Here is a 55,912-nt window from a genome sequence, read left to right as displayed (position 1 = left end):
GGGGTGCAGCCGAACACTAAGGCCGCGACGCTGATCTTCGGCTTTTTCCACGGCACGGGTCTGGCCACCAAGATACTCGACTACGAGATCGCGTCGGATGGGCTGCTGGCCAATCTCCTGGCGTTCAATGTAGGCGTGGAGCTGGGCCAGTTGATGGCACTTGCCGTGATCCTCATTGTCATGGGTTACTGGCGGAAATCCCCGAATTTCTTCCGGCAGGCCTACGCCGCCAACGTCGTCATGATGTCCATGGGATTCATCCTCATGGGCCTGCAAATCACTGGCTACTTCGTAGCCGCCTGAGAATTTAGGAGACCCAAATGTTCAACGCAGAAAAACCGAGCCTCGATGAGCTGCCAAGTTCCGCGCAGCTCATCCGTTCCACCGTTATCGCTGCGGCCAGCGCCGTTGCGATCCTCGTGACTGTCGTGCTTCCCGCCGAATACAACATCGACCCGACCGGGATTGGCGGCGTACTCGGTCTGGCAGAGATGGGTGAAATCAAGACCCAACTCTCCGAAGAGGCGGAGGCCGACCGATTGCTGGAACTGGAGGCCACTGGCGGCGACCAGTCCAGCTTCCTAGACGGCATGTTCGGCCTGTTCGTCGGGGCGGCCCACGCTCAGGAAGCGGAGGTCTGGCGCGACGAGACCACCTTCACCCTGGCTCCCGGAGACTCCGCCGAGTGGAAGCTCGTTATGACCGAGGGCCAGACCGCAGAATACCGGATGCTGGTCGAGGGCGGGCGCGTCAACTTCGACCTGCACGGCCATGGTGGGGGTAATTCGGTGACCTACGAAAAGGGTCGCGGATCGATGGGCGACGAAGGCGAGATCGTCGCTGCATTCGACGGCGAACACGGCTGGTTCTGGCGCAATCGCGACAGCGAGACCGCCACCGTGACCGTTCAAGTACGCGGCGAATACGCCGAGTTCAAAGACGCCAGTTGACAACTTGATAACGGAGCCCTTTGAGGGCTCCGTTATCTTCACTTCAACCAGAGAAGGACCCTAAAATGATTAGAAAACTGGCACTTGCGGCGGCCACGTAGGCGCCTCCTAGCCGCCGCTGGAAACGCCACAGGCCATCTTACCCACACGCCGTAACCCTTGTGGAAAAAAATTACATAAACTTCATTATGCGACTAATATACTTAGCGTTGCGTTAGTATATTATTGTATGTATTCTGGGAGTCCCCTGCCAAGGAACCCTAGCATGAGTGTCTTACTTGGAATCCGACTTTTACCCTTGGTCTTGGCCCTCGCTTTCACGGGCATTTCGCTGCCCTCTAGCTCAAGGGCTCAAACGTATCCCATCGATTGCGCGATTCTGCTGTGCCTGTCTGGCGGTTGGCCAGCTTCCGTTCCATGTACGCGTGCGCGCGCCGAATTCATCCGGCGGATCACACCCTGGCCCGTGGAACCGCCGCTGCAGATTTGGCGCTGTCCCATGGGCGCGTCCTACGAGATCGAACGTCAGCCGAACGAAACAGACCAAATCTACCACGCCTTGTTCCGAACAGAAGATATTCGCCCACACCAGTCATTCCCCACGACCCATCATGCACCTGAAGCAATGACAGAAACGGCCGTTTTGAGCATTGGTGAAACCTCAAACGAGCTCGTCCCCGTGGATCTTGCCCTGCGCCGCGTCCAGGATCGTGCAGATATCGACATCAGCGGACCGGAGTTCAATTTCGTGCGGTCCATCCGCGTCTTTGATGTTCGTTATGCACGGCAGCACGAATCCGGGCGAGATGGCGACTGCAACCGCAGTGCGGTGGTCGTCCTTGGCACCTACGGGACCCAAGGTGACTTCTCCTGGCAGAGATCTTCCACCGCCGCCCTCCCCTCGGCCCATGTGGGGCTTGAACGCTGGGGAGATCATTGCCCAAGCATCTATCATCGGTCGGTATTCGTGGATTGGCGAGACTTTGAGGGTAACTATGGGTTTGAGCAGGTGAACTACTAGTTCAGCGCGGAGTAATCTACTGCCCTTATGACGCCGGAGCGACGCGCAGGTCGTAAGAACCCCAATTGGCTCGATAAGTCAGAACCGTCGCGCGAGACAGAAAGAAAAAACCGGATCCGCCTCTGAGTGAACTGCTGGTTCGCCGTCAATCGGCGCATAGCCCCCCGCGCCCCTGTCCATCCGAGACGGTCGCGCAATTCAGGCCTAAGGCGACAGACGTTGAGGCTAAACAAAAGATTCTACGACACAATCCCGATTTTTCAGAATTGCTTCAATGTCTTCAATCCCGCCCCGGTATCGGTCATGTCACAGGAAGAGCCATCCGGGCCTATTTGGCGATCAGATCGCGGCCACAGCTGCGGCCAACAAGTTGCGGACCCGTCCGGCGACGGCCTTCAGTTCGCTATTGTCGATCGCCGTCATCGAGGCGACGGGGTCAATGGCCGAGACCTCCACCCCGTCGTCGGTTTCGCGCAGAATGACGTTGCATGGCAGCATTGCGCCCACCCGCGGCTCGATGCCGATTGCCTGATGCGCCATCTTCGGATTACAGGCACCGAGGATGTGGTAGCCAGACATGTCTACATCCAACTTCTTCTTCATGGTCGCCTTGACGTCGATCTCGGTCAGAACACCGAAACCGGCATCGGCCAGCGCCTTGCGGGTGCGTTCGTCAATTTCGGCCATGCTGGCGGCGGGAAAGCTGCGATTTATGGTATAGTTCATGATTTGCCCTCCAGGTCATTTGCGCAGGTATTTGATCAAGCCGGCGATCGCCAACCCAGTCAAAACCAGTATCAGGATCATCCAGAGCCAGCCGAATCCCATGCCAAAGCCTATTCCAAATCCGTTCATCATCGTCGCATCTCCTTATGGTGTCCCGGACAGAGCCCTTGCGGACCCGGCCCGGGAATTGACATCGTCAGTTGTTGTCCGTCATGTCGTTGTCGTCGCCATCCATCATCGGCATGCGCTGTTGGCTGCCGGCTTCGCGGCGATCCATCATGCGCTGCATCCGATCGGCGGGCGCGGCGATCTCCTCGGCGGTGACTTGCCCGTCGCCGTCAGCGTCGAGCGCCTGAAAGCGGTCGACTGTCATTTCGCGGATATGCGCCGCGTGCAGGGTCTCGAATTCGTCGAGCGAGAGCGTGCCGTTGCCATCGGCATCATAGGTCTTCAGCGCGTCAACCATTCCGGTGCGAAGTTCTTCGGGCGTCACCGTGCCGTCCTTGTTGGCGTCAAAGATGGTCTGCAGGTGATCCCCTCCCCCCATCATCGGTCCGGCAATACCCATCATGCCGGATCCCATTATGCCAGCCTGGCCGCGGGGCATCATCTGCATCATGCGCATCATCTGACCCATGTCACCGCCCATCATTGAGCCGGGATGCATTTGCCCCATGCTGCCGGCCCGGTCGCCTTGGCGACCTTCACGATTGCCATGATTGCCATCGGCCAGAACCGGGATTGCGCTGCCGATCACGGCGACGGCTGCGGTTGCGATTACAAGACGTTTCATTGTTTGATCCTCCAAGGAATTCATTTCGATGATCAGGATTTGGGAGCCACCTGTCGCAGAAGTTTGTCAGCCGGGCATGAAAAGTGTCGCAAACTGTGTCAGACCGGGTAATTGCCGGAGTTTCCGAAGTTTTTTGGGGCATTCCGACTTAGATATCAGCTAGAAATGAAGTTAGGAGAGCCCCGGACGGATTATGGCAGAGAGCCCGCACATCCTCGTCGTCGACGATCACCGCGACATCCGTGACGCGCTTGCCCGATATCTCGAAAAGAACGGGATGCGGGCGACGGTGGCTGCGGACGCGCAAGCGATGGATGCAGCCATGAAGGTCGGGCGGTTTGATCTGATCGTGCTGGACGTGATGATGCCGGGCGAGGACGGATTGTCAGTCTGTCGCAGGCTCCGGGCCGAAGGCGATGTCCCGATCCTGATGCTAACCGCTCTGGGAGAAGAAACCGACCGCATCGTCGGGCTGGAAATGGGCGCCGACGACTATCTGGCCAAGCCGTTCAGCCCTCGCGAGCTTTTGGCACGGGTAAAAGCGATCCTGCGCCGCAGCCACGCTGCTGTGAAAGAGGGCGGTGCGCTGGCTGGTCACAAGCTCGTATTCGACCGTTGGGTACTGGACACGGACCGGCGGGTTCTGATTGCCGACGACGGCGCGGAGGTCGCTCTGACAACGGCAGAATTCCGACTACTAACCGTGTTTCTGGAACGCCCGCGTCATGTTCTGAGCCGAGCGCAGCTCCTGGATCTGACCAGCGGACGACAGGCGCAGGTCTTTGATCGAGCCATCGACAACCAAATCAGCCGGTTGCGGCGCAAGATAGAGCGCGACCCTTCGCATCCGGAACTGATCGCCACAGTCTGGGGCGGTGGCTATTCGCTGTCGGCCGACGTGAGGGAAGCGTCATGATCCGGCGGCTCTGGCCCCAGTCGGTCGGCGCGCAGCTGCTGGTCATGTTGCTGCTGGCGCTCGGCATCAGCCAAGGCCTTAGCCTCCTGGTCTTCAGCGACGAGCGTGACCGTGCGGTTCGGGCTGCTTTGGGATACGAGGCCGCCGGTCGGGCGGCGAATGTTGCGCAGTTGCTAGATCAAGCGCCGGAAGGGTTGCGCTCGCAGATCGTCCTGGCGGCGAATTCGCCCTTGGTCCGGTTCTGGATCGACGATAGTCCGGCCGTCGATCATGACAGTCACGATGCCCAGGGCATAGCAGATCGGTTGCGCCGCACCTTGGGCGATCCGCCCCGCGAAGTTCTGGTGGAAATCCACGACAGAACAGACGCGGTGCCGGGCGTCGAAGATGTTCCGCATTCGATGCGCCAGATGCATGCCGCGATGCTGGCCGAGCGGACCGGCCCGCTGGAATTGGCGATGTCTATCCAGCTTGCCTCGGGTGACTGGCTCAATGTCCGGTCGATGTTTCACCGTCCTGTTGCGCAATGGCTGGTTTCAGATATCGCGGCACTGGCCATCGCCGCCATTCTGGTCACGTTCGTCGCCGTGGTGACGGCCGTCCGCATCGTGCGCCCGATGCGGAAACTTGCCAATGCGTCCGATCGGGCCGGAAAGGGCGAGCAGCTGGCCGCCCTGCCGGAATCCGGTCCACGGGAACTCCGTGATACCGTGCGTGCTTTCAACCGGATGCAAGCTCGGATCAGGAGGTTCGTTTCCGGCAGAACGCGCATGCTGGCAGCCTTGGGGCATGACCTGCGCTCGCCTCTGACGGCGATGCGCCTGCGCCTTGAACTGATCGATGAGAGTGAGGATCGGGACCGCCTTGAGGCTTTGGTCGATGAAATGCAGACGATGGTCGAGGCGACGCTCGCATTTGCCCGGGGCGAGGCTGAAACCGAAGAGACGGTCGCTGTGGACCTGCGCGACCTTCTGCAAAAGCTTGTCGCAGAGACCAAAGGGGTACGAATTGACGGACTTGGCGAAGCAGCGGCGGTTGTCGCGCGCGTACGTCCTGTGGCCTTGAAACGCGCGTTGAGAAATCTCATCGACAACGCGGTCCGCTATGGCGAGAACGCGGAAGTCGGCCTTTTGCGTGACCGAGATGCCGCTATCATTTCCATCTCGGACAATGGCCCGGGCTTGCCCGAAGATCAGCTCGAAGCGGTATTCGAGCCATTCCGGAGGCTCGAGACATCTCGCAGCCGGGATACCGGCGGGACCGGGCTTGGCCTGGCCATTGCCCGTACGGTCATCCGCGCGCACGGAGGCGAGGTTACCCTGCAAAATCGGAAGGCCGGCGGCCTCAAGGCGACGGTGGAGCTACCGCTCTAGCGTTTTGGCGCAATGCGGTTGTAGTCGCCGAAGATACCACAAGACGACAAGGGGGATGATGACCCACTGAGCAAGCGGTGCCAGTCCGGTTCCCAGAACCGGCAGACGCAGCATGTCCGGACCGTAGGTCCAACGGCCCAGTACCTCTGTGTTGAGGTATTCAAGCGCGATGGTCGCGATGAGACCGACGGCAAGAAACACAACAACGCCGCGCCCAAGTGCGGATTTGTTCCACGCCGGTCCGGCCAGGGCGCGCGCGGCAAAAAAGGCGGCGATCATGATAAGAACATCGCCAAGCGTCGCCCACGCGCATTCCACAATACCGGCGAAATGGCTTGCGCCGTCGAGGCTGGAGAACAGAGGCGCTTGCAGTATCTCCCAAGTGAAATGCAAAATCCCCGACAGGACCACGAGATCGAGCACGATCCAGACCGCGGATGCATTGTCGTCCACCTTCATCACATTCCTCGTCGCCGGTCCGTCACCGGCGCTTGAGTGCGACACGGACCCTGCAGCCGTCAAGCGATAGCGCCTCAACCGATGCTGACTAGGGTATCGGATTTGAATTCGTAAGATGGCAAATCGAGATTGCGCGGTGCCGGTCCTTTGCGGATGCGCCCGGCTGTGTCGTAGTGAGAGCCGTGACACGGGCAAAACCAGCCGCCCCAGTCTCCGAGCGGATCAGCACCGCGCTGCCCTAGCGGGATGCAGCCAAGATGTGTGCAGACCCCGATCACCACCAGCCATTCCGGCCTGACCGCACGATCGGCATCGTGGGCCTGATCCGGCAGCGTCGCCGTATCGTCGGCACGCGCCTTGGCAATCCGCTCTTCAGTCCGGTGATCGATGAAGACCGGTTTGCCGTTCCACTTGACCGTAATCCGCGTACCCGGCGCGACACCGTCCAAGTCTACCTCGACGACGGACAATGCTATCACGTCTGCACTTGGGTTCATGCTGTTAATCAACGGCCAGACGGCAGCGCCAGTTGCCACAGTCCCTGCGCTTGCAGTTGCGAAATAGATAAAATCACGTCGTGATTTTGCGTCATGTGGATTTGCGATTTCCGACATTTGCAGTCCTCCGTCTCAGGGGCCACCGATAGCAGGTGGCCCATTGGTCAAGATGCGGTTAGCCGTGGTCGTCCTCCTCGCCCTCCTCGTGGTGATCATCTTCACCTTCATGGTGCATCATCTCCTCGATCTCATGCGGGATATCCGCCTTGGAGAAATTCCGTTGCTCCGCTGCGTCGTGCACGAAAGCGATGATGTCGGCCAGTTCCTGGCCGCTCAGGTCTATCTGACCGCCCAGTTCGTCTTCCTGCAACGCGACCATGGCCCCCGCGCCGCGCCACATCCTGGCCGCGAATTCGAAGGGATTCATGACCTCGTCCATGGTATCGGCGTCCAGCATCGGAGCGTCTTCGCCACCGACGCCGTTGACGGAATGGCAAACGACGCAGCCCTTCTCTGCGAAAAGCACCCGCCCACGTTCGGCGTCCATGTTCGGCATCAACAATCCCGGCGACATCATTTTGTCGTTCATTGCATGTGTACCGCCATCAGATGCGTGGCTCTGAGTCGCGGCCATTGCTGCCGTTAATACGATTGCTTTCATCAGGTGTTTCATTGATCTACTCCTTTTGTTTCAGAAAGCGGCCCGAGTTGGCCGCCCGTAGATAAGCCAGCCGTAAAGCAAGCCGCCGAAAATCGCTGGGACAACGCCGGACGCCACGAACAAAAGGCTGTTCTCGGCTCCGCCGAAATATTCGAAGCGCGCGTCAACCCGGCTGCAGAGCCAGGCGCAATAGGCACCCACGAGCGCGACGGTCAACGCGGCGACCCAAAACGCCGTTGCAGTGCCGCGCCTCGGTTCCGCAACCATCAGAGTGAATGCACCCATGACGGCGCCCATCGCCAAGCCGCATGTGAGGGTCCAAACCGTTTTTCCAAGCCAGCTTCCCATTGGAAACAGCCACATGCCCCAGACTACGAGATAGATGATCTCGGCCGCGGTCGTCATCAGGATCGCCAAACCCAAAACATAAGCCACGCGACGGTTCACAGTCCGGTTGATCTTGCCCGGCGGTTCAATAGTCCTCGCCATATCCTCCTCCTTCAGCGGTTTTCACGCCTGCCAAATGGTTCACTTCATCATGATGTTGCTTCCTCTGGCCCAGACCATGTCGACCCGCCTGACCGCGCCAACACATATCGCAGACGCTATCGCCATGACTCAGCGTGTGCGGGCGTTCGTAATGCCCACGTTTCCCGTCGCCTGCGATCAGATCTGCCCCCGGCCAGTCATAGCGGCACCAGCTTTGCCTGAATGCTTCCAGATCATTTCTGTCATCGCGGTCGATCAGCTTCCGTATGAAGGTCTGGGGCGGGCAGTGCGTAAAATGGGTTGTAATACCGGCGTCATCGGATCGCGCGAGGACGGCGTAGCCAGGTGCGCCCGGGGCATGAAACGGGAACCACAACAAAGCCCGAATCGTCCGTCGCAATCGAGTGGCCGGATCACGGCTCGATAGCCGGAACGGCAAGGAACTAAGCCGTAACATCCGCGAATAAACGATCCACCCGGCATCTGCGACGGCAGAGCGCGCATGGTCTGGCTGGAATCCGGCATCAAGCAGAACGCGGTGTGCCGCCGCCGTGAATACCGAAAGCTCGACCATCAGACGATTGCCGAAGCTCGGCAATTCGGCAAGCGATGCATGAATACGGAGCTGCTGTGCCATCGGCTCGATCGCATAAAAGAGCCGATCGATCTGGCCCGCCAAAAGGCGTTGCGGACCATTGGATCCTGCGATTTCGCGCGAGGAAAGCACTGCAAAGAATGCGGGGCGCAAGAAGACAAGGATGCAGGTCCGCACCAAACGCCATCTAATTCTTCTCTCTGGCCTGGTTGCCCGAAAGATCCGGATCAACCGCTGACTTGCCAGCACCGACAGCAGCAGCGCGGCAAGAACAATTACCAACAACGGGACCCAAATTGGTGCTTTCGCGACGACAACCAATACTGCGCCCAATCCCAATGCAGCCGCGACTGCGAGGAATATTGAATTTGCGCGTTCTGTTGGCATGTTTCCCTCTCCTTACATCTCCGGAGCCTGTTCCCGGGTCCAAGAGCCCAGAAACAACCTTTCGTAGGCGAAGACCGCCAGAATGCCTGCCGCGGCGTAGATCACGATCATCGGGTCGGATTGCCATTTCAGTGTCCCGAACGCGGCCAACACGACCGCGTCAAGCGCAAGCGCCGTCATCAGAACCCATCCGCGTGCACCGACCTCATGACGCAGGCTGCGCCAGACGCCCCAATGAACCGCCATGTCCATCACCAAGTAGAAGAATGCGCCCAGTGAAGCGATGCGCGACAGGTCGAACAAAACGGCAAGCGCGCCCGCAATCACGACCGTGTAGACAAGCATGTGCGAGCGGATAGAGCCCGACATCCCAAAATGGCTGTGCGGGATCATTTTCATGTCGGTCAGCATCGTCAGCATCCGCGACACGGCAAAGACACTAGCAATCAAACCTGATGCTGTGGCGACCATCGCCAAAGCGACGGTCAGATAGAAACCGGTGCGACCCAGAACCGGCTCTGCGGCTTCGGCCAAGGCGTAGTCACGCGCGTTCGCGATTTGAAACGGCGAAAGGCTTGATCCGACCGCCAGGGCAACGAGCAGGTAAGTTACGGCGCATATCGCGATCGAGATCATGATGGTCCGTCCGACATTGCGGTGTGGATCAGTGATTTCGCCGCCTGAGTTCGTGATCGTGGTGAATCCCTTGAAAGCCAGGATCGACAGCGCGACCGATCCGACAAATCCGAGCGGTGCAAAGCCTTCGCCCGATATTGCCGGACCCGGGTTCAGACCGCCCCCGGCCCAAAGTGCGGCAATCGCGAACACCAGGATGCCAACGATCTTTAGCGCCGACATCAGGATCGACAGAAACCCCACCGACCGGTTGCCCGACGCATTCACCAGATAGGCGAATAGGATGAGACCCACAGCGATGATCGGCACCAACGGTCCGCCCTCAATGTCGAAGGGTCGCAGCGCATATGTGGCAAAGGTGCGCGCCACCAGGCTTTCGTTGATGACCATCGACAACGCCATCAGGAGTGACGCAGCCGCTGCGACTGCCCCGGGACCATATGCCTTAGTCAGGATCATCGCGATTCCGCCAGAGGACGGCCAGCGGTTCGACATGGCGATGTAGGAATAGGCACTGAACGCGGTCACCACTGCCCCTGCGATGAACGAGAGAGGAAACCATGGTCCCGCAAGTCCGGCGATCTGGCCAGTCAGCGCAAAGATGCCTGCACCGATCATAACGCCCGTTCCCATGGCCACGGCGCTGGTCAGGCTTATCGATCCTGCGCCTGCCGCCGAGTGGTTTTTGTGAGCGTGACTAGTCATTGCTTGGCACCGCAGGATCCTTGCGAACTGCATCTGACCCTTTCTCGCGCGCGTTGGCGTCGCCACGTTCCTACCGTTGCAGCGCTCTGGATGAGGATTACAGTCAACACCAATCCCACAAACGGCAATTGCGCCCAGTTCGGAGCTGGAATCGCACGGTGGAAATCGAGAAAATGGACGAATAGAAAGTAGCCGGTGTGAATAATAACCAGCCACCACAGCACGTAGGCACCTTGCTGTAAAAACTTCCATACGCTGGCACCCAGCACACGCTGGCTCAGGTCGTTCGAGGTGCCTGCCAGCACGAAACCGTATAGCAACGCCACAACGCCCAACGCGTTGGCAAGTGCAAACCCATGGCGGACCATGACGTATTGTTGCAACTCCGGGTGGAACTCGAACCCGAACAGGCGCCAAATATCCAGTTCCACCCACCCGATTAGGATGATCACTGTGTGGATAAAGGCGGCGACTACGGACCAAATCCCGAGCTCGCGCCTATAGAGAAGGAGTCTGCGGACCCATTTCCAGTTGGTCAATCGCAATACGGGTCCAATTGCCATTGCCATGGAAAGGAGGATTAGTGAGACGTCGCCGACGGCCCGGTTATAGCGGTGCATCTCTGACCATTCCGAGCGCGACAACAAAAGCGCGTAACCCAGGAGAATTGCCAGCGCGAGAACGATTACATGCCTGGAGAGGGTCGGTTGCGAAGTCACCATTCAGTACCTCCGGAAGTTGCTTTTATGCTGGTCTGGAATGCGTCCGTCGGAGACAGGCCGTCGAGCGGGCGGATCGCGTGATCGAGTCGGCGCGCTTCGTTGTAACCACTTGCCGCATCCCGCGTCGGCGTCATGCCGTAGGCCGCGCGATAACGGTCGGCGAAATTGCCCTGTTGCCAGACCGGGTCGGGCGGTAATGTGCCGGGCCGTACGATTGGGACCCCCGGCGGAAGCATCGCGTGTTGCACCGGTTCGTCGCCGAAGATCACGACGACATCGGGACGCTGCGAGGGATTTCCGGAAAGCCCGGTCAACCCGGCACTGGACCCATGGGGAAGGGGCAGAATCTGCACGTCCACGCCCCCGAGATGACCATCCGAAGTCTCGTTGGCATGGCCGTCGCGTTCATCAGCCGCCAGCAGAAATCCGTTCACCACTTCGGTCAGGCGGGGCACAGCGTCCGATCCGGTGACGAGCAAACCCGCCGTGAACTCGTGCGCTGCGGCCGAGGAGGCGAGCCCTGCGAAAATGGCTCCTGAGAGAAAGCATTTGAAACTCATATCGGCGTTCTCCTGAATGGCAGCGAATTCACAATTCCTTGTCCTGCCGAGTTGCAGTTGGATTGCGGTTTGAGTCGAGTACCGGGTTCTGGATGCTCGTCGTTTGGAAACGAGTGGCACGGTGATTTTTGCGCGGGAAGAAAGCGGGTACTTGCGCCGCATACGAGGCCCATGTGTCGCGGAAACGCGAGGCGCTGTCAGCTTCCTCACTCCGGGCGAGGCGCACATACATCCAGACGAGCACCGGGAACATCGCGAGTGTGAGCAACGTCGGCCACTGCACGAGGAACCCGGCCATGATGAGAACGAAGCCGGCATATTGCGGATGCCGGATCCAGGCGTAGGGTCCCGTCATCGCCAGGCGTCCCTGCCGCTGCGCTGCCCAGAGATGGTGCCAGGCCAGCGAGATCAGCCAGAAGCCAGCACCGATCAGGGCGAAGCTGAGAAAATGGAACGGCCCGAAATGCGGATTTGACCGCCAACCCAGGATCATTTCCGGCAGGTGCCCGCTATCATGGGCGAACCAGTCGATCCCTGGCCAATTTGACTGCAACCACCCGGAAAGAAAAAAGATTGTCAGTGGGAAGCCATACATTTCAGCGAAGAGTGCAACGATAAAGGCACTGAAGGCGCCGAAGCTACGCCAATCGCGCGATGTCTGCGGCTTGAAGAAGCTGAAGGCGAAGACAATGAAGACAGCCGAATTGATAAAGACCAACAGCCACAATCCATAGGAAGTTTCGGGATCGGTCATGATTTTTTGCCTCCGGATCCGTGCCCACCATGGCCTCCATGCATGAAAAAATGCATTCCGACGCAAATCAGAAGTGGCAGCCAGAGGATCCAGTTACTGGCGAATATGTGCACGCGGTGTTCGTAACCCAAAAGCAGCCCCGCCAGAACCAGCGCGACGATCAAATAGATCCCGGCGCGCGATTTCCAGAATGACGGTGTCTGCGTGGCTTGGGGGTTTGCAGTCTGGGTTTCTTGATCTGTCTTGTGTTGCATTGTCATAGGTATTCCTTTCAAATTTTTGCGCGGCGCGGTCGCAGCGATTTCAGCACCACCGAAATCGACGAGGCGCTCATCGCTAAGGCGGTGAACTTCGGGCTGATTAGGTTTCCGAAGACCGGGAACAGGAGCCCCCTCAGGAAGACGGCCACCGGTTCGACATGGCGATGTAGGTATGCACCGAACGCCGTGACAATTGCGCCTGCAATGAACGACAGCGGAAACCGCGGCTTTGCAAGCCCGGCGATCTGGCCCGTCAGCGCGAAAATCCCCGCGCCGGTCATCACGCCAGTTCCCATGGCCACGGCGCTGGTTAGATTTATCTTGTCGCGATCAGAAGTGATATCGTGCGTATGAGTCATGACCCAAACTCCTGTTCGCGCCTGCTAAATGCCTGGGCAGTTGGATCGGCAGCTGGTACCGCCCCGGCAGACAGAACAGTCCCCCGACACGCCTGGCGAATGGCGTTGACGACTGCCTCCAAACCCACCCAATCCGCGATCGTCGTGATGCGCTGCATCGGTTCATCGCTCGATCGTCGTGCGACCGCGGCGATCACCGCGGCTGTGGCGCGGCTCTGCTCACCTGTGGCGAGACGCAAAAACCCGGTAGTCTGGCCCGCCGCATCGGTCCCCCGCGCGACGATCCGGGTTGTCGCACTGCCGAATGTGGGACCGGCTAGCGCGAGCTTGGTCAACATGTGCGCGTTTTGGGCCAGCATCCCGCCAAACCCCAGTCTCAACCCGAAAAGGAGTAGCTGCGTAACCCAAGACGGTGACAGCGCCAGATAGGTTTCGACAGTTTCGACTTGTGGCGACAGCTCCTCGGCCAGAATTTCCCGTTCAACGAAGGGAAAGTTCAGGGCAAGTCGTTTCGGTTGTCTGGCGTCGAAGGACACCTTCCAGATCTTCTGGCCAGTCTTGAACGATTGCGACGACGTCGATTTGCCGTTTGTCTCAAGGCTCTTGAAGAACCACTGGGTTGCCGCGGGACCGGCATGCTCGCCCAAACCCAGCTCACCCGCAATTCTCAAGTGCCTGGTGCCAGGTTGATCCTGAACGACCCGATGCGCCATAAGGTTGGTCAGACCCGGCGCCATGCCAACGCAGCCTATGAATTGCCCTGACCCCTCCGTGTCGCTTGCCGCACCGCGCAGTGACTTCACATAGCCGATCGCGGCCGAGGTTTCGATGAAGATGGCGCCGCGTTTGATCGCTGCGGCAACGACGCGCGGGCTTGTCGCCTCGGTCAGATTGACGATGCGGTCGCCGGACCTGAACGCCGGCAGTGTCAGTGGCCGCGAAAGGTCCATTTGAACATGCTCTCGTGCGCGGCCCGCGGTGGCTGGATGACGGGAGATTGTGATGATCTCACCCGCATCCGGCGTTAAAAGTCCGATCAGCTCGGTGGCAACTTTGCCGGTTCCGCCTAAAATCCACACACGCCCCATCATATCTTGGCACTTCTCAGCCGTAGCGAATTCAGCACCACCGAAATTGACGATGCACTCATGGCGAAGGCGGCGAACATCGGGCTGATGAGAATGCCAAAGAAGGGAAACAATACACCGGCGGCCACTGGCACGCCCGAAGCGTTGTAGATCAGCGCAAAGAACAGGTTCTGGCGGATGTTACGCATAGTGGCGCGGGCCAGACGCCGGGCGCGAACGATCCCGTCGAGGTTGCCCTTGACCAGCGTGATCCCGGCGCTTTCGATAGCCACGTCGGCCCCGGTGCCCATGGCGATGCCCACATCAGCCTGGGCCAGCGCCGGAGCATCGTTGACGCCATCACCGGCCATTGCAACCTTGGCGCCATTGGCCTGAAGTTCCTTGATGATCGTCACCTTGTCCTCAGGCAGAACGTCGGCGCGGATTTCGTCGATGCCCAGGCGTGCGGCGACCGCTTTGGCAGTCCGCTCGTTGTCCCCAGTGGCCATGATGATGCGGAACCCCAACTCGTGCAGGGCCTTCAGTGCGGCAGGCGTGGTTTCCTTGACCGGGTCAGAGACAGAGACCAGCCCGGCCAGCGCATTTTCCACCACGACGAACATCACCGTCTCGCCTTCGTCCCGGCGCGCGTTGGCCACCTCGGTTAGCGGGCCGGGGCGCAATCCCAGATCCTCGATCAATTTGCGATTGCCTAACGCCACCGACTTGCCGTCGACGGTGCCCTTGACACCCTTTCCGGTCACCGCCTCGAAGTCGCTTGCCTTGCCCATGGCTACGCCGCGTTCCTCAGCGCCCTCGACGATGGCTTCAGCCAGTGGGTGCTCGGAGCCTTTTTCGAGCGTCGCTGCAAGACCTAGGACTTCGGCCTCGTCATGCCCTTCTTCGGGCAATACCGCTACCAGCCGAGGCTGACCCATGGTCAGGGTACCGGTCTTGTCAACGATCAGCGTGTCGATCTTTTCAAACCGCTCCAGTGCCTCGGCGTTTTTAATCAGCACACCCGCTTGTGCACCGCGTCCGGTGGCCGTCATGATCGACATCGGTGTAGCAAGGCCAAGCGCACAGGGGCAGGCGATGATCAGAACCGCGACGGCCGCGATCAGTGCGTAGCTGAGCGCAGGGGCCGGCCCCCACATCGCCCATCCGATGAAGGCCAATACCGCAATGGCGATCACTGCCGGAACAAAATATCCGGCGACCTGATCGGCGTATTTCTGGATCGGCGCGCGCGAACGCTGGGCGTTCGACACCATCTCGACGATCTGCGCCAGCATGGTGTCGGCGCCAACACGAGTGGCCTCGATCACCAGCGAACCCGTACCGTTGATCGTAGCGCCGGTCACGGCATCGCCCGCGACCTTTTCCACCGGGATCGGTTCGCCGGAGATCATGCTTTCGTCGATCGACGATCGGCCCTCGGTCACGACGCCGTCCACCGGCACCTTGTCGCCGGGCCGCACCCGCAGGCGATCTCCGACCTGGACATCTTCAAGCAGGATTTCATCTTCGCTGCCGTCCTCACGGAGAATTCGCGCGGTCTTGGCCGCCATGTCCAGAAGCGCCCGGATCGCTTTGCCGGTGCCTTCACGCGCGCGCAGCTCCATCACCTGACCCAGCAAGACCAGCGTGACAATCACCGCCGCCGCTTCGAAATAGACACCGACGTGACCCTCGGCGTCGCGGAACCCGTCGGGGAAGATGTCAGGCTTCAGAACGGCTACGACACTGAACAACCAAGCGGCCAGAACTCCCATGGAAATCAGCGAGAACATGTTCAGGTTTCGGGTCCGGAACGATTTCCAGCCGCGCACCATGAAGGGCCAGCCGCACCACCAGACCACCGGGGTTCCAAGCACCAGTTCGATCCAAAGCGTGGCGCGTTCGCCAAAGATCTCGCGCACGCCCGGAAAACCGACAAAGGGCCCCATGGTGAAGACCAGAAGCGGAATGGTCAGAACCGTGCCGACCCAGAAGCGGCGCGTGAAATCCACCAGTTCGGGGTTGGGGCCTTCCTCTGCCATGGCCGCGCTTTCCAGCTCCAGCCCCATGCCGCAGATGGGGCAGGATCCGGGATGCGTCTGGCGCACCTGCGCATGCATCGGGCAGGTGTAGACAGCACCTTCATATCCGGCTGGCACCACATCGTATTCACCATCAACGCTCTCGTCATGGCCATGATGCTCGTGGGTATGGTGATCGTGATGCGCGTGCGCTTCAGCTTCCGCCGCCGCCACCAGATGCATCCCGCATTTCGGGCATTCACCCGGCCCATCCTGACGCACTTCAGAGTGCATTGGGCAAACATAGAACGTGTCTTCGGTCTCGGCATTGGTGTGATGATCGTGATTTTTCATTTTTGTGCTTCCATTGGTGTTTCGGAAATCCGGCTTTTGTCTCGCGCGGCCCGCGCGGCCGATTGCACGGCCGGAGCCAGCAAAGGGGCCAGCCCGATGGCGTTGCTGGCATGCGGTATGCTGTCGGTCGTAATGACCCGCTCTGCACCTGCGGCAAGGATATCATGGTAGGCGTTGCCAGCAAAAACGGCGTGTATGATGATGCAGACCGGCGGCTTGGTTCCGGCGGCGTGAAGGAGTTCAATGGCCCGCGTCATCGTCCGCCCGGCCGACGCGATATCATCAAGGACAACGGGCGTGCCCTGCATCAAAGCCGTGCTTTCCGGCACACTGATTTCGACCGTCCGGTCGCCCGAGCGGACCTTGGTCAGCACTTCATACGGCTTATCGGCCAAAGCGGCGACGTCGGCCACCCATTGCTGGCTTTCGCTGTCGGGGCCCAGGATCACTGCATCAGGCACGTTCGCCGCGATCCACTCCGCAATCAGCGGGGCTGAGGCGACCCTGAGTGCCGGGAAATGGAATACCTCCTCCAGCGCAGAAATGCGGTGCAGATGCGGATCGACCGTAACGAGCCAGTCAAAGGATTGTTCAAAAAATCGGGCAAAAATCGGCGCGCTGATCGCCTGACCGGGTGCAAATCGCCGGTCCTGCCGCATGTAGCTCAGATAAGGCGCAATCAGGCCGACGCTGGCCGCCCCCAATTCGCGGGCGGTTTCGGCGGCAAAGCGCAGCGGCAGGGCCAGCCGGTCAGGATCGCGCAGGCTGGCCACGACACTGACCGCCCTCCCGTCGACGCCCTGCGGAAGAGTGACCAGCGTTTCGCCATCGGGAAACTGGTGGAGTACGACCGGATGCGTCTCGCCATCCATCAGATCGGCGATGCGGTGCGACTGGGGCTCCATGCCGGGAAATGCCAGAAAAAGTGGGGTCATCGGGGATCCTCGATTCCAAACGGGTTCTCACCGCTGTCGGCATAGTCCCTAGACCATGCCAGTTCGCCCGGGGTTTCGGCGTGGATTTCATAAAGCGGCTGGTTCCGCTCGACCGCATCCCCGACACGTGCCAGCAGCACAACGCCGGACGTCTTGCGCCCCGGTGCGCCGGCCAGTTTGGCAATCTTGGCGATGCGGCGGTTATCGATAGCTGCGATCACACCTGCGCGGGCGGCGGCAACCACTTGCCGCTGCGGCGCTTGACCGGGTTCGGTGAACCCACCCTGTGCGGCGCAAATCGCCATGAAGGTCGCCTCGGCCGCACCGCTGTCCAATATCTCTTTTGCCCGTTGTCGTCCGTCGTCTCCAGCAAGATCAAGCAGGGCGCCGGCAACATCCAACGCCCTTTCGCGCAGGTCAGCAGGCGCGTCCGGCGCGCGCCGAAGAACTGCCAAAACGTCATGTGCCTCCAGCGCCGGTCCAATGCCCCGGCCCACCGGGGTCGACCCGTCGCTGAGATGAATGGCGATCTCTTGACCCAAAGCGTCAGCCACGACCCGTAACCGGTCTGTGAGCATCTGCGCGGCGTCAACCGAGCGCACCTTGGCGGTCGGTCCCACGGGCATGTCGATCAGCACGTGGTTGGACCCGGCAGCCGCCTTTTTGGACAGGATACTGGCCACCATCTGCCCCTCGCTGTCAAAGTCGAGCGGGCGCTCGATACGGATCAGCATGTCGTCGGCCGGGCTGAGATCCAGCCCACCGCCCCAGACGATGCAGCCGCCCTCGGTTTCGACCACGCGGCGCAAGGCAGCGATGTCCAGCGCGACCGGTGCCATAACTTCCATCGTGTCAGCGGTTCCGGCGGGTGAAGTGATGGCGCGGCTGGATGTCTTGGGGATCAGGTGCCCGGCTGCGGCCACGATCGCCACCACGATCGGCGTTGTCCGATTGCCCGGTAGGCCGCCGACGCAATGCTTGTCCAGCACAGGCCCCGCGCCCCAGTCCATCCGCTTTCCGGCATCGCGCATCGCCACTGTCAGCGCGATGGTTTCAGCCTCGTCCATTCTGTCACCCGCGCAGGCCGTCACGAATGCAGCGAGATCTAGGTCGGACAGTCGGCGGTCCATCGTATCGGCGATGATGGCACGACAGGCGTCGCCGTCCAGCCGACCACCATAAACCTTGGTGCGGATAGCCGAGGCCGATGCAGGAGGTTCGGGGTGCGAAAACCGGCCTATTGCCCCTGTCTCTGGCCCCAGAGCATCCCAGGCCGCGTTGCTGAGAGCGGCGATATGCGGCGGCAGCCAATCGCCGCCTGTGACGACGTTGAGCGTTGCGATGATCCGTTTGCCCGCTACCTCCACCTCGATGCGGGTATGGGTGGCAAAACCCTCCGAGCGGCACAGGTGGCAGTCCTCTCGCATGTAGACCACCGGCTGGCGGTAAGTATCGATCCCGGCGGGCATCAGGGCCAAAGTATTGTGTTCGTCATTCATTTCGGCGCGTCCAGACGGATGGTTTCCAGATGTTCGGGCACGCGGGCATTGCGCCCCAGCTCATGCGCAACCCGGCGGCGCAACGTGTCCGCGGCCTCTGGCTCGCCGTGGGTTAGATATGTCATCTTCGGCGGCCGCCCGGCATCCATCCAGGTCAGGATTTCGTCTGCATCCGCATGGCCCGAAAATGTCTCGAGTTGTACGACCTCGGCGTCGATCCGATGCTCACGTCCGAAAATGCGCAGTTTTCGCTGCCCGTTTGCCAACGTTGCACCGCGCGTTCCACCGGCCTGAAATCCCGACAAGATGATCGCATTCCTCCGATCTCCGCCGAAACTGATCAAATGGTGCAGGATACGCCCGCCCGTTAGCATCCCGCTCGCCGAAATGATAATCATGGGGCCCTGCCGGGTATTGAGCGCCTTCGACTGCTTGACCGTGTTTACCCGCTTGGCCACGCGGAACATGTTCACGCAGTCTTCCCAACTGACATGGTGCTCGTCGTGGTGCCGGTGGTAGATCTCGGTCGCATCCACAGCCATCGGACTGTTGAGGAAGACCGGGACATACGGAATCTCGTCACGCTTCATCAGGCGGGCGATGTGGTACATCAGTCCTTGCGCCCGCCCGACGGCAAACGACGGGATCAGCACGGTACCGCCGCGCGCGAACACGCGCTTCAGCACCGGCACAAGCTCTGCCTCCGGATAAATATCGGAGTGCTTGCGGTTACCATAGGTGGATTCGCACACCAGCACGTCCGCCCCACCAAACGGCACTGGTCCCGCATCAGTGGGTCCTTGTCATGGCCCAAATCGCCACTGAAGTGCACGGTGGTGCCGTTGAGCGTCAGCCTGATCTGCGCCGCACCTAGTAAATGTCCGGCCGGAATGAACTCTGCGTAGATGCCGTCACCCAGATCGATGCGTTGCTCGAAGTCGACGGTGGCAAGCTGCTCCAGCGCCGCTTTGGCATCGTTTAACGTGTAGAGCGGCTTCGGTTTCTTGTGGTCTGAGTACTTTTTACGGCGCGCGTATTTTGCCTCCTCTTCCTGAAGGTGTCCGCTGTCGGGCAGGATCAGGCCGCACAGCTCCTTCGTGGCCGGGGTACACAGAACCCGGCCACGAAACCCCGCGCGGATCAGCGCCGGAAGGTAACCGGAGTGATCCAGATGCGCGTGGGTCAGAAGGACCGTGTCAATCGTACTTGGACGCGCCGGAAAAGGTTTCCGGTTGCGGCGCCGCAATTGCTTGAAACCCTGGAACAATCCGCAATCCAACAGAATCCTCCGGCGACCCCACTCGACCAGATAGCGCGAGCCGGTCACGGTGCCGGCTGCGCCGAGAAACCGAAGCGTTGGTTGACCGTGAAAGCTCATCGTTACCTCCTTTCGCAGGGAATAGTGCGGCGGATCACTCGTTCCCCATCGCCACCATCTGATGCCCTTCACCCTCGATCGGGAATTCCTTCGTGGCTTTCAGCGTGTCGGCATCGACAATCCATACCTTGGGCTCGTCACGGCTGGAGACGAACACCGTCCCGGTCCCGGGAATCGTCGTCAGGTGATAGGGGGCGGGGGACAGCGCGCGGCTGATAATTTTGCCGGAGTCGAGGTCGATCGATACAAGTCGATCGGTTTCCTTCGCGGCGACAATGAGGTGGGTTTGGTCCTCGGAAAGATCCAATCCGTGAATCTCGCCGCCGATCTCAAAGGTGCGCGATTCCCTGCCGGTTGCGAGCTCTATCTCGACGACCCGCCCGATGTCAGCGTCAGCGACAAACATAGAGCCTTTGTCCGGACTTATGGCCAGATGCTCGGGCGCCTCGCCCGCGATCATGTTTCGGCGAACAATGCCGATCTCGAGATCAACCTCGCTGACCGTACCGTTGCCGGCATTCGACACATAAGCGACGCTCGGATCGGTGCCAAAGCCGACGTAGTTCGGCATTGCGCCCGTGGGGACCCAGGCGGACAGCTCGAAGGTTTCGAGATCCACAACAGAAATGCCGTCGCCATTGGGGTGGGTCGATACAGCGAACCGCCCGTCCGGCGAAATCGCGACGTGATGCACGGCACCGGGGACCTCGATCTTTCGGAGTAGTTTGCCGCTGGCCGCGTCGATGACCGACAACAGGCTCACGCCCGCATCTGCCGGCCCAAGGACCTCTTTCGGTTTGGCGTGATGGGCGACATGTTCGTCTTCGCTGACATCCGAGGGCGTTGCCATGTCGGCGAGAGCTTCGCGGTCAGATTCCATGTAGCTGCCGGCTATCAGATATGGAGAATTTCGGTGGCCGGCGAGCCCATGAACGGCCTGGATGTCGTCTATGCGCCCAAGAACCGCTCCTGATGTGGCATCGACTATCCTGACTGCATCCGCGCTTCCTTCGGGAATAAAGACGCGATCCGTCCCTGCCAGGGTTGTTGTGGCCGAGAAAGCCGTTGCCGCGACGATTATCGTAAATACAGAATTGCATTTCATGGTGTGGAGCCTTTTTCGATTTGGTTTTCGATTGTGGGTTCATCTTCCGATGAACTGTTTGACTCGCCTTGTCGGAACCGCGAACCACCACAGGTTCGGCACCGCGTCAGGGCGGCGACGCGCAGCAATCGGTAAAGTGTAATGGAAGTGCGTTTTTCCCGAAGTTGCGCGTCAGGCGCGCTCGCGAAGCGGCGGAGGGATCTCGACGTCTGTAGAACGCCCAGTCAACGAGATTCCTGAGTCAGGTCGCACGGTGCCAGAAAGCAAATGCCTAACTTTCACGCGAAAGGACGTGCTCTGCAGAACTGGTTGCGAATGGCACAAAAACCCGTCCGGGCAATAGGAATAGTCTGAATCTTCCGACTCCAAGACTTCATCCAATGCGAACGCGGTCTGTGTGGTAACAACCGAAACTGGGTCGAGCCCAATACTTTCCATTTCGAGCTGGTGGGACGCGGAGTTCGCGGTTGTTATTGCAATTGAAAGCAACAGAATTGCCGTACCGACATACCGGGTCAATTTCTTCCAATATACCGATGCATTAGCCACGTTGAACTCCAAGATTGGTGACTTCCCATAGCATTTGTCGCATTTTTCACCATGACGCAGATCAAGATGTGCCAAGTTTTGGGTAAGCGCTGTCACCAATAGATAGGGTATCCAGTAACTGTAAGGTCAAGGCGCGCTGACACGGGATCCCAGTAAAATTTCTGTGAGTTTCGAATTTGGGCAAGGCCATTGCATCGTACCTTTGAAACCACTCAGAGCATTTGGGGCTGCCATGCATGCTAAAACGAAGACTGGGTGCCGTTTTACTGCCTATCCCCCGCCAATTCGCACCCGCAGCGAACGGCCTCGCCCATTCTATCGGTTGGTTCACCGTGCAGCATCCGACACTTTGGGCAAGTTCGAGGCCTTCGCCACAAACGTTCTCGAGGTCCAGTTTCTTCCGGGTACTGTTTCTCAACTGCCATCCGCATTGAGCTTCGACGTTGCTACGGCCGATCTTTCCCGCTGCCGCGTCTTCGAATTCTCTTCAAGCCATCGAAGTCAATTTCACCCTTCTCCGCATCACCGAGGTCCGGCTGAATGCTTGAAACCCGCTGCGGACCGCTGACGTTCCACCGCACTGCGAGCGCGCCGGTATTCCAGCGATACACCCAACCGACAACACTACACTCGTCCGTCCCGATCAAATTCGCAATCGCGACGCCTTCGACCTCATCTTCGTTCACTGTTTACTGACTTCCTGCACTGTGGCGCTGCGAATTGCGGCATGGGGTTGCAGAGCGTTCACTACGACCGCGCGCCGGACTTCGTTGATTTTGGTTAGTTGGGCTTCCTTGAGGGAGCGATACTCACACCGCGAAAAATACGCTTTGCTGTCTTTGAAATATCATTCTGTTCAAATCCTGTGGTCGGACTCCGTGGCGGCTTCGACAATCGACAAAACCTCATCTTTCTCGAACCCGATGATCCGTGCCAAGACGGTGAATTCGACGACATCGATGCGCCGTTCGCCGCTTTCAAGACGCGCAACAAACGACTGGTGCCGCTTGAGTTTGGCGGCCAGTTGTTGTTGGCTGAGTCCCGCTTTAATCCGGGCGTCGACCAACGCCTGGCACAAAGCCTCTTGTCCTTTGCTTCTGATCGTTTTCGCCACGCGTCACATACCTTTTGTGACGTCGCTAGCGGATGAAATCTGTTATCTAAAAAGTAGATATTTGAGGGTGTTATCGGCGTCGGGTTTCCATGGGCTACAAGTCTGATCTTCCCTGGATAGCCCATCAATCCCCTACCAATTGCAAGAATCGTCCATAGTCCTCGCTGACCTCCCGCGCTTCCTCGAACGCACGGGCGCGTTCGTCGTCCAGGCAACGAAAATAGCTTTGGATATCTTGGATGTAGCTCTCGAAATCGGCGCGGATGAGGTCGGTGTAGTCACGGGCCGCTTGCGAATCGCTTGGCAGGAAGGGACGGGGCGGTGGAAGACAGGATTCCGCGGAACTTGCGCCAGGGAGGAGGATGACCATGGCTATGGCTTGCAGAGCAAGCAGGCTCCGCAACCACAGGTTTCTAGAACCTCTTATTTCCTTGATAGACGCCAATGGCCGTGCCTAGAGTTTGAGTAACCGAGATACAGCCGTATCTGTCGCAATATATCTTGCGGTCATTAATATACTATCGTAACTCTGGGCTTCAAGTAGGAATGCCCAGGCGTTGCGTTTTTGGAGAAAGCGTGGGCCGGGCCATGAACTGGGACATCGAAGCACCAAATGTGGTTACGGAAGCGCGTTTCCGCGAACTCGTGGAAAGCGGCTATAGCGCTGAAATCCTGTGCCAGGAATCGGCACACAAGAAGGGCCCGAGCTATTACGGGGTCTGGATCATGCGTGCCGTCTCTGACGAGGGCGTGGAAAAGCTCCTGGTCACCGCCCGCACTCGCACCACGTATAACGATATCAAGATCCGCGAGTTCAAGACGATCACCGGCGTGGTCTCCTTCCTCATTGGCATCGGGTTTTCCAATGCCGATGTGCCACTTGAGGAAGGCCAGCGGACCGCGCATAAGCTCACGGCAACCGACAAAGGCGGTAGCAAGTAGCCTTTTTCTCTTCTGGTTTCTGACCACTCCAGCTTCTGCGCAGATGGTGTTGGTCATGGAGAGCGATGGCTCCCTGACCCCATCTCGCTCCCAAAGCAGTTTTGCCCGCAACTACAATGACGGCATTGGTCAAGGGTCTGCGGCTGATGGGCTGGCGATCCTCGGTGAGACTGACGTTGGGCCAGACGAAATCCAGATGGTAGCCCTCTCGCGGCCTGCTCCCCTACCCCGTGCGGATGTTCTTACTGCCATTGAAGCCACCGCCCTGCGCTATGCTGGCCATCCCGGTCTTCGCCGCGCGGGGCTGTCCGTCACGGAGTGGCTGACCCTTTACCGCGCCAATATCGAGGTAGAGAGCGCATATCGGCAGGATGCAATCTCCAGCGCGGGGGCCATCGGTCTTGGCCAGCTGATGCCCGCCACGGCACGCGATCTCGGCGTCGACCCGCGTGATCCGCAGCAAAACCTCGACGGATCGGCCCGCTACCTCGCGATGATGCTGGAGAGCTTCGGCGATCCGCGCCTCGCCCTTGCTGCCTACAACGCCGGACCCGACGCCGTGCGCCAATATGGCGGCATTCCCCCATACAGAGAAACCCAGAACCACGTGGCCCGCGTGATGGCCGTCGTGACCCGATTGGAAGGATCAAATTCATGAGACAGGTTTCAACGCTCTTCATTGCCAGCTTGGCGCTATTCCTGCTGATTGCCGAACCCGCCCTTGCACAGAGCATCGATCTCTCCCCGATCCAAAGCTTGTTGCAAGGCATTGTCGATGCGCTGACCGGCCCGCTCGGCGTCGTCATCGCGACGCTCGCGGTCCTCGGCGTTTTCTTGAGCTGGTTTTTCAATATCATCGATCTGCGCCAGGCGCTCTGGGTCCTCGTCGGGATCGCCGGTGTTGCCGCCGCCCCCACCATCGTTGCCGCGGTCTTTGCCGGTGGCTGAGCGTTCGCCTCTCTTTCTGGGCCTCGTACGCCCGCCCAAGCTTCTGGGCCTGCCCATCATGTACGCGATGGTCTGGCTCTTCGGTTCGGTGCTCTTTTTCGTCTGGGTCCAGCACATCGCGGTGCTTGGTGTCGCCGCCCTACTCTATCCGGTGCTCTGGAAGGCCGCCGATTGGGATCCGCGCTTTATCGACGTGATGATGACCGCGCTGCAGGAAACGCCGCCCACCCGGAACCGAAGCAGACACGGCGGGGACAGCTATGCGCCCTAATAAAGCCCAGGACGAAACGCTTGATCCCCGCACCCTGACGCCGGACTGGTATGCGCGAGAGACGCGGCTCGCGCATATGCTTCCCTATGTCAGCCTGGTCGATGACCAGACAGTCCGGACGCGGGTGAACGAGCTTTTCCAGTGCATCCGGCTCGACGGGGTCAACAGCTATACGACGGATGACGCTTATCTCGACAAGGTGACGGCGCTCTTTGCCCGGATCATCGCGCAGCTGGGACCGGAGTTCAGCTATTATGTCCACAAGGTTTCCAAGGCGATTGCGCCAGGACTGGAGCCGGTGCGCGAGGACAGCTTCGCAGGCGAGGTCGACCGGCTCTGGCACAAGAAGCTTGAGACGAGTGGGCTCAGGGACAAGACGCTTACCCTCACGGTGATCCACCGCCCTCCCCCGAAGAGTTTCCTGCCGTTCCTCAGCCGCAGCGCGCCGGATCGCTTCAAGGAAGAAACCCAGAAACGCCTGCGCCGCCTGGGCGAGGCCGTGAATGTCTTCCTCTCGGGCCTGACGGAGCTGAACCCGCATGTCCTTTCCGCGAAGAGCGGCGAGCTCATCGGCTTTCTCGGGGCGCTCAACACGGGGCGCGAGCTGCCGCTCTATCCCGCCAATACATACGGCTTCCTGTCCTTCAACGTCGCTAACACCCGCGTGATCTTCCTCGACGATCACTTCGAACTTTCCGAAGGCGTCGTGGGGCATCGCTACGGCAAGAGCTTCACCATCGGGGAATACTCCGAGGCCACCTCCTGCACCATGTTCGACATGCTGAACCTGCCGGTCGACATGATCGTCACGCATTCCTTCACCCCGATCAATTCGAGCCTCATGGCGGGCCGGATCAAACGACAGAAGCGCCAGATGCAGGCCTCGCAGGATGCGGCCCTCTCGCTGATGGAAGCGCTCGATATCGCGGCCGATGATCTCGAGGCCAAGCGTCAGAGCTTTGGCGAACACCACATGGTCGTGACGATCTACTGCGACACGCTGGACGAGCTGCAGACCCTGAGCGCCGAGATCGTCAACGCCGCCGCGGCCGAAGGCGTAAAGATGATTGGCGAGCGGGTGGCGGCCAAGGCCCATTACCTCAGCCAGCATCCCGGCAACCAGCCCAAGCGCGTGCGCGCCAGCGCCATCACCAATCGCAATTTCGCGGATTTTGCCGCCTTCCACCGGACGCAGCTTGGCAAACCCGCCAGCAAACTGCCCTGGGGCAAAGTCATCACCCTGTTTCCCACGCCGGAGCAAAGCGCCTATCGGTTTTCCTATCACGAGCAGGGCAGCCCCGACAAAGAACCCACCAGCGGGCACACCTTGATCATGGGCAGGCCGGGCTCTGGCAAGTCAGTTCTCTCCGCCTTTCTCATGACGCAGGCCCGTCGAGCGGGGGCACGGATCTTCGTCTTCGACTACCGTCTCGGTATGGAGATGGCGGTCCGAGCCAATGGCGGGCGCTATGCGTCCTTGAAAGCCGGGCAAGCCACCGGGCTCAATCCGCTCTGGACCGAAACCGATGCACGCGGCACCGCTTGGCTCTCGGACTGGCTCGCAACCCTGCTCTACCGCGCTGACAAGCCCCTGACGCCCGCACAGACCAACCGCATCCAGGAAGTCGTCCGCCAGAACGCACAGGCCTCCAATCCGGCCCTGCGGAACTGGCGGGATTTCGCATCGCTTTTTGTGTCCACCGATGATGGCGGCGATCTGCACCAGCGCCTGCTCGAGTGGACCGAAGACGGCCGCTATGGCTGGATCTTCGGGCAGAGCCTCGAGGACACCTTCTCGCTCAAAGGCGATGTGGTGGGCTTCGATCTGACCGGTATTCTCGACAGCGAGGCCGACAAGGAGCGGATGGCGGTCCTCTCCTATCTTTTCCGCCGGGTCGAACGCGAGATCGAGGATCGCCGCCCCACCATCATCGTGATCGACGAGGCCTGGAAGGCCCTCGATAACGCGTATTTCGCCGAGCGGCTGTCGAACTGGCTGGTGACCGCGCGCAAGCAGAACACCGTCGCGGTGATGATGACGCAATACGCGAGCCAGCTCGAGCGCACCCGGACCGGCAAGACCATCATCGAGGCGGTGCCGACGCAGATCCTGCTCCCCAATATCCGCGCCAATGCGTCCGATTACGCCATGCTGAACCTCACGGCGAAGGAGCTCGACGTCCTTCTCAACACGGGCAGCAACAGCCGTTTGGCGCTGATCCGCGATGACCAAGGCTCCATCGTCGTCGATGCCGATCTGAGCGCCCTTGGGCCCAATCTCACCATCCTCGGCGGCATGGAGAAAGGCGAAGCGCTTGTTGGCGCAGATTACCGCGACCGCCCAGACTTCTGGAGGCTTTCATGATCCGTATTCTTATCGCTTTGGCTGCGCTCGGCGCGCTGGCCTCCTGCACCCAGTATCGGGAGCCGCAGGCCAATTGCTTTTCCTTTCTCGCCTCGACGGCAGCGACAGCCCAGGATTGCCACTTCGCACCGCTCGGCACCCCGGATCGCGACATTGAAGTCTAGCCTGCCTCATATCCTGGCCCTTTGCCTGCTGCCTGGCGCCGCCTTATCCCAAGGTGTGCCGACCAATGACAGTGGGCTGACCGCGCGTGATATCGTCGAAACAGGCGATCGCGAGGCCGACTTGGCCCTGCAGGCCGATAAGCTCGCCGTACGCGAGCTCATTGCCGAGATCGAACGCGAGCAACTGGAAACCCTGCAACGCATCCTCGATGCCCAGACCAGCTTTGGCGGCCAGGGCTTACCAGCCATGGTCTCGGGGCTGGAGAGCGGCAGCGGCGATCCGGACCGTTCCGTGGAAGCCGTCTATGGCACGGGCGAGATCGATCCCAATCCCGGCGGTGCGCAGATGTTCGGGGATGCCGCCGAGAACATCGAGCAGCTCATCATCCGCGTGGCCCAGGAGACCAGCGGCTTTGCAGGTGTTGGCCGCGCAGGGCTCTCGCCCGTCCAGTGGCGCGCGTTGCTGCAAGCGCTGATCTGGCAGGAAAGCCGGTTTACGATTGGGGCACGGTCTCCCGTCGGCGCCTATGGTCTCACCCAGATCATGCCGGGCACCGCCAGCGATCTCGGCATCAACCCGGAATACTATGACAGCCCCTATCTGCAGGTGCATGGCGGCGCGCGTTATCTCGCGACCCAGCTCAACACATTCGATGGCAACATCATCAACGCCCTCGCGGCCTATAACGCCGGACCCGGCCGGGTTTTCGAGTATGGCGGCGTGCCACCCTTCCGCGAGACCCAGCACTACGTCCAGGTCATCCCGGAGCGCTACAATCTCTATCTGAGCCGTATCGGCGGGATCGATGCGCTTGGCACGATCGACCCGGCGCTTCTCGCCAATGCCAACCTCTCGCTCACGGGTCATGGGGCGGCCTTTTATGGCAGCAACTCACCCGCCGCGATCCGCCAAGCCGCCCTGCGCATTTCCGACATCGTCACGCGGATTTCCGAAACCGAGGATGTGCAGGAGAGCGTCGCGCTCAACACCTATGCCCGCGCCGAACTGGTGCGCCTCGTGGCTGCCCGCATCCGGCTTCAGGCCGCCCGCACCCGCGTCCTCTCTGCCGAAGAATTGGCCTGGGCCAGCGCTCGCATGGCCGAAGGCGTGTTTATGGATTTTACGATCAGGGAGATTGAATGATGGGACATCTGCTCTTGAGGACAGTTTTGGCCACGACACTTGGGGTTGGCTTGCATCTCGGCGCCCTACCCCCTGCCGCAGCACAAGGCGTGCCCGTCGTCGACACCCAGAACATCGCTCAAAACATCCAGCAGCTCCGGCAGATGATCGAAGACGAGATCCTGCAAAACGAGCAGCTGACGCAGCTCCGCGAACAGCTTGCCACACTCACGGATCAACTCGCGGAGTTGCAGCGCACCTACGAGGCGCTGACCCGCCTTGCCGAGCTTCCAGATATCATCAGGACGGAAATGGAAGACGAGCTGAACGGTCTGCTCGACCAAGAGTTCGGGGACATCCTCGCCACGATTGAGGCGATCAAGACTGGGGATTTCTCGGGCCTCTCGGGCTCCGGCGCAGGCGAAATCGAAACCCAGATGGATCGGGTGCTGGCCGATCTCGGATTTGACGATGACACCCTCTCGGAAATGGCCACGAGCGGCAATCCCGGGGCCAACCGCGTGGCGACGCAGGCCACCACCGGTGCCCTTGTCTCAGCGGCGGCCCAGAACAGCTATGAGGATGCCGGCCAATCGCTCGAGCGGGTCGACCGCCTTGTCGGACTCATCGACGACATGGACGAACTCAAGGAAAGCATCGATCTCAACACGCGCGTGACCGCGGAGCTCGCCATTGCGCTGGTCGCCATGTGGCAACTCGAAGCCATCCAGACCGTGGGCGATGGCACCGGCGGCGTGATCGATGCCGCCACCATCGCCGAAGAACAGCGCTTCATGGACTTCACCCTGCCGGACCTCCGGGCAGACTAAGGCATTTCGAAATTGATCCCCAAAAACAAATATCGGTTTTCGCGTTCGAGCGCAGCGAGAGGCAGCGAAGAACCGATTCAACTCATTTCGAAACGCCGAGCGGGGGCATGACTGGTGGCGACTGAACAAGAAATCATCGAGGAAGAACTGGTCTATGGTGCCCTGCGCCGCGAACGGCTCTGGCAACGCCTTGGCCTGATGGGCCTTGTCTTCGGTATCATCGGCTGTCTGAGTGCCGCGGCTGTCTCGATCCTCGATGTCGACCCGCCCCCCGTCGTTGTCCCCTATGATCCCGCCACCGGCTTTGCACTCCCCGAAGCCTCGGTGGGCGCCTCCTCGGTGACCGCCAACCAGGCGATCATCGAGGCGGAGGTGTTCCGCTACGTGGCCGACCGGGAGGTCTATAACCAGATCGACAACGATCTGCGCATCCGCAGCGTCCTGCGCCGCTCGGACGGAGCTGCCGAGAGCGGACTGCGCCAGATCTGGAACAGCGCCAACGAGAATTACCCGCCGACGGTCTATGGCCCCAATGCTCGGCTCGACGTGGAAATCCTCAGCATCAACCGGATCGGAACCAACCGCGCCACCGTGCGCTTGCGCAAGCGGCTGACCTCCATCAACGGCACCCAGACCGGCCTCTTCACTGCGACGCTTCTCTTCGAGTTCCGCCCGGAGACCCGCCGCTCCATCGATGAGGTCTGGACGAACCCCTTCGGCTTCACCGTTCTCGAATATTCCATCCGCTCCGACAGATTGGAGAATTGACGTTGTTGTTTATGAGATCGCTTGTTTTTGTCATTGCCCTGTTGCCCGGCCTCGCCTTCGCGGAAGCCATCCCGCGCGGCGGTCCCAATGACAACCGCGTGCGGCTGGCCACCTACCAGGAAGGTCAGGTCTACCGCCTCAGCGTGTCGCTCACCCATGTGACCACGGTCGAGTTCGGGGAAGGCGAGAGCATCCGCTCGATCATCGCAGGGGACACAGAGGGCTTCGAGATCGACGGCGTGCCCGGTGGTCAGGCATTTGCAATCAAGCCCGTCGCGCGCGGGGTGCATACCAATGTGACGGTCTACACGAACAGGCGCAGCTACTATTTCAACGTCCAGGAGGTCCGCAGCCCGACCTTCTACGTGGTGCAGTTCCGCTATCCTGATGACGATGCGCGCCCGACCCGGGCCATCGCCGCCCAAGCACCAAACTACAATTACGGTGCCAGCGCGCGGACCGAGTTCACGCCAACCCGCATCTGGGATGACGGGACGTTCACGTATTTCGCGTTTCCGCGGAACGCACCTGTGCCAGCGATCTTCCGCTACGCGGGCGGCCGCGAGCGCACGGTCAACACGCAAACCCCTGAAGACGGCGTGATCCGCGTCAGCGGCGTAAACCGCCAATGGGTCCTGCGACTTGGCGAAGAGGTGGTCTGCATCGAAGCGATCCCGCCCGCGGAGGCCACCTCATGAGCGATACCGGGAACACCGAGCTGGAAAAACGCCTCGCCGCCCTTGAGAAAGGCAGTGCCCGCGCGCCCATAGCGGCGCAGCGCCGGTCGCCCTTTCTCGCGCTGATCGTGGTCCTCGTCATCGGCGCAGGTGGTGCCCTGCTCTATCTCCTCTCACAGCCCGACGAAGAGGAAGCCTTGCCGACGGCCACCCCGGACGTCTTCCAAAACGAGGGGGACGGCTTTGGCGCCATCGAGACCTTGCCCCCGCCCGAGCCCGAGGTTGTATTCGTCGGACCAGACCCCGTCGAGCCCAACGCGGAGCTTCTGGCGCAGATCACCGCGCTGCAGGCTCAGATCGAGGAATTGCGCAACACCCCCGAACCGGTCGTCGAGGAAGACACCGCCGCCGCAGAGGCGATCGACGCGCTGACCGCTCAGATCGCTGCGCTACAAGCCGCCTCGGAAGCCGCACAGCAACGATTCCAGGACGAACTGACAGCGCGGGATCGCAGCCTTGAGCAATTACGCATGGATCTGGAACTGGCCCAACTCGAGGCCAGCCGACCCCAACCCGCGCCAGTGGGCCCCACGGAAGATGAGCTGCGCGCACGCGAGCAAGAGCGACTGCGCCGCGAGGAAGAAGCCCGGCGCATGGCCGAGCTGGAGCGCCGCGCCGCGGAGGAACGCGCCTTCCTGGAGCGGCGCATCGCCTCGCCCACCATCGCGTTTGGCGGCACGTCCGGAGCGAATGAAACGGCTCTGACCGAACGCACCTTCGGCGAGGTGACGGATTTCGTGCTGAACGGGGCGCTGCCCTCGACGGTGACGCAGGCCGAGGTGATCGCCAATCCCTCCAACACGATTCTACAGGGCACCATGATCCAGGCAGTCATGGAAACTGCCCTCGACAGCTCTCTGCCCGGCCAGACCCGTGCCGTGGTTTCCGAGGATGTCTACAGCGTCGATGGCACGCGGCTCCTGATCCCCCGCGGATCCCGTCTCATCGGGCGCTACCGCGCCGGCGTCGATATCGCGCAGCGCCGCGTCACCATCGCCTGGGACCGGATCATCCTGCCCGCGGGCCAGACCGTCCAGATCAGCTCTTTCGGGGGCGATGAACTGGGTCGCTCCGGCGTAACTGGTTTCGTGGACACGCGTTTTGCCGAGCGTTTCGGGTCGGCCGCCCTGATCTCGCTGATTTCCGCGGCACCAAGTGCCGCCGCCTCCGAGGTCCAGGATGAGACTGCCGCCGACGTTCTCGAAGACGTTGGCGATGATCTGGCAGATGCCACGGACAGCGTCATTGGCGATTACCTCTCCATCGGACCCGTCATCTATGTCGACCAGGGGGCCCGCGTGACAGTGATGGTCGACCGCGATCTGGAGATATTCTGAGCCCATGTCGCTGAGCTATCTCGAAACCTCGCTCGACCGGATCGACGCCGCCGCTCGCGACGATGTCATCGAGATCTGCATCAACCCTGATGGCACCTGCTGGGGCGAATTCCAGGGCGATCACTTCATGCGCCCGCTGGACCAGAGGCTGACGGGCGTTCAGGTCAGGGACCTCGGCAACCAGATCGCCTCCTCGGCCAATACCACGATGAGCAAGGACCGCCCCATCGTTTCAGTATCGATCGCCTATAAGGGTCGCCCGATCCGCGCACAGGTCATCACCCCGCCCGCCGTGCTCTCGGCCATGTCGATCAGCCTGCGGTTCTTCTCAAGCCTGCCACTCGAAGGCATTGCGCTCGATTTTCTCTATGGCAAAGAACGCAAGCTCGAAGACCTGCGCGTGGAAAAGAAGCGCGCCTTGCGCGCCGTGGTGGCCGCGGGTTTGATCGATGATGCGCTCGCCTTCTGCGTCGCGAACAAACTCAACATGATCGTCTCGGGCGGCACCTCCACCGGCAAGACCGTCGCCGCGCGCAAGATCCTCTCTCACGTACCGGCCGAGGAACGCATCGTCACCATCGAGGAAGCGGCCGAGCTTCTGCCGACCCAGCCTAATGCCGTGACCCTCATCGCCAATCGCGACGCAGAGTTCCAGACCGCCGATGTGCTTCTCACCGCCACGCTGCGCATGCGCCCCGACCGGATCATCCTGGGCGAGGTGCGCGGCAAGGAGGCCATGACCTTTCTGGAAGCCATCAACACCGGACACGGCGGGTCCATGACCACGCTGCATGCCGAAACTCCGCAATTGGCCGTGCAGCGGCTTGCGATCGCCGCGCTCAAGACCGAGATCCCGATGACCTATGCCGACATGATCCAGTACATCGAGAACTCCATCGATGTGATCATCCAGGCCGGCCGCCATGACGGCAAACGCGGCATCACCGAATTCTACCTGCCCGGCGCAACTGAGATTGGAATTTCCCCATGAAGACCTTTGAATACGATATCCTGTCCTTTCCCATGACTCGTAAGACCAGCCTTGCCGACATGCAGGCCAGCCTGAATGCCAAAGGTGCGAAAGGGTGGGAGGTGGTGTCGATCAGCACTTCGGAATTCGCCAATATCGGGCACACCGTTTTCCTGAAGCGTGAGACCACACCCGCTGGAGTCACGACATGAGGCGGGCGCGTTGCCTCGCCTTGGCCGCGCTGGCCCTAAGCTTGACGCCGACCCTCGCCGTTGCCGAGCGCAACCTAGTGCCAACCCTCGATCGCAGCTTTGACGTCTGTCCGGATCGGCCCGCCGAGCCCGTCTGGATGCAGGAGATCCCCCTGCGCCAAGCCTATCAGCGGGTTCTGGTTCAGGACATCTATCGCGCCCTGAATCTCGAGCGGGTCGTCGAGATCGGCAACTGCGACTGCGCGACCCGGTTCCCCTCTTGGGACGCGGCCGAGGCAGTGTTTCGGGAGAGCTACGCGAACAACGAACGATGGGAACTGCTGCAAGTCTCGGACGCCTACAACCGCCGCGCCAACGCCGCCCGCCCGGAAGCCCAGGCCATCTGCGACGCCGCGGGCAATTGGTAAGGCAGCCCCACGATGAGCGTCGTCACCTATTTCGTTGAAACCTCCCAGGCCTATCTCGACACCGCCGCTGAGACCCAGTTTGGTGCGGTTGCGGCAACGGTCGGCACGCTCCTGGTTTTGGGGACAACGCTGGTGGTGCTGCTCGTCTGCATCAACATGATCTATCAATACCGGGCCATGGATGGGCACACGGCCTTCTGGCTCGCGGTCAAGATCGGGCTCATCGGGATATTCGCGACCAATTGGATGCAGTTCAACGCGTTCTCGTCTGCCATTCTCTATGGGATCGACAGTATCGCGGGCGCGCTTGTAGCTTCCGTCGGCGGCGGCAGCCCGGGCCCTTCAGGCACATTTGCGGAGGAATTCGACCGGCTGATCGCGGAATTGGGCGACTATCTGAACGCTGCCGGGTCCGAGCTGAACTGGATGGCCGGCGCCATGCTCGACATCGTAGGTGTGCTTCTGCTCTCGATCCTCGGCGGACTGGCCGCCTTCATCCTTGTGGCCTCCCGACTGATGATCGCGCTCCTGATCGGGATCGCTCCGGTGATGATCTTCTTGACCCTTTTTGAGGTGACCAAGGATTATTTCGCGCGCTGGTTGTCCGCGCTTATCTCCTTCGCGATCTACCCTATCGTGATCGCAGGGGTCTTCGCGACCATTACCGGGGTGGCCTCAGCTCTCATCGGCGAGCTTGGCGACCCCGAAGGCGCCTCCAACATTGGTGCCCTCCTCCCCTTCTTCATGATGGTGCTCATGGCGAAGGGCTTCATTATCGCCACGCCCTTCATCGTTCGTGCGATCTCCGGCAACATAATGATGCCGGCGCTCTCCGGGGGTCTCGGCGGCGGCTATAGCTTCGCCCGCGCCGCCATGGGCAGCCAGCAGGCCTACAACCGCTACCTGATCGGAGGGGCAAGCAGCGCAGAATACGCGGCTCTCAGGGCTCGGCAGTTGTTCGGGGTACAACAGATGCCAGTAAGGCAAGGCATGGGGCAGACGGGTTCCGCAGGCGGCACAGGGTCCGCCGACTCGGGGTCAAAAATGCTGGCGCAGCTGGCAAGACTGGGACGGCTTGGGCGACGGTGACGGCCCAGAGCGGTTGTTGACGATGTCCTCAAGCGCTGCGGTGCAACTTCACCGGAGCGGCCATTTGCCTAGTCTAGCCAATTCAAAAAAGCCGGTGTTTCCATTAGCTACACTCTATGTGCTGGCCGATACCTTTCAAGACGTCACCGAAATTATCATCCCCGGAGTCATCAGCACAATCAGTCCGCGCTCAGAACCAGTCATTTCGAGATACGCCTGTACCTGTGTTCGGTAGTGTTCGCGCATTTCAGTATCCGGCGCCGCGTCGCTCTTCCAGTCCACCACGACGGCAGGACGGCCCTCGGGCGTGAGCGTCAAGGCATCTACGACGCCGACCGTCACCATCTCAGCCCCATCGCTCGCCTGCGCGGCATAGACAGGAAACTCCGCCAAGAGACCTGGTCGCAAGGCCGCGATTTCGGGCAGCGCAAAGGTCCGGACGACAGCTCCCGTCAGTTCCTGGGTCGACAACCCCTTGGCCGGATCGGCAACAGGGGATTTACCGAGTGCGTGAATGAGTTGAGCAGCCCTTTTGGCGATGGCGGCCTCAGTCTCATCTATTTCACCAGTCAGAACCTCTTCCATGAGCTTGTGAAGGATGAGGCCACGCTCGCGTCCCCCTTGGACCGGAGGCTCAGCTTCCATCTTTGTCGCCAGATCGCCAGCAGTGCCTTTCCAGAGCTTAGCCTCTTCCTCACGCAGCACCTTCCCGGTTGCGCTTTCGTCCCGGCTGGGCGCAAGCCACGTAAGTCGTGTTTGTATTCCAGCGATGGCTTCGGCTTCGGCTGCGAATACAGCGGGGGTCTGGATATTACCAACTTCACCACCCGTTTTAGGCACCTCAGCAGGCAAATTGGAGACGTCCAGTTCAGGGAGCTCGGAAAGCGACAGATCGACGATACCGGCCCAGGCGGACCTGGAGGGCTTCGTGTCGAGCCGGGGCAGGACAAGCATTTCACGGGCGCGAGTGGCAGCGACATACCAGAGCCGGACGCGCTCGCGGTCCAGTTCGTCCTTTTCGGCCTGGTGCACCGCTTCATATCCGGCGGGATGAACGCCCATAACAGAGCAATAGAACGTCTCTGTCTCCCGGTCGATGACTGCGCTGTCCGGCGCCTTTGCTGCCGTCATTGTATTGACCGGAATTACAATCGGCCATTCGAGGCCTTTGGCAGAATGCATTGTGACGAGTGAGATGGCTTCCTCTTGGGCATCGGGCCGTCCCTCGACGGCCCGCGCCTCGTCAGTCCATGCCGCTGTCATCGCTTCGGCGAATGCTCGCAGACCGCGCACTGCATAAGGAGTCGACAGGCTGAGAAAAAGATCCACGTTTGCAAGTGCGCGTTCGGCTTGGCCCCGGTGACGGTTGAGGAGAACCGGACGGACCCTCAATACGTCGACAGCCTGCGAAAGCAGTTCATGCGGTGTCGTCGTGTTTCCACGCCGGTAGAGTGACTTCAGTTTCTCGAAGACCTCGCTCAAAAGTGGATGATTGATGAAGGCGGGGTCAATGCCGAGGTGGAGGCGCGGAATTCGATCAGGGTTTTCTTCGGAGCGGGGTAGTCCCCAAACTACATCAAGGAGCTCTTCTTCAGTCAGTCCGATCAGAGGCCCACGTAGCAGTGCTCCGAGTGCCAGCGTGTCGCGGCGATCGGCGAGGACTCGAGTTAGTGCGATCAGATCCTGGATTTCTTGCCGTCGGAAAAGGCCTTTTCCGGCCTGGGTCGCCACCGGGATGCCGCGGCGCTCCAACGCTTCTTCATAGCGCCAGAGCTCTGTGCCTGTCGGTGCCAGCAGGGCAATGTCTCCCGGCTGGCAGGGGCGCTCTGCCCCACTGCGGCGGTCGACAATGGGTTTATCTCCGATTAGGCGCGCGCACAAATCGGCGATCGCATCTGCCTCGGCATCACGCTGCTCCTCTGCGCTTGCCTTACCGTTTTCGTCGGCCACAGCGATGTCAATGGCAGCCACACACAGGTCGCCATTGCGATTTTCATGAAACGGATCAAGGGCGGTGAATCCGGGTTGTCCATTGGACGAGAGAACAGCCTCGAAACGCTCGTTCACGAAGGTAAGAATTGAAGCAGAGGACCTGAAGTTAGTGGCGATGGACAAGAGGCTGTCTGGGTTCTGGACATGAAAGGCATTACGAGCCTGCAAGTAAGCGCCGACGTCGGCGCCACGGAATCGGTAGATCGCTTGCTTGGGATCGCCCACCAGGAATAGCGCTCCAGGACGGATCTCGGTTTGGGTCCAGTCCTTGTTGGCGTCGACCGGATCGCCGCATAGCCGCCAGAAGATCTCGGTTTGCAGGGGATCAGTGTCTTGGAACTCATCAACAAGGATATGCGCGAAGCGCTTCCCGAGAGCGCGGCGGACGTCGTCATGGTCGCGCAGAAGATCGCGCGCAGAGAAGATCAGATCATCAAAGTCGAGCTGGGCGCTCACTCGTTTATGATCGCGATAGCGATGCAGAATAGGACGCACCTCATCGATCAGCCTCGACAGAACCTGACTGGATGTCGCCTGAACGGCTGAAGTCCAAGCATCGCAGCAGGCAACGTAAAGAGCGTCAGCTGCGTCGTTGAGCCGATCACCATCAGCTTTGGACATGCCAGCTTGCTTTGCCGCGGCAGCCCATTTTCCCTTCTTACGGTACGCGAGAAAGGACCCGGCTCTGGTGGATAGATCCGGGTGTGGACGCGAGGTCAGGATGTGGATTAGGCCGGCAGGAGTCTCGGGATCAGGCCCGGCCGCAAGCGCGGCAGCCATCTCTACCAGCCGCTCTGCGATCACCACCGTTTCGGGCTCCGTCACCTGCTCCCTCCGTAGGAAAGCCGCGAAATCCGCGGTCACCGTCTGGAACGCGGCCAGATGACCATCCAGCGGAGTGACTGACGGCGACGCGAGAGTGCGGCGACGCCGCTGGTTTTCGGCTATTTTCTGGACGAGCCCGACGGCTTCGCGTGGGCTGTGCAAAACCATTTCGGCCAGCACACCGTCCTGATCACCGGACAGGTGTTCACGCAGCCAGCTGTCAACGATCTCGAAAAAGATCAGATCGGCCTGATTGCGATCCATCACGGTGGCGCCGGGATCGATGTCAGCCTCGGCCGGATAGGGCTTGATTAGGCGCTGACAGAAGCCATGGATGGTCGAGCAGGTGATTTCGTCGATCGCGGCGCTTGCGAAGGCAAGATTCTCGTGCTGCACCTTTGACAGCCCGTTGGGCAGCGCTGCTTGCAGTTCGACCGGGATCTTGCCGTCTGAGAGGTCAGTGACAAACTCACGGACACGAGAAAGCAGCTCGCTTGCGGCAAGTTCAGTAAAGGTCACGGCAGCGATCGAGCGTGGTGGAATCCCTTCAGCCAGCATGGCGGCAATGCGTCCAGCCATGATGGCAGTCTTGCCCGAGCCCGCGCCAGCCTCGACAAGGATTGACCTGTCATGGAGGACAATAGCTTGGCGACGGGCCTCATCGTCCTTCAGAATCTTGGGCATATTGGTCATAATTCTGCCTCCCAAATCCGAGCTGCTTCGCCCAGCCGTTCCGTTGCTGCGGTTAGCTTGCGTTTGCTGTAGGTGGCACCAGCGTTAGCCGGCAGAGCGAAGGCAAGGTCATCAAACGCCCCCCCTGTGTCGGGGCCTGGAAGCGCTGCGCCACTTGCAAGGCTTGCCCTTGCCGCTCGAAGAGAGCCCGTGATCTCAGTGAGCGCGGCTTCCGGGTCGCTGAGTTGGAGGTCGATCGGCTCGCGAGGGTAGAGAAGCGAAGCGCCGATCTCGACATCTTCGCCCAGAAGCGCCCTGACCGCGAACGCATAGAGGCAGCGCTGAAGCTCGCGCCCCCCATCCAACCCTTTGTCATCTCGTGGCGTACGACCGGTCTTATAGTCGCGGACAAGCGCGCGCTTGCCATCGCCTGAAAGATCCAGTCGATCGATGTAGCCGGCGATCTTGAACCCTGTATCGGGAATTGTGACGGGCGCGCTTGGATCCCATGGCAACGCCACTTCGGACTTCGGCTCAGAGCCACCGAAGGGAACTTCGCCGAAAGAGCGAGCATCCGGAAGAAAATCGTCGCCGTATGTCAGAGCGCTGGCGGCGAGCAAGCATGCGTCATCCAGAGTTCGTCCCCAGATGATTGGCGGCGGCACAGCGCGATCGCTTTCCCAATGCCCTGCGACTGCTTGTGTCGCCAGATCCACAGCAGATTGAATCGTTCCCGCGTCGGCAGATGCAAGCCCCCCCGCGGCCTCCAGGTCGCGCAGTGCGCGATCGAGGATCATGTGAACCAGGTCGCCCACGCCGAGGGCATCGAGCACCAGTGGCTCGGTGCTGCTTTGAGGTTCTCGCCATCCGAAAGCGTAGACCCATACGAAACCAAGCGGGTTGCGCAGCAGGCGTCGAAGCGAACTAGCCGACTGAGTGCGGTCTAGGATCGCCTGAATGAGGGGATGATCCGCTCGAATGAGTCCGTCGTGCGCTGTGAGTTCCGGGCTGTGCCAGTCGCGCCAGCATGCTCGAGCGCTGACAGTTTGCGGGTCGGACGCGAACTCCTGCGGCCGAGCCATTAAACGGTCGGTTTCACTGAAGGAATGCTCCGGCACTGAGTTGCGGCGGAGGTAGATTTCCTCGCCGTGCCCATCGAGCAGCGGGCTGCGACCCAGCAGTCGTCCGTCGCTGTCGCGTCGGGCGCGCGAAAGGCAGACCTCGCCGTCGGTTGTCGTGAGAATCGTCTCGAAATCCCGCCGGTCGGCAAGGTTCACGGAAAGTGGATCAAGCACATCGGTAGGGATGATGTGCTCAGGGATCAGTCGATCTTCCTCGATACCACGCGGCCAGCGCGAGGAGTTCAGCCCAAGCAAACGAACGAAGCGGCGAGGCGACGCCGCGAGCGCGCTTGCTGGCATCCAGGCCACGGAGACGCAGGCTTCCAGTCCATCATCCTGCTTCAAGGTCTCGATCGTTGCATCAATCGTTGCAGCCGATCCCGCAAGCAGCGACTTGCGCCAGATCGCGAGCGCTCGCCCCTTGAGAAAGGCCTCGCCGATCTGCTCCGCAGCATCGGACCCTTTCATAAGTAACTCGACCGCGACGCGGAGTTCCGGTGCGTGATCCGTGTCATCAGACCATTGTTCCGGCATCATCTTCTTCAATAGACGATCCCAGGCAACTGGCGTTGAGAGGGGCGCATCTGTTGGCAGGATGCTCAGCCAGCCTTTGGGCAAGGCTTCGAGGAGACCGGAGTCCTGGCAAAGGGTGGCAAGGCGCCGGAGACGTGACTGCGAAAGTCCGCGCACGACAATGTCGGCAAGTGCCGCAGCCGCCTGACCGTCACGCGTTGTGATCGCCCTGACGCCGTGGACGAAGTGCAGGTCGATATTGGAGTCCGCGCGCAGGGCCATAAAGTGGTCGTCATAATTAGCGGGCGAAGCGGTGGCGATGGCGATCTCCGATGGCAAGACGCCTGAAGCGAGAAGCGACCGCACCCAACGCATGGCCTCGACCGTTTCATGGTAGGCTGTCGCTGCACTCACGGCACTGATGCCTGGCACATCCGCAGGCGCCCGCGAGATGTTGACGCCAGTAGCCTCCAACCACGCAGGAACGCTCCGCGGTCCTGCCGTCCATTGCACTGGCACGTGTGCCGCCAGCGCACCAAGCAGCGGCCGCCAACAGGGCGACAGTTCGGTGAGACCGACGATCTCAATTGGGCCGAGGACGGCGGGCGAATGCTTGATGCGGTCGGTCGCGGCCGCGACAATGTCGACAGGGCGCATCATTCCGGGCGGAAGCTCACGGAGGACGGCTTCTTCAAGGCTTGCAATGGCGTCAATGCGCAGATGTTCAGCCGCACGCGCCGCGGGTTCGATGCCGGCGCGCCAGGCCTTATGGAGCGTGTCGGCAGCGGCGTCGATCATGCCCGGGAGGTCCTTTATGCTCTCCAGCTCGCCCAAAGTGGTCACCGGCAAAGCAGCCTGGACGGCGGCTCGAAGACTTTCTTCATCGATGTGCTGAATGAAGCCGCCCGCTAGCCGGACGGCTAATTGCTCAAAAGACATAACCTGAAGACCGTGGCGGCTCGCGCGGGCCGCTGCAAGGTGGGCTTGCCTCATGGCGTGACGGCCGTGGACAACCAGGGTGGAACGGGGTTGCACTGTCATCTTGATGTCACCTCCTGCCAGAGCCGCTCAGAAAAACGGTTCAGCGCCGTCACTTTGTATGCCGGCACGTTGGCGTCCCGGCCGTACACCTCTGACCGGAGCCATTCGATCTCAGCCGAGGGATCAGCGGTGATCGTCCACCAAACCTTGCCATGCGGGAGTTCCGCCGGACGCCAGCGATAACCGCGTTCTTTCAGTTTCAACCGTTCATCGTAGGGTGCATCTACTGCCCGAATAAGAAATTCGTCCTGCAAAGCCGCGTCCCGGACAGCAGACATCACGCGCTGGCCCGATTGAGGTAGTTCCTGCGCAAGCAGCGCAAGGCAGGCCTCGCAATCGGCCAGGGCCCGGTGTCCATCGTAGAACCAGCCAAACTGCATGCCCAGGTAATCGAGTTTGCCCGCGGAGAAGCCCTCACGCAGCCAGTCGACACTCGTAAGCGTGCACCCCCACGGTTTCTCCGCAAAGCAGGGCCAGTGCTTCTCGACCATGACCCGGTCGAAACTGGCATTGTGCGCAATTATCAGATCAGCATCAGCGACTAGGGCTTCCACGACGGACCCGTTGATCGTCCGACCTGCGACCATTTCAGTGGTCAGCCCGGTGATGAGACTGGCTTCGTCTGAGATCGGGACGCTTGGCTCACGAAGGCCCTCGAAGGCTCGATCATGGTCGATCTCGAGAATGCGCCCGGTGTCGAGCTCATAGGTGAACGGCAGCATGGCGAGCTGAATAACTTCATCCGCATCATGCGAGAGACCGGTGGTTTCGACATCTAGGACGAGGGCGTGCTTCACGGGGCCGCCGCGGGAATCGTTCAGCTTTACTGGCAATGCCAGCCGTCGAAGCAGGCGCCAGTCGTTGGTGCGTGCTTGGACGTCCGACTGCACCACATCTTCGGCAGCAATAGAAAAGTGACTGAAATCATTCATGAAAATACCTCGATACATTTGCCGTGCCCATGCACCGACGGAGCATCCTCGCCAATCGCTCCATTTCCGCGCAGTAACGCTTGAGCGCACCGATGGGTGGTTTGAAGGAGTAAGCGCATCACTTGTTATCCTCAAACATGCGGGCCAGCCGGCCATAACTTTCTTCTGGCAAAAGCTTGAGGATCTTGATCAGCTGGTCATCGCCGCTGCTGAGGACGCCCTTCCGGAACACATCCCGGATGGCCTCGCCTTCCTGGACTTCCTCCTCATCGAGATCCATGCCACGGATGATCGCCCCCACGCGCAGCGCATCATTGAGAGAGATTTCGAAGTCGTGTCCAAACCCCTCACCACATGACTGGCAATCTTCTGCGCTTAGGGGATTAAGAGCCCCACATTCACCGCACGTTTTCATGCGCGACGGGCGAACCGGAAACTCTGAATCGCACACATGGCAAGATGTGGCGTCCTTCGGGCATTCCGCGCCGCAGTCCGGGCACACCTTGGTGTCTGGTGTGTCTGAGGGGCGCTGTTTTGCCGGCGACATCTCTGCCTCAACCCGACGGGCGTATTCCTCGAAGACTCGATGCGTCGGCATGACAACGTAGGCGCGGGAATCGTCTTGCGGTCCAAAGTTCCGAACAACGCGCCCCATGGCCTGGCGGAAAGAGAGCTCCGTTTGAGCGTTTGGAAGATAGGCCATAATGCGAAGCCGCTGAATATCGACCCCTTCTGAGACCATAGCGACCGACACCAACCAACGTTTCTTGCTGTTGCGAAACGCTGCAATCTTGCCATCCGGGTTTGCGACCCGGTTGTGAACTACCACAGGCTTTTCGCCATCGAGCAGTTCGAGAAGCTCAGCCATGTACTCCGCGACCAGAATATTCGGGGCGATGACGAGACCGCCGGCCTCTGGCATCCGCAGCCGGAGATCGTTCAACTTTTCGATGCACCACTGTAGCAGGTTCGCCTGGTACGAAACCGGATCTGCTACGCCTGATGGCAGGTACTTGGGCGTACAGGCAAGTTTGTAATAATCCAGCGCTTGCTGGAGACCCTTGATGCGCTTCAGACCGTCGGAGAATTGCGTCTCCTCTGTTCCTGAAACACTGATGTTTTCGCCATCCTCCAGCGTAACGGAAAACTTTCCCTCATGGCGGTGGAACGTGATTGGCCGACAGTATCCAAGGTCAACCGCCTCACCATAGGTGAGCGTGTAAGATCCACCTTCCGGATGATCGATTTGTCCCTGATCGTCATAGGCCAGCCAGACAGACTCCTTGCCGTCCGAGCGGATCGGTGTTCCCGTCAGGATCAGAGCGAACGTCGCATCGGCAAACGCCCCGTTTGCGCCATCGCCCCAGGCTGCCTCAACGGCGGCATGGTGATGCTCGTCACAGATGACGAGCGTCCGGTCTTTGCGACAAACTGCCTGCAGGCCATCCAGCGAGCCCTGCACAGCAGACCATGTTGCGCACAGATCAGCACCGTATTCTTCCGGCTCCTCATCGGCACCAGTGATTTTGAGCATAGAGCGCCCTGTTACAAACTTAAATTCGTCACCCCACTGGTTCACAACGGTTTTTCGTGGCGCGATAACGATGACTCGGTCGATCATATCCGCATCGAGAAGACGCTGGGCAATGACAGACGCGCATATGGTCTTGCCCGCTCCGGGCGCAGCATTGATAAGGAAATGGCGGTCATCGCCGGCTTGAAGCCAATCCATGGCTTTGTTGGCGCAGGCAGCCTGCCAGGGTCTCAGATTAATAGTCGTCATTGCTTGCGCCTTTCTTCAAATTGCACGTCGCACAGAGCGCCTGCCCGTTTTCCAATGTCGTCGGTCCACCCCTCGAATGCGCGCGCACGTGATCCGCGTGGAAGCCCGCATCCAGCACCGCTCCGCAGTTCTTGCAGAGGCTGCCGGCGAGCATCCGCAGGATGCGCCTTTGTCGAGGTGTGAACGCCCGTCTCATTTCTTGATCCAGTACTCGGTCAGCTGGATCTCCTTGTATGGGAGATCTTCGGGTACCTTGCAGACCGCGTATTCGTTGATCCGACGAATAACGTTCGCCATTGGCACTTCTCGTGACTCAATCAAAAACCGATCTTTCTTTATGCGTGTGAATTCCGCATTCGGATTTCGCACACCAAAGAGCAGAATGGCCTCCAAAAGTGTGACAGGGTTGCCCTCGAGCATATGCTCTCGCAGGGCGGATGCTGCTTTGTACTCAGCCATAAACTTCCTCCAAAATCATATCTTCCTGACTGCCAAGTAGCAGTTCGTTCAAACCATTTCTTCCACCACGGCCCGCAAGCGGATCTTCCATCAAGCCAGTTTCTGTTTCGAGTATCCGGCCTTGGAATTTATCGAACGCTGTACAGAGATCGTAAGAATAGTATCCCTGATGGCGCCGTTGGTCGGGATGCCCGTCAGTCACGTACTCCCGCTTCGACAACTCGATCAGCTTCTGGGCTGCCCCGAGCAGCTCTTCGGTCGACACAACACCCTCAGGCAGCTGCTGCGACAGCTCACCAAAGATCGCCGAAAGAAGGGACACGCCCCGAAGCTTTTGCTTGGCCTTCATATCTCTTCTCCCTTATTGTCGATCCACGTCAAACCCGCTCAATGAACGGTTGCGCCGAGCGGCACACACGCCGGCCCTTCGCCCTCTTCTTCGGCGCTACCTTCAAAACGCAGGCGCGCTTGCTCAGAGATCGCGCCGAGCAGCACCGGGAAGACCCGCATGGGGTCGCCACAAACCTGCAGCCCCATGTCGGCTGCCACAGAGGTCAGCGCGAAGGCGATCATCGAGGGATCGATACCCTCGTCGAGAAGCGCCTTTGTGAGCGCACTCACTTTGGCGGTGACCCCCTCCAGTTCATCTTTTTCTCGCTGCGCCATCTTCTGACATCCCAAAAATTTGCGGCCATCGCCGCTGCTGACCCTGAGATAAGAAAGCTTGCGCATCATTACAAGATATTTTTTGTGATTTGCCACAAATTTTTTTATGTACCCGAACAGAACATCGCGCGGAGATAATCATAAATACCTGTTTTTGTGTATTTTAATGCCCATAATGGCGTGCAAAACCCTCCACCAAGAAAAACACAAAAGGTCTTGCGTGAACGTAAGATTCCTTCTATTTGGGTCTTCATGAAGATTCTGATGGCATGGATAGGCACGCAGGACCTCGACGCCCCCACCCACCCTGAGGGGCAAACGGGCCCGATCTGCAGTGCGGTAGAAGCGCGGCGCTTTGATCGCCTGGTTCTTATTGCGAACCAGGACAGCGCGAAGGTTGCGGCTTACACGGACTGGCTCCACCAGCGGGCTTCGGCGGAAGTCTTCGTCGAGAGCGTCCAGCTAAAAGACCCAACCGATATCGACGCGATCCACGGGATTGCAGTAGATGTCGTGGAGGGCTGCCGGCGGGCCGCCGCCCCTGACATTCCTGAACTCACTTTTCATTTGAGCCCGGGAACCTGGGCCATGGCGCTTGTTTGGGCCATATTGGGGGCAACGCGCTTTCCGGCTGAGTTGCTGCAGTCGTCCAGGGAAGGCGGCGTCCAAACGATAGAGATTCCGTTTGATGTCTCTGCCGAGCTCCTCCCAAAGATCATGGAGTCGGCGGATGCCAAGCTCACCAGGCTCAGCGGCGGTCTGGATGTCAAAACGTTCGGCGATCTGATCTTCAGGAGCCCCGCCATGGAGCGCATGGCAAGCAAGGCGACAAAAGCCGCCATGCGCAACGTGCCCATTCTGATTGAGGGAGAAGCCGGCACCGAGAAAGAGGTTTTGGCGCGCGCCATCCATGGATATGGCCCGCGTCGCGAACAGCCTTTCGTTTCGTTGAACTGCGGTGCCCTCAAGCCCGAACAGATCGACGCCCAGATATTTGGCTCAGGCGACCCGGGCTCCAACGGCACCGGCGCGCTCGCACAGGCGGCAGGTGGCACCCTCTATCTCGATGAGGTCGAGCTTCTTCCGCCTCAAGCACAGGTCCGCTTGCAGGTTCTTCTCGATGAGATGGTCGGCGACGATATCACGACTTCCAAAAACGGAAATGCGGATGTGCGGATCATTGCTGCAACAAGAAAGCAGCTGATTAACGCTGTGGCCGCCGGCGACTTTCGCGAGGAACTCTTCTTCGGTCTGGCTGTGCTGGTTCTGAAGATCCCTCCTCTTCGAGAACGCATGGGAGATCTGGGTCCGCTCATCGAGATGCTTCTCGAACGCATCAATGAGCAAAGCGTAGACGAGCCCGGCTTTGTGAAGAAGACGCTTTCTCCTGGGGCAAAAAATGTGCTTCTTCAGCGCCCTTGGCCCGGCAATCTCCGTGAGCTTGAAAACTCACTGCGGCGGGCCGCGATCTGGAGCGAGGGCTCCCAGATCACAGAAAACGATGTCTGGGATGCCGTCTTTACCGCGCCAATGCCGGCCGCGCCACAGAACAGCATTCTCGATAAGCCAATCGACGAGGGTGTAAATCTCCAGGAAATCCTGGCTGAAGTTGCCCGACACTACATTACGCGCGCAATCGCGCAGGCCGAGGGGAACAAGACAAACGCTGCAAAATTGATTGGGCTACCGAGCTATCAGACGCTGACAAACTGGATGACGAAATATGGCGTATCCTAGGTTTGTAGATACATCAGCCGACCACGGCCGCCTGAGGCTCGCCTCGGCACGACCCTTTAATTCCGATAGGGGGCGACCATGAAGTCGCGCAACTTCGAATTCCTCCGCCCGGAGTGGCAGGAGCTGGCGGAACTCGGCGCACTCGCCGAGGCTTACGCCTATGCTGACCCCGCAAGTGCGCTGGTGAAGCTCAGGCTCTTTGCAGAAAACCTCACCAAAGACATTTATCGCGACCTGCGCCTTCCCAAGCCGGATCAGGCAACGTTCATAGACCTGCTTCGAAACGAGTCTTTTTCAGCGATAGTGCCGAAGGTGGTGCTCGATAAGCTGCATGCGCTTCGCATTCACGGAAACAAGGCGGCACATGGTGACCCGGCGAGTACAAAGAACGCTCTTTGGCTGATCAAAGAAGCATTCGATCTCTCTCGCTGGATTTTCGTCCAGGCGCGCAAGGGCACGTCGGATGAGCTGCCCAAGTTTTCTGAGATCCCGCAGTCGGCCGGAGACGACACGAAAGGCAAGCTGAAGCGCGAAAAGCGCGAGCTGCTCGAAAAGCTGGCGGGCCAGGAAGCTCAAATGGAGAAGCTTCTTCAGGAGCTTGAGGAAGCCCGTCAAACGGCTACTGCCGCTCAGAAGAAAGCTTCTGAGATCGCGGCCCTAGCGTCGTCCGCTGCGGAAACGGCAAACCTGCTGAAGTTCGACGAAGCAACCACGCGGGCCCGCATTATCGATAGCCTGATCGCATCAGCTGGCTGGAATGTCGCCAATGGAGAGGTCAGCACAAGCGAAGTCGGCAAAGAGGTCCAAGCACCGTCCCAGCCGACGGCGACCGGCATAGGATATGCCGACTATGTGCTTTGGGATGATGACGGCAGCCCGCTGGCGGTTGTTGAAGCGAAGAAGACATCGGTTGATCCTGAAACGGGTCGGCAGCAGGCAAAATTGTATGCGGATGGCCTGGAGAAGGTTCATGGACAACGTCCTGTGATCTTCTACACGAATGGTTACGACATCTGGATGTGGGACGACGCCGGAGGCTACCCACCCAGGAAGGTCTACGGATACTATTCCAAGGACAGTCTTCAGTATCTCGTGAAGTTCCAGCGCAAGAGCCGGAAGGCACTCGATACGATCGAGCCGCGCTCAGACATCGTCAATCGCCTCTACCAGATTGAAGCAATCAAGCGCGTTTCAGAGCGGTTCACCGGGAACCACCGCAAATCGCTTGTCGTGCAGGCCACTGGCACCGGGAAAACGCGTGTTGCCATCGCCCTGACCGAACTCCTGATCCGGGCGGGATGGGTTAAACGCGTACTTTTCCTTTGCGACCGCCGAGAGCTCAGGAAGCAAGCAAAGAACGCCTTCGGGGATTTCCTTGCCTCTGAGCCAATCAGGGTTGTCAGTGGGCGTATCGACAGCACCGCAAAGGAACGCATCTTCATCGGAACCTACCCGGCGATGAAGAAGGTGTTTCAGTCGTTTGATGTGGGATACTTCGATCTCATCATTGCCGATGAATCTCATCGAAGCATTTACAACGTCTACGGCGACATCTTCACGTACTTCGACAGCCTTCAGATAGGCCTGACTGCAACCCCGGTTGATTTCGTGACGCGGAGCACCTTCGATCTGTTCCAATGCGAAGGGCAACTCCCGACCGCAAACTACGATCTTGAAGAAGCTGTGCGCGATGGGTTTCTGACGCCCTTTGAAGTGTTCGAGCACACGACCCAGTTCATGCGCGAAGGGATCACGCTCGACACGCTGACGGCCGAGCAGATCAAGGAGCTCGAAGATCAGGGTGAAGATCCGTCCCAGTATGATTTCGCTGCCGCCCAGATCGACAACGTCATTTACAATAAGGACACCAACCGGGCGATCCTGCGGAACCTTATGGAAAACGGGTTGAGGGATGCGACGGGACAGACCCCTGGGAAGAGCATCATCTTCGCCCGCAATCATCAACATGCGGTCCTTCTCCGTCAGCTCTTCGACGAGATGTACCCGCAATATGGCGGCCGCTTCTGCCAGGTCATCGACAACTATGATCCTCGTGCCGAGCAGTTGATTGATGACTTCAAGGGCAACGATGACGGCAAGAACGACGAGCTCACGATCGCGATCTCCGTCGACATGCTCGATACAGGGATCGATATCCCCGAGATTCTCAATCTTGTGTTTGCAAAACCCGTCAAGTCGCCAGTCAAATTCTGGCAGATGATCGGGCGCGGCACGCGGCTCTGCGAAGACCTGTTTGGGCCCGGGGAACACAAGAGCGTGTTCCGGATCTTTGACCATTGGGGGAACTTCGAACGCTTTGAGACGGGCTATCGTCCAGCGGAACCAACTCAGTCCAAGTCGCTAATGCAGCTCGTCTTTGAAGAACGGATCAACCTTGCTGAACTGGCGCTTCAGAAAAGCGAAATTGCCGCCTTCGAAGCGATCATTGGATTGATCGGCAAGGACATCAACGACCTGCCGGAAGAGTCTGTCGCTGTCCGCGAGAAGTGGCGCGAGAAGCGATCACTGGGGGCACCAGAAACGCTGAAGGCCTTTGCGCCGGCGACGGTCGTTGCCTTGCGTCAGGTGATCGCGCCGCTCATGCAGTGGCGGAACATCCGTGGGCACGGCGACGCCTATGCGCTCGACCTCCTCCTCGCCCGAATCCAAATTGCCGTTCTGCGCCAATCAAACACTGTCGGTGATCTGAAAATCGACATGCTTGAACGACTCGGTGCGCTTCAGATGCATCTGAACCCCGTCCGGGAGAAGGCCGACGTCATCAAGACAGTCAAATCGGATGCCTTCTGGGACGATATCACCGTCGAGAAACTCGAGGGGGTCAGAGTGCCACTTCGCGAAATCATGCGGTATCGGGAACGCACGACGGGCCCCGCAGTGCCGCCAAAGATCATCGATGTCACTGAAACCAAGTCCGAGGTCCAATCGGCCCGCCGCAAGGTCAGTCTCGATGCGGTCAACATGAAGGCCTACCGTCACGTCGTTGAAGAAGAGCTGCGTAAGCATTTTGGCGAGAATCCGACGCTTCAGAAGATCAGCAGGGGCGAGCCCGTAGCTGAGGCGGATATCGAGAAGCTTGTCTCGCTGATCCTGGCCCAGACCCCTGGCGTCAATCGGGAAATTCTGGAGGAGTTCTTCTCTGAGACAGCAGCTCCGCTGGATTTCGTGATCCGGTCGATCATCGGTCTTGATCCCGAAGCCGTCGAAGCGAAGTTCGCGGATTTCGCACGAACCCACCCGAGCCTGAAAGCCAAGCAGACGCGGTTCCTCGGCCTCCTGAAAAACCACATCGCACGCTATGGCTCTATTACCCGTGCGAAGCTTTATGAAGACCCATTTACGGTTGTCGATGCCGACGGGCCCGATGGGGTGTTCGAAAATGAAAAAGACGTCGACGAACTCATGGAGATCATCGACCAGTTTGCGCCGCCAGCGACAGTGAGCGGCGACGAACAAGAAGCCTCTGAAAGGACGAAAGACCAATGATTACAGGCGCCCTCAAACGCGATATCGACGCGCTCTGGACGGAATTCTGGCAGGGCGGGATCACGAACCCGTTGACGGTGATCGAGCAGGTCACGTTTCTGATGTTCGCACGGCTTCTCGATATCAACGAGACTCGTGATGAAAACCGACTGAAGCGAGCAGGTAAACGGGACAATCCTCCGCGTTTCAAAGAGGACGACCAGCATTTGCGCTGGTCTCACTTCCGGCACCTCGGCGCTGATGAAATGCTTCCGCTGATACGTGACGAGGTCTTCCCGCACTTCAGAAAGTCCTCCACCAGTGGCTCGGCCTTTGCAGAGTTCATGAAAGACGCCCAGCTGATGATCCAGAAGCCAAGCCTTCTGGTGAAAGCGGTCAATATGATCGACAAGCTGCCGCTGACCGAGGGTGACACCAAGGGCGACCTTTACGAATACCTGCTCAGCAAACTTACCACTGCTGGCATCAACGGGCAGTTCCGCACCCCGCGCCATATCATCAAGTTGATGATCGAACTGCTCGCCCCACAGCCGAACGAGATTATCGGTGACCCTTCTGCCGGCACGGGCGGCTTTCTCGTCGAGACAATGCAATACCTGATGAAAGAGCACACGTCAGAGGAAGGCATCGACGAGGTCACAGACCCTGAAACCGGCAAAACCGAAAAGATCTACACGGGCGATCTGTTGGAAGATCACCGCGAGCACATCCGCAGCAAGATGTTCCACGGGTTTGATTTTGACGCGACCATGCTGCGGATCGCGGCAATGAACCTGATGCTGCACGGCGTGGATGACCCGGACATCCACTACCAGGACACGCTCAGCACCAGCTTCAGCGACAAGTATCCTCAATCCGCAAGCGATGGCTTTGATGTCATTCTGGCCAATCCTCCATTCAAGGGCACCCTCGATTTCGAGGATGTGCATCCGGGACTGCTTAGAAAAGTAAAAACCAAGAAGACAGAGCTTCTCTTCCTCGTCCTCATCTTACGGATGCTCAAAGACAACTCCGGACGGTCAGCCACCATTGTGCCGGATGGGGTTTTGTTCGGATCATCGACGGCTCATGTTGCTCTGCGGCGCCTGTTGATCGATGATAATCAGCTTGAGGCCGTGATCTCGCTGCCCAGCGGGGTGTTCAAGCCCTATGCCGGTGTCTCGACGGGGATCCTCGTGTTCCGCAAAGGCGGCCGAACGGATGATGTCTTCTTTTTTGATGTGGAGCATGATGGCTTCACACTCGACGACAAAAGAGACCCGAGCCCTGACAAAGATGATCTGCCGGGCTGCGTAGAGGCCTGGAAGAACCGCGACGCGCAGCAACTTACGGATCGCACACAAAAGGCCTTCTTTGTGCCTGCTGAGGAAATCCGGCAGTCGAACTATGACCTTTCGCTGAGTCGATACAAGGAGCAAACTTACGAAGCAGAGGTTTATGATCCGCCAGTGGATATTCTGGTCCGCATGAAGGAACTAAACGCAGCGATTGCGACTGATATTGCCGAGCTTGAGGAGATCCTCGGATGACTTGGAACTCGGCAAGGCTCTCTGACATTGCCAAAATTGATCGTTCTCAAGTTGATCCTGGGAAAATTACATCTGGCACAAAATACCTCGGCCTTGAACACATTGAGGCCGGTGGAAGAATACTTGGCGCTCAGTCAGTTCAACGAGGCGAATTGAAAAGCTCAAAGTTTCAGTTCAGCAAAGAGCACGTACTATATGGAAAACTTCGTCCTTATCTTGCCAAGATTTCCCTTCCTGATTTTGAGGGGATTTGCAGCACAGATATCTTACCGGTCCGCCCAGGCCCAGATTTGGATCGCAAGTTTCTCGCGTACTACCTTAGACAGCCGTCTGTAGTTCAGGAAGCTAACGGTCGTTCGACGGGGGCGAACCTTCCACGCCTCAGCCCGAAGGCGTTGGCGGAGATGGATATTCCTTGTCCACCGATTGACGAGCAACGCCGGATCGCGGAGATCCTCGACAAGGCCGACGCCATCCGCCGCAAAGGCGAGCAGGCTCTCGACCTGGCGGATGAGTTTCTGAAGTCGGTGTTTCTGAAGATGTTCGATGTTACATTCAGAGGAATAGAACAAAACAATAAAGTGAGTCTCGCTGAGTTGGTCGAGCGAGTTACTGTTGGCCATGTTGGGCCGTCAACAAAAGGTCTTTCATCAAGCGGCGTTCCGTTTTTGCGTACCCAGAATATTGGCTCAAACGGCATATCATACGACGGACTCCTACATATCACCGAGGAATTTGCTTCACGCCTGAAAAAATCTGAACTCCGAGAAGGCGACATTATCATTTCTCGACACATCACTGATAGGATTAGGTCGGCGATAATTCCTCATGAGCTAGATGGCGCAAACTGCGCCAACATCGTGGTCGTTCGCCCGGGACCTGACGTGCCTTCAAGCTTCATTCACATGCTGTTGCAAACAGGGACCGCTCAATCTGCATTGCTGGGCAGGCAAACCGGTTCGGCACAACGAGTTATCAATACAAAGGCGTTTCAAGCATGGGAAATAAGCGAACCAAGTCTGGGCGCATTGGGGGATTTCGACAAAATTTTTCAAGGGTCTAGTAACGCACGAAATCGTTTGCAGAATGCTGTTGCTAACTCTGAGAACTTATTTTCAGCTCTTTCCCAACGCGCTTTCCGTGGCGACTTGTAGGATTTCCAAATGCGACTAAGCCACATCGAAATCGAGAACTTCAAAGGCATCGGCACGAAGCAGAGCATCGACCTCGCGCCGATTACGCTGCTCTTTGGCCCGAACAGCGCCGGCAAGAGCACGATCCTGCAGGCACTGCACTACCTGCGCGAGATCCTCGAGCGCAACAACCCCGACCCCGACCAGACCATCGCCGGCGGCCTGACCGACCTCGGCGGCTTCGCCACGCTTGTCCATAACCACGACCTCTCCCGCCCGATCCGCATCAAAGTCAGGATCGACTTGTCCGAGGATCAAGGCAGCGAACGTCTCCCCTTGAATTCGGGAGGAAGCCTGCGAGACGACCGGTTCAACGAACTTGGCATCCGTTATCTGGTTGGTGAGAACACCGAATTGCGCGACTACGCGGTTGTCCAGGAGGTTGGCATCGGGATCGAAGTGCGCTGGAGTGATCTGATCAACGCCCCTTATGTGTCCTGTCTTGACGTCGAAATGGACGAGGAGGCTCTGTGCTCAGTGGTGTCGCCGGCGCAAGTCGGTCGGGCGATGGCAACAGATTTCAACTTCGAACACTCACTTCTTCAGCCGATTAGGTACCCATATGATTATCCGGAAGAAGACGAGACGCTCGGTTTCCTAAATGTTTTGAGCGAGGATGGCGAGGTCCACAAAGAACGGGCGCTTTCAACCGACTTGCTGGAAGCCATATGGCACAATTCGCGTGAAATGAGCTCGGTCATGGAGGAAATGAACGAGCAAGAGCTCGAAGACGCGGCTGACAGCTCTGCATGGGATACAGATGTCCGAGTTGGCATTAAAACCGAGCTCGGCGCGCTCCCAGAAATCGATAAGCCACTCACCTCGGACTTCGTGGACCCAGATCGCGATCTTTCGATGCGCGCGTTTATGGCGGGCGAATCCGCCGCCGATAAGATAATGGACAGAACATTTGGCCGTTCCTCGCGAATGACGCGTGACGAAAACGAAGCGTACGAAAATGCTTTGAAACACTATAAGCAGCAGCTCGATACAGTCGCGGGCCTTTCCGCGATCATGGATGAGCTGATCCTCGGACCTGTACGCATAGTGCGGGACTATTTGCAGGCTGTCACTTACATCGGCCCGCTTCGGGAGATCCCGAGCAGAGGCTACCGCCCCCGCCTTTCGCCAGATGAATCCAGGTGGGCTCAAGGTCTTGCCGCGTGGGATGTACTTTACACCCAATCTGGGGAGGAGCTGCTAGACAGTGTCAATGATTGGATGTCGTCGGAAGAGCGGCTTCGAACTGGCTATGTTTTGGTTAAATCTAGCTACAAGCAGATATCGACGGCCGAAGGCCTTCATCAATTGTTCAAGCGTGGAATTAACGAAGACGACCTAGGCGACTTGCAGGAGCTCTATGAAGCCATTCCAACCAAATCTGAAATCGGCTTAATGGATTTGGCGCGAGGTATTCCTGTCGCCCCTAGCGACGTGGGTGTCGGAATTTCTCAGATGGTACCGGTCGTGGTTGCCTGCTTGATGGAACCCGACGGGCTTGTAGCGATCGAGCAGCCTGAACTTCACATCCATCCTGCAATCCAAGTCGGAGTAGGCGACCTATTTATTTCGGCGACAAGTACATACCGGCCGGCCACGGGCCCCGAGCGTTCGATCCTAGTGGAAACGCATAGCGAGCACATAATGCTGCGTCTTCTCAGAAGAGTTAGAGAGCAGAGTGAAAATGAATTGCCACCGGGCATACTGGGGTTAACACCCAATGATCTGTCAGTCGTCTATGTTGAGGCGACAGAACAAGGACCGGTTTTCAAAAAACTTAGGGTAAGCGAGGACGGAGATTTCGTCGATAACTGGCCTAAGGGCTTTTTCGAAGAGCGCGCCGAGGAGCTCTTCTAATGCACTATGAATATGCGGTTGAACCTCAAGCCATTGGCTCGAGCTGGGAGAGTTTTAGGTATCTCATTGAAAAATTTGGCTTCGACAAGGGCCGTCTAATCTCACAATTTCCTAAGAGCTGGTTTCGTGAAGTGTACGAAGCAGCCGACACACTATCTCCAATGCAAAGGAAGAGGGTCGAGGAAGCGCTCAACCATGCAAAGAAAAACAAAGTTGTTCGAAGCGGCCGATCATACGACCCAACAATCGGATCGTGGCTGGAAAACGCTCTTGCCGAACATAAGCGGCAACCTTTCCATGCAATTATCGCCAGCGAAGCTCCGAAAGGTGAAGCTTCTGCTCTCTCTATGGATACTCTGGATGAGAGCGCACCACTGATGAAGGTTCCTCATGAAGAGAACATTGTCCGGGATATTGGGTCCATGGCCACCGCGCTGAGAGGACTGCTTCATTTTGGGTCTAGACTGGTTTTCGTTGACGCGTATTTCGATCCCTTCAACACTCGGCAGAAGAAACTATTTCGCGAGCTATTTCGGATTGTAGGTGAGCTTAATCCACGTGCCATTTGTGAGATACATTACCGAAACGACACGAAGAAGGGCCTTTCAAACGATATTCTCAAACGCGAAGCAGCCGTCCTTTCGAAGGATATTATCCCTCCTGGTATGAGGATTACTTTCTTTTGTTGGTGCGAAAAAGATGCCGGCGAAGATTTTCATGCAAGGTACCTGCTTACAGAAAAAGGTGGCATCCGAGTTGATGCAGGTTTTGAACCCATCGGCAGCCATGAAACATCAGATTTTTCGCTTATGGATTACGAACTGGTTCACCGGCGTTTGGCGGCGATTTCGCGAGACAGCGATGTTTACAAGTTGGTTGGCCCGGTAATTTGCATCAGTTCTGATGGATCGGTTGTAAGCGGTGCGCCGTTCACACTGGATTGACGTAGTTCCAAGGCAGCAGCAGATTGATATCGGTTTGTTTGTGCCCGCCTGCGATGGCTTTCAGGACACCGGACAGATAGCCATGGGGCTCGA

56 protein-coding genes and 1 pseudogene (1 of these 57 cut by a window edge) are annotated in these 55,912 nt (G+C 59.2%); 26 read left to right on the top strand and 31 right to left on the bottom strand.

All coding sequences use genetic code 11. The annotated features are described in order from the left end of the window. From ACXYMN_RS15705 to ACXYMN_RS15695, 3 genes are all read left to right on the top strand, one after another. Positions 1-303: the end of a HupE/UreJ family protein gene (locus tag ACXYMN_RS15705; RefSeq protein WP_088652759.1), read on the top strand. It extends 426 nt beyond the left edge of the window; the window shows 303 of its 729 coding nt (coding positions 427-729); its start codon lies off the left edge, out of view; its stop codon occupies positions 301-303. 17 nt (positions 304-320) lie between these two features. After that, positions 321-950, top strand: a complete 630-nt coding sequence (locus tag ACXYMN_RS15700) for a transmembrane anchor protein (protein ID WP_088652760.1) — start codon at positions 321-323, stop codon at positions 948-950. Positions 951-1,215: 265 nt separating this feature from the next. After that, a complete protein-coding gene (locus tag ACXYMN_RS15695; protein ID WP_459014661.1) occupies positions 1,216-1,971 on the top strand; it encodes a hypothetical protein in 756 nt (251 codons plus the stop codon). A 339-nt stretch (positions 1,972-2,310) separates the two neighbouring features. On the opposite strand, the gene ACXYMN_RS15690 is transcribed toward ACXYMN_RS15695, so the two are convergent. Next, positions 2,311-2,697 carry a DUF302 domain-containing protein gene (locus ACXYMN_RS15690; RefSeq protein ID WP_459014660.1) on the bottom strand — a complete coding sequence of 129 codons (387 nt, stop codon included), beginning with the start codon at positions 2,695-2,697 and terminating at the stop codon, positions 2,311-2,313. 196 nt (positions 2,698-2,893) lie between these two features. Continuing rightward, the gene (locus ACXYMN_RS15685; protein WP_459014659.1) at positions 2,894-3,514 is read right to left on the bottom strand and encodes an EF-hand domain-containing protein; all 621 of its coding nucleotides are present in this window, start codon (positions 3,512-3,514) and stop codon (positions 2,894-2,896) included. Between the two features lie 169 nt (positions 3,515-3,683). Between ACXYMN_RS15685 and ACXYMN_RS15680 the strand changes: the two genes are divergently transcribed. Together ACXYMN_RS15680 and ACXYMN_RS15675 are read left to right on the top strand one after the other, a co-directional pair. Beyond that, the gene (locus ACXYMN_RS15680) at positions 3,684-4,406 is read left to right on the top strand and encodes a response regulator (RefSeq protein ID WP_271421761.1); all 723 of its coding nucleotides are present in this window, start codon (positions 3,684-3,686) and stop codon (positions 4,404-4,406) included. Then, positions 4,403-5,779, top strand: coding sequence for an ATP-binding protein (locus tag ACXYMN_RS15675; protein ID WP_459014658.1), 1,377 nt, complete (start codon positions 4,403-4,405; stop codon positions 5,777-5,779). The genes ACXYMN_RS15680 and ACXYMN_RS15675 overlap by 4 nt, the downstream gene beginning before the upstream one ends. On the opposite strand, the gene ACXYMN_RS15670 is transcribed toward ACXYMN_RS15675, so the two are convergent. The 21 genes and pseudogenes from ACXYMN_RS15670 to ACXYMN_RS15570 all read right to left on the bottom strand — a co-directional run bounded on the left by ACXYMN_RS15670 (position 5,768) and on the right by ACXYMN_RS15570 (position 23,255). Continuing rightward, positions 5,768-6,238, bottom strand: coding sequence for a hypothetical protein (locus ACXYMN_RS15670; protein ID WP_271421763.1), 471 nt, complete (start codon positions 6,236-6,238; stop codon positions 5,768-5,770). The genes ACXYMN_RS15675 and ACXYMN_RS15670 overlap by 12 nt on opposite strands. A gap of 74 nt (positions 6,239-6,312) precedes the next feature. Continuing rightward, the gene (gene petA, locus ACXYMN_RS15665; RefSeq protein ID WP_271421764.1) at positions 6,313-6,852 is read right to left on the bottom strand and encodes a ubiquinol-cytochrome c reductase iron-sulfur subunit; all 540 of its coding nucleotides are present in this window, start codon (positions 6,850-6,852) and stop codon (positions 6,313-6,315) included. 58 nt (positions 6,853-6,910) lie between these two features. Next, positions 6,911-7,408: a c-type cytochrome gene (locus tag ACXYMN_RS15660; RefSeq protein WP_271421765.1), complete on the bottom strand. Its 498-nt coding sequence runs from the start codon at positions 7,406-7,408 to the stop codon at positions 6,911-6,913. Positions 7,409-7,426: 18 nt separating this feature from the next. Further along, entirely contained in the window at positions 7,427-7,885 is a 459-nt protein-coding gene (locus tag ACXYMN_RS15655) for a hypothetical protein (protein WP_271421766.1), read from the bottom strand. After that, positions 7,869-8,867 carry a hypothetical protein gene (locus tag ACXYMN_RS15650; protein ID WP_271421767.1) on the bottom strand — a complete coding sequence of 333 codons (999 nt, stop codon included), beginning with the start codon at positions 8,865-8,867 and terminating at the stop codon, positions 7,869-7,871. The genes ACXYMN_RS15655 and ACXYMN_RS15650 overlap by 17 nt, the downstream gene beginning before the upstream one ends. A 12-nt stretch (positions 8,868-8,879) precedes the next feature. Next, positions 8,880-10,208 (bottom strand): APC family permease, encoded by a 1,329-nt coding sequence (locus ACXYMN_RS15645; RefSeq protein WP_459014696.1) that lies wholly within the window; start codon positions 10,206-10,208, stop codon positions 8,880-8,882. Beyond that, on the bottom strand, positions 10,205-10,930 hold the full coding sequence (locus ACXYMN_RS15640) for a ferric reductase-like transmembrane domain-containing protein (protein WP_459014657.1): 726 nt from the start codon (positions 10,928-10,930) through the stop codon (positions 10,205-10,207). Before ACXYMN_RS15640 ends, ACXYMN_RS15645 begins: the two co-directional genes overlap by 4 nt. Continuing rightward, positions 10,924-11,490, bottom strand: a complete 567-nt coding sequence (locus tag ACXYMN_RS15635) for a hypothetical protein (protein WP_459014656.1) — start codon at positions 11,488-11,490, stop codon at positions 10,924-10,926. Before ACXYMN_RS15635 ends, ACXYMN_RS15640 begins: the two co-directional genes overlap by 7 nt. A 28-nt stretch (positions 11,491-11,518) precedes the next feature. Next, on the bottom strand, positions 11,519-12,244 hold the full coding sequence (locus tag ACXYMN_RS15630) for a methyltransferase family protein (RefSeq protein ID WP_459014655.1): 726 nt from the start codon (positions 12,242-12,244) through the stop codon (positions 11,519-11,521). After that, positions 12,241-12,504 carry a DUF2933 domain-containing protein gene (locus tag ACXYMN_RS15625; RefSeq protein ID WP_459014654.1) on the bottom strand — a complete coding sequence of 88 codons (264 nt, stop codon included), beginning with the start codon at positions 12,502-12,504 and terminating at the stop codon, positions 12,241-12,243. The genes ACXYMN_RS15630 and ACXYMN_RS15625 overlap by 4 nt, the downstream gene beginning before the upstream one ends. A gap of 136 nt (positions 12,505-12,640) precedes the next feature. Beyond that, a pseudogene (locus tag ACXYMN_RS15620) lies at positions 12,641-12,863 on the bottom strand (amino acid permease); the annotation flags it as partial. Beyond that, positions 12,860-13,954 carry a Rossmann-fold NAD(P)-binding domain-containing protein gene (locus ACXYMN_RS15615; protein WP_459014653.1) on the bottom strand — a complete coding sequence of 365 codons (1,095 nt, stop codon included), beginning with the start codon at positions 13,952-13,954 and terminating at the stop codon, positions 12,860-12,862. The gene ACXYMN_RS15615 and the pseudogene ACXYMN_RS15620, both read right to left, overlap by 4 nt. Beyond that, positions 13,951-16,305 (bottom strand): copper-transporting P-type ATPase, encoded by a 2,355-nt coding sequence (locus ACXYMN_RS15610; protein ID WP_459014652.1) that lies wholly within the window; start codon positions 16,303-16,305, stop codon positions 13,951-13,953. Before ACXYMN_RS15610 ends, ACXYMN_RS15615 begins: the two co-directional genes overlap by 4 nt. Next, positions 16,302-17,240, bottom strand: coding sequence for a ribose-phosphate diphosphokinase (locus ACXYMN_RS15605; protein ID WP_459014651.1), 939 nt, complete (start codon positions 17,238-17,240; stop codon positions 16,302-16,304). Before ACXYMN_RS15605 ends, ACXYMN_RS15610 begins: the two co-directional genes overlap by 4 nt. After that, positions 17,237-18,709 carry a thymidine phosphorylase family protein gene (locus tag ACXYMN_RS15600; protein WP_459014695.1) on the bottom strand — a complete coding sequence of 491 codons (1,473 nt, stop codon included), beginning with the start codon at positions 18,707-18,709 and terminating at the stop codon, positions 17,237-17,239. The genes ACXYMN_RS15605 and ACXYMN_RS15600 overlap by 4 nt, the downstream gene beginning before the upstream one ends. Before the next feature lie 26 nt (positions 18,710-18,735). Then, positions 18,736-19,497, bottom strand: coding sequence for an MBL fold metallo-hydrolase RNA specificity domain-containing protein (locus tag ACXYMN_RS15595; protein WP_459014650.1), 762 nt, complete (start codon positions 19,495-19,497; stop codon positions 18,736-18,738). Beyond that, a complete protein-coding gene (locus tag ACXYMN_RS15590) occupies positions 19,419-20,117 on the bottom strand; it encodes an MBL fold metallo-hydrolase (RefSeq protein ID WP_459014649.1) in 699 nt (232 codons plus the stop codon). The genes ACXYMN_RS15595 and ACXYMN_RS15590 overlap by 79 nt, the downstream gene beginning before the upstream one ends. Positions 20,118-20,151: 34 nt before the next feature. Continuing rightward, positions 20,152-21,222: a YncE family protein gene (locus tag ACXYMN_RS15585; protein WP_459014648.1), complete on the bottom strand. Its 1,071-nt coding sequence runs from the start codon at positions 21,220-21,222 to the stop codon at positions 20,152-20,154. 995 nt (positions 21,223-22,217) lie between these two features. Continuing rightward, positions 22,218-22,457: a hypothetical protein gene (locus ACXYMN_RS15580; protein WP_459014647.1), complete on the bottom strand. Its 240-nt coding sequence runs from the start codon at positions 22,455-22,457 to the stop codon at positions 22,218-22,220. Between the two features lie 170 nt (positions 22,458-22,627). Next, complete coding sequence (locus tag ACXYMN_RS15575; protein ID WP_459014646.1) at positions 22,628-22,885, bottom strand: helix-turn-helix domain-containing protein; 258 nt, start codon at positions 22,883-22,885, stop codon at positions 22,628-22,630. 124 nt (positions 22,886-23,009) lie between these two features. Beyond that, positions 23,010-23,255 (bottom strand): hypothetical protein, encoded by a 246-nt coding sequence (locus ACXYMN_RS15570; protein ID WP_459014645.1) that lies wholly within the window; start codon positions 23,253-23,255, stop codon positions 23,010-23,012. Between the two features lie 218 nt (positions 23,256-23,473). Between ACXYMN_RS15570 and ACXYMN_RS15565 the strand changes: the two genes are divergently transcribed. From ACXYMN_RS15565 to ACXYMN_RS15495, 15 genes are all read left to right on the top strand, one after another. Beyond that, a complete protein-coding gene (locus tag ACXYMN_RS15565; RefSeq protein ID WP_459014644.1) occupies positions 23,474-23,827 on the top strand; it encodes a hypothetical protein in 354 nt (117 codons plus the stop codon). A 43-nt stretch (positions 23,828-23,870) separates the two neighbouring features. Beyond that, a complete protein-coding gene (locus ACXYMN_RS15560; protein ID WP_459014643.1) occupies positions 23,871-24,485 on the top strand; it encodes a lytic transglycosylase domain-containing protein in 615 nt (204 codons plus the stop codon). Continuing rightward, positions 24,482-24,775, top strand: a complete 294-nt coding sequence (locus ACXYMN_RS15555; protein ID WP_459014642.1) for a TrbC/VirB2 family protein — start codon at positions 24,482-24,484, stop codon at positions 24,773-24,775. Before ACXYMN_RS15560 ends, ACXYMN_RS15555 begins: the two co-directional genes overlap by 4 nt. Next, positions 24,768-25,046, top strand: coding sequence for a VirB3 family type IV secretion system protein (locus ACXYMN_RS15550; protein WP_459014641.1), 279 nt, complete (start codon positions 24,768-24,770; stop codon positions 25,044-25,046). Before ACXYMN_RS15555 ends, ACXYMN_RS15550 begins: the two co-directional genes overlap by 8 nt. Next, positions 25,036-27,411 (top strand): VirB4 family type IV secretion/conjugal transfer ATPase, encoded by a 2,376-nt coding sequence (locus tag ACXYMN_RS15545; protein WP_459014640.1) that lies wholly within the window; start codon positions 25,036-25,038, stop codon positions 27,409-27,411. The genes ACXYMN_RS15550 and ACXYMN_RS15545 overlap by 11 nt, the downstream gene beginning before the upstream one ends. Further along, positions 27,408-27,575, top strand: a complete 168-nt coding sequence (locus tag ACXYMN_RS15540) for a hypothetical protein (RefSeq protein WP_459014639.1) — start codon at positions 27,408-27,410, stop codon at positions 27,573-27,575. Before ACXYMN_RS15545 ends, ACXYMN_RS15540 begins: the two co-directional genes overlap by 4 nt. Further along, on the top strand, positions 27,565-28,719 hold the full coding sequence (locus ACXYMN_RS15535) for a lytic transglycosylase domain-containing protein (RefSeq protein ID WP_459014638.1): 1,155 nt from the start codon (positions 27,565-27,567) through the stop codon (positions 28,717-28,719). Before ACXYMN_RS15540 ends, ACXYMN_RS15535 begins: the two co-directional genes overlap by 11 nt. Then, on the top strand, positions 28,719-29,528 hold the full coding sequence (locus ACXYMN_RS15530; RefSeq protein WP_459014694.1) for a type IV secretion system protein: 810 nt from the start codon (positions 28,719-28,721) through the stop codon (positions 29,526-29,528). The genes ACXYMN_RS15535 and ACXYMN_RS15530 overlap by 1 nt, the downstream gene beginning before the upstream one ends. Positions 29,529-29,642: 114 nt before the next feature. Further along, positions 29,643-30,296, top strand: coding sequence for a VirB8 family type IV secretion system protein (locus ACXYMN_RS15525; protein WP_459014637.1), 654 nt, complete (start codon positions 29,643-29,645; stop codon positions 30,294-30,296). An 11-nt stretch (positions 30,297-30,307) separates the two neighbouring features. After that, positions 30,308-30,994 (top strand): TrbG/VirB9 family P-type conjugative transfer protein, encoded by a 687-nt coding sequence (locus tag ACXYMN_RS15520; RefSeq protein WP_459014636.1) that lies wholly within the window; start codon positions 30,308-30,310, stop codon positions 30,992-30,994. After that, positions 30,991-32,370 (top strand): TraB/TrbI/VirB10 family type IV secretion system protein, encoded by a 1,380-nt coding sequence (locus tag ACXYMN_RS15515; RefSeq protein WP_459014635.1) that lies wholly within the window; start codon positions 30,991-30,993, stop codon positions 32,368-32,370. The genes ACXYMN_RS15520 and ACXYMN_RS15515 overlap by 4 nt, the downstream gene beginning before the upstream one ends. Before the next feature lie 4 nt (positions 32,371-32,374). Further along, positions 32,375-33,361, top strand: a complete 987-nt coding sequence (locus ACXYMN_RS15510) for an ATPase, T2SS/T4P/T4SS family (RefSeq protein ID WP_459014634.1) — start codon at positions 32,375-32,377, stop codon at positions 33,359-33,361. Next, positions 33,358-33,552: a DUF4177 domain-containing protein gene (locus ACXYMN_RS15505; protein WP_459014633.1), complete on the top strand. Its 195-nt coding sequence runs from the start codon at positions 33,358-33,360 to the stop codon at positions 33,550-33,552. The genes ACXYMN_RS15510 and ACXYMN_RS15505 overlap by 4 nt, the downstream gene beginning before the upstream one ends. Next, positions 33,549-33,959, top strand: a complete 411-nt coding sequence (locus ACXYMN_RS15500) for a hypothetical protein (RefSeq protein WP_459014632.1) — start codon at positions 33,549-33,551, stop codon at positions 33,957-33,959. The genes ACXYMN_RS15505 and ACXYMN_RS15500 overlap by 4 nt, the downstream gene beginning before the upstream one ends. A 12-nt stretch (positions 33,960-33,971) precedes the next feature. Beyond that, on the top strand, positions 33,972-35,048 hold the full coding sequence (locus tag ACXYMN_RS15495) for a TrbL/VirB6 family protein (RefSeq protein ID WP_459014631.1): 1,077 nt from the start codon (positions 33,972-33,974) through the stop codon (positions 35,046-35,048). 135 nt (positions 35,049-35,183) lie between these two features. On the opposite strand, the gene ACXYMN_RS15490 is transcribed toward ACXYMN_RS15495, so the two are convergent. From ACXYMN_RS15490 to ACXYMN_RS15455, 8 genes are all read right to left on the bottom strand, one after another. Further along, complete coding sequence (locus ACXYMN_RS15490; RefSeq protein WP_459014630.1) at positions 35,184-38,558, bottom strand: UvrD-helicase domain-containing protein; 3,375 nt, start codon at positions 38,556-38,558, stop codon at positions 35,184-35,186. Then, positions 38,555-41,110, bottom strand: coding sequence for a PD-(D/E)XK nuclease family protein (locus tag ACXYMN_RS15485; protein ID WP_459014629.1), 2,556 nt, complete (start codon positions 41,108-41,110; stop codon positions 38,555-38,557). The genes ACXYMN_RS15490 and ACXYMN_RS15485 overlap by 4 nt, the downstream gene beginning before the upstream one ends. A 98-nt stretch (positions 41,111-41,208) precedes the next feature. Next, entirely contained in the window at positions 41,209-42,144 is a 936-nt protein-coding gene (locus ACXYMN_RS15480; protein WP_459014628.1) for a 3'-5' exonuclease, read from the bottom strand. A 118-nt stretch (positions 42,145-42,262) separates the two neighbouring features. Then, a complete protein-coding gene (locus tag ACXYMN_RS15475) occupies positions 42,263-43,927 on the bottom strand; it encodes a DEAD/DEAH box helicase (protein WP_459014627.1) in 1,665 nt (554 codons plus the stop codon). After that, positions 43,914-44,081: an HNH endonuclease gene (locus ACXYMN_RS15470; protein ID WP_459014626.1), complete on the bottom strand. Its 168-nt coding sequence runs from the start codon at positions 44,079-44,081 to the stop codon at positions 43,914-43,916. Before ACXYMN_RS15470 ends, ACXYMN_RS15475 begins: the two co-directional genes overlap by 14 nt. A gap of 38 nt (positions 44,082-44,119) precedes the next feature. Beyond that, positions 44,120-44,386, bottom strand: coding sequence for a hypothetical protein (locus ACXYMN_RS15465; protein WP_459014625.1), 267 nt, complete (start codon positions 44,384-44,386; stop codon positions 44,120-44,122). Further along, the gene (locus ACXYMN_RS15460) at positions 44,379-44,735 is read right to left on the bottom strand and encodes a hypothetical protein (protein WP_459014624.1); all 357 of its coding nucleotides are present in this window, start codon (positions 44,733-44,735) and stop codon (positions 44,379-44,381) included. Before ACXYMN_RS15460 ends, ACXYMN_RS15465 begins: the two co-directional genes overlap by 8 nt. Positions 44,736-44,773: 38 nt before the next feature. Beyond that, positions 44,774-45,121: a hypothetical protein gene (locus ACXYMN_RS15455; RefSeq protein WP_459014623.1), complete on the bottom strand. Its 348-nt coding sequence runs from the start codon at positions 45,119-45,121 to the stop codon at positions 44,774-44,776. Positions 45,122-45,304: 183 nt separating this feature from the next. Here ACXYMN_RS15455 and ACXYMN_RS15450 point away from each other — a divergent pair, with 183 nt between their 5' ends. From ACXYMN_RS15450 to ACXYMN_RS15425, 6 genes are all read left to right on the top strand, one after another. Continuing rightward, positions 45,305-46,789 carry a sigma 54-interacting transcriptional regulator gene (locus ACXYMN_RS15450; RefSeq protein WP_459014622.1) on the top strand — a complete coding sequence of 495 codons (1,485 nt, stop codon included), beginning with the start codon at positions 45,305-45,307 and terminating at the stop codon, positions 46,787-46,789. Positions 46,790-46,867: 78 nt separating this feature from the next. Beyond that, on the top strand, positions 46,868-50,296 hold the full coding sequence (locus ACXYMN_RS15445) for a DEAD/DEAH box helicase family protein (protein WP_459014621.1): 3,429 nt from the start codon (positions 46,868-46,870) through the stop codon (positions 50,294-50,296). Beyond that, positions 50,293-51,825 carry a type I restriction-modification system subunit M gene (locus ACXYMN_RS15440; RefSeq protein WP_459014620.1) on the top strand — a complete coding sequence of 511 codons (1,533 nt, stop codon included), beginning with the start codon at positions 50,293-50,295 and terminating at the stop codon, positions 51,823-51,825. Before ACXYMN_RS15445 ends, ACXYMN_RS15440 begins: the two co-directional genes overlap by 4 nt. Continuing rightward, positions 51,822-52,979, top strand: a complete 1,158-nt coding sequence (locus tag ACXYMN_RS15435; protein ID WP_459014619.1) for a restriction endonuclease subunit S — start codon at positions 51,822-51,824, stop codon at positions 52,977-52,979. The genes ACXYMN_RS15440 and ACXYMN_RS15435 overlap by 4 nt, the downstream gene beginning before the upstream one ends. A gap of 9 nt (positions 52,980-52,988) precedes the next feature. Next, on the top strand, positions 52,989-54,875 hold the full coding sequence (locus ACXYMN_RS15430) for a DUF3696 domain-containing protein (protein ID WP_459014618.1): 1,887 nt from the start codon (positions 52,989-52,991) through the stop codon (positions 54,873-54,875). After that, a complete protein-coding gene (locus ACXYMN_RS15425) occupies positions 54,875-55,819 on the top strand; it encodes a hypothetical protein (protein ID WP_459014617.1) in 945 nt (314 codons plus the stop codon). The genes ACXYMN_RS15430 and ACXYMN_RS15425 overlap by 1 nt, the downstream gene beginning before the upstream one ends. Positions 55,820-55,912: the final 93 nt, after the last annotated feature.

This window comes from Roseivivax sp. CAU 1753, assembly GCF_054482575.1.
This window is presented reverse-complemented; position numbering and strand designations above follow the sequence as displayed.

What these genes read in the sequence shown, in the direction of transcription:
- ACXYMN_RS15700 (WP_088652760.1), top strand. Translation starts at nt 321, where the DNA reads ATGTTCAACGCAGAAAAACCGAGCCTCGATGAGCTGCCAAGTTCCGCG.
- ACXYMN_RS15695 (WP_459014661.1), top strand. Translation starts at nt 1,216, where the DNA reads ATGAGTGTCTTACTTGGAATCCGACTTTTACCCTTGGTCTTGGCCCTC.
- ACXYMN_RS15690 (WP_459014660.1), bottom strand. Translation starts at nt 2,697, where the DNA reads ATGAACTATACCATAAATCGCAGCTTTCCCGCCGCCAGCATGGCCGAA.
- ACXYMN_RS15685 (WP_459014659.1), bottom strand. Translation starts at nt 3,514, where the DNA reads ATGAATTCCTTGGAGGATCAAACAATGAAACGTCTTGTAATCGCAACC.
- ACXYMN_RS15680 (WP_271421761.1), top strand. Translation starts at nt 3,684, where the DNA reads ATGGCAGAGAGCCCGCACATCCTCGTCGTCGACGATCACCGCGACATC.
- ACXYMN_RS15675 (WP_459014658.1), top strand. Translation starts at nt 4,403, where the DNA reads ATGATCCGGCGGCTCTGGCCCCAGTCGGTCGGCGCGCAGCTGCTGGTC.
- ACXYMN_RS15670 (WP_271421763.1), bottom strand. Translation starts at nt 6,238, where the DNA reads ATGAAGGTGGACGACAATGCATCCGCGGTCTGGATCGTGCTCGATCTC.
- petA (WP_271421764.1), bottom strand. Translation starts at nt 6,852, where the DNA reads ATGTCGGAAATCGCAAATCCACATGACGCAAAATCACGACGTGATTTT.
- ACXYMN_RS15660 (WP_271421765.1), bottom strand. Translation starts at nt 7,408, where the DNA reads ATGAAACACCTGATGAAAGCAATCGTATTAACGGCAGCAATGGCCGCG.
- ACXYMN_RS15655 (WP_271421766.1), bottom strand. Translation starts at nt 7,885, where the DNA reads ATGGCGAGGACTATTGAACCGCCGGGCAAGATCAACCGGACTGTGAAC.
- ACXYMN_RS15650 (WP_271421767.1), bottom strand. Translation starts at nt 8,867, where the DNA reads ATGCCAACAGAACGCGCAAATTCAATATTCCTCGCAGTCGCGGCTGCA.
- ACXYMN_RS15645 (WP_459014696.1), bottom strand. Translation starts at nt 10,208, where the DNA reads ATGACTAGTCACGCTCACAAAAACCACTCGGCGGCAGGCGCAGGATCG.
- ACXYMN_RS15640 (WP_459014657.1), bottom strand. Translation starts at nt 10,930, where the DNA reads ATGGTGACTTCGCAACCGACCCTCTCCAGGCATGTAATCGTTCTCGCG.
- ACXYMN_RS15635 (WP_459014656.1), bottom strand. Translation starts at nt 11,490, where the DNA reads ATGAGTTTCAAATGCTTTCTCTCAGGAGCCATTTTCGCAGGGCTCGCC.
- ACXYMN_RS15630 (WP_459014655.1), bottom strand. Translation starts at nt 12,244, where the DNA reads ATGACCGATCCCGAAACTTCCTATGGATTGTGGCTGTTGGTCTTTATC.
- ACXYMN_RS15625 (WP_459014654.1), bottom strand. Translation starts at nt 12,504, where the DNA reads ATGACAATGCAACACAAGACAGATCAAGAAACCCAGACTGCAAACCCC.
- ACXYMN_RS15615 (WP_459014653.1), bottom strand. Translation starts at nt 13,954, where the DNA reads ATGATGGGGCGTGTGTGGATTTTAGGCGGAACCGGCAAAGTTGCCACC.
- ACXYMN_RS15610 (WP_459014652.1), bottom strand. Translation starts at nt 16,305, where the DNA reads ATGAAAAATCACGATCATCACACCAATGCCGAGACCGAAGACACGTTC.
- ACXYMN_RS15605 (WP_459014651.1), bottom strand. Translation starts at nt 17,240, where the DNA reads ATGACCCCACTTTTTCTGGCATTTCCCGGCATGGAGCCCCAGTCGCAC.
- ACXYMN_RS15600 (WP_459014695.1), bottom strand. Translation starts at nt 18,709, where the DNA reads ATGCCCGCCGGGATCGATACTTACCGCCAGCCGGTGGTCTACATGCGA.
- ACXYMN_RS15590 (WP_459014649.1), bottom strand. Translation starts at nt 20,117, where the DNA reads ATGAGCTTTCACGGTCAACCAACGCTTCGGTTTCTCGGCGCAGCCGGC.
- ACXYMN_RS15585 (WP_459014648.1), bottom strand. Translation starts at nt 21,222, where the DNA reads ATGAAATGCAATTCTGTATTTACGATAATCGTCGCGGCAACGGCTTTC.
- ACXYMN_RS15570 (WP_459014645.1), bottom strand. Translation starts at nt 23,255, where the DNA reads ATGGTCATCCTCCTCCCTGGCGCAAGTTCCGCGGAATCCTGTCTTCCA.
- ACXYMN_RS15565 (WP_459014644.1), top strand. Translation starts at nt 23,474, where the DNA reads ATGAACTGGGACATCGAAGCACCAAATGTGGTTACGGAAGCGCGTTTC.
- ACXYMN_RS15560 (WP_459014643.1), top strand. Translation starts at nt 23,871, where the DNA reads ATGGTGTTGGTCATGGAGAGCGATGGCTCCCTGACCCCATCTCGCTCC.
- ACXYMN_RS15555 (WP_459014642.1), top strand. Translation starts at nt 24,482, where the DNA reads ATGAGACAGGTTTCAACGCTCTTCATTGCCAGCTTGGCGCTATTCCTG.
- ACXYMN_RS15545 (WP_459014640.1), top strand. Translation starts at nt 25,036, where the DNA reads ATGCGCCCTAATAAAGCCCAGGACGAAACGCTTGATCCCCGCACCCTG.
- ACXYMN_RS15540 (WP_459014639.1), top strand. Translation starts at nt 27,408, where the DNA reads ATGATCCGTATTCTTATCGCTTTGGCTGCGCTCGGCGCGCTGGCCTCC.
- ACXYMN_RS15530 (WP_459014694.1), top strand. Translation starts at nt 28,719, where the DNA reads ATGGGACATCTGCTCTTGAGGACAGTTTTGGCCACGACACTTGGGGTT.
- ACXYMN_RS15520 (WP_459014636.1), top strand. Translation starts at nt 30,308, where the DNA reads ATGAGATCGCTTGTTTTTGTCATTGCCCTGTTGCCCGGCCTCGCCTTC.
- ACXYMN_RS15515 (WP_459014635.1), top strand. Translation starts at nt 30,991, where the DNA reads ATGAGCGATACCGGGAACACCGAGCTGGAAAAACGCCTCGCCGCCCTT.
- ACXYMN_RS15510 (WP_459014634.1), top strand. Translation starts at nt 32,375, where the DNA reads ATGTCGCTGAGCTATCTCGAAACCTCGCTCGACCGGATCGACGCCGCC.
- ACXYMN_RS15505 (WP_459014633.1), top strand. Translation starts at nt 33,358, where the DNA reads ATGAAGACCTTTGAATACGATATCCTGTCCTTTCCCATGACTCGTAAG.
- ACXYMN_RS15500 (WP_459014632.1), top strand. Translation starts at nt 33,549, where the DNA reads ATGAGGCGGGCGCGTTGCCTCGCCTTGGCCGCGCTGGCCCTAAGCTTG.
- ACXYMN_RS15495 (WP_459014631.1), top strand. Translation starts at nt 33,972, where the DNA reads ATGAGCGTCGTCACCTATTTCGTTGAAACCTCCCAGGCCTATCTCGAC.
- ACXYMN_RS15490 (WP_459014630.1), bottom strand. Translation starts at nt 38,558, where the DNA reads ATGACCAATATGCCCAAGATTCTGAAGGACGATGAGGCCCGTCGCCAA.
- ACXYMN_RS15485 (WP_459014629.1), bottom strand. Translation starts at nt 41,110, where the DNA reads ATGTCTTTTGAGCAATTAGCCGTCCGGCTAGCGGGCGGCTTCATTCAG.
- ACXYMN_RS15480 (WP_459014628.1), bottom strand. Translation starts at nt 42,144, where the DNA reads ATGAATGATTTCAGTCACTTTTCTATTGCTGCCGAAGATGTGGTGCAG.
- ACXYMN_RS15475 (WP_459014627.1), bottom strand. Translation starts at nt 43,927, where the DNA reads ATGACGACTATTAATCTGAGACCCTGGCAGGCTGCCTGCGCCAACAAA.
- ACXYMN_RS15470 (WP_459014626.1), bottom strand. Translation starts at nt 44,081, where the DNA reads ATGCTCGCCGGCAGCCTCTGCAAGAACTGCGGAGCGGTGCTGGATGCG.
- ACXYMN_RS15465 (WP_459014625.1), bottom strand. Translation starts at nt 44,386, where the DNA reads ATGGCTGAGTACAAAGCAGCATCCGCCCTGCGAGAGCATATGCTCGAG.
- ACXYMN_RS15460 (WP_459014624.1), bottom strand. Translation starts at nt 44,735, where the DNA reads ATGAAGGCCAAGCAAAAGCTTCGGGGCGTGTCCCTTCTTTCGGCGATC.
- ACXYMN_RS15455 (WP_459014623.1), bottom strand. Translation starts at nt 45,121, where the DNA reads ATGATGCGCAAGCTTTCTTATCTCAGGGTCAGCAGCGGCGATGGCCGC.
- ACXYMN_RS15450 (WP_459014622.1), top strand. Translation starts at nt 45,305, where the DNA reads ATGAAGATTCTGATGGCATGGATAGGCACGCAGGACCTCGACGCCCCC.
- ACXYMN_RS15445 (WP_459014621.1), top strand. Translation starts at nt 46,868, where the DNA reads ATGAAGTCGCGCAACTTCGAATTCCTCCGCCCGGAGTGGCAGGAGCTG.
- ACXYMN_RS15440 (WP_459014620.1), top strand. Translation starts at nt 50,293, where the DNA reads ATGATTACAGGCGCCCTCAAACGCGATATCGACGCGCTCTGGACGGAA.
- ACXYMN_RS15435 (WP_459014619.1), top strand. Translation starts at nt 51,822, where the DNA reads ATGACTTGGAACTCGGCAAGGCTCTCTGACATTGCCAAAATTGATCGT.
- ACXYMN_RS15430 (WP_459014618.1), top strand. Translation starts at nt 52,989, where the DNA reads ATGCGACTAAGCCACATCGAAATCGAGAACTTCAAAGGCATCGGCACG.
- ACXYMN_RS15425 (WP_459014617.1), top strand. Translation starts at nt 54,875, where the DNA reads ATGCACTATGAATATGCGGTTGAACCTCAAGCCATTGGCTCGAGCTGG.